This window comes from Rhizobium sp. N731 (genome assembly GCF_001664145.1).
Taxonomy (GTDB): domain Bacteria; phylum Pseudomonadota; class Alphaproteobacteria; order Rhizobiales; family Rhizobiaceae; genus Rhizobium; species Rhizobium esperanzae.
The window spans coordinates 1-57671 of the sequence record NZ_CP013606.1 but is presented as its reverse complement, the minus strand read 5'-3'; the positions used below and the strand labels follow the sequence as shown (position 1 = coordinate 57671).

At 62.9% G+C, this 57671-nt stretch carries 41 protein-coding genes and 2 pseudogenes (1 of these 43 running past the window's edge); 32 read left to right on the top strand and 11 right to left on the bottom strand.

Features of this window, described 5'->3' with window-relative positions:
* The 9 genes from AMK02_RS27690 to AMK02_RS27650 form a co-directional block, all read left to right on the top strand.
* Positions 1-1618 carry the 3' portion of an ABC transporter ATP-binding protein gene (locus AMK02_RS27690; protein WP_064808084.1) on the top strand. 272 nt of this gene lie to the left of the window's left edge, so the window shows 1618 of its 1890 coding nt (coding positions 273-1890); its start codon lies off the left edge, out of view; the stop codon is at positions 1616-1618.
* A complete protein-coding gene (locus tag AMK02_RS27685) occupies positions 1618-3525 on the top strand; it encodes an ABC transporter substrate-binding protein (RefSeq protein ID WP_064808082.1) in 1908 nt (635 codons plus the stop codon). The genes AMK02_RS27690 and AMK02_RS27685 overlap by 1 nt, the downstream gene beginning before the upstream one ends.
* 3 nt (positions 3526-3528) lie before the next feature.
* Complete coding sequence (locus AMK02_RS27680) at positions 3529-4527, top strand: ABC transporter permease (RefSeq protein ID WP_011427898.1); 999 nt, start codon at positions 3529-3531, stop codon at positions 4525-4527.
* The gene (locus AMK02_RS27675; protein ID WP_064808080.1) at positions 4527-5699 is read left to right on the top strand and encodes an ABC transporter permease; all 1173 of its coding nucleotides are present in this window, start codon (positions 4527-4529) and stop codon (positions 5697-5699) included. The genes AMK02_RS27680 and AMK02_RS27675 overlap by 1 nt, the downstream gene beginning before the upstream one ends.
* 97 nt (positions 5700-5796) lie before the next feature.
* A complete protein-coding gene (locus AMK02_RS27670) occupies positions 5797-7005 on the top strand; it encodes a glycosyltransferase family protein (RefSeq protein WP_064808078.1) in 1209 nt (402 codons plus the stop codon).
* Between the two features lie 9 nt (positions 7006-7014).
* Positions 7015-8262 carry a glycosyltransferase gene (locus AMK02_RS27665; RefSeq protein ID WP_064808077.1) on the top strand — a complete coding sequence of 416 codons (1248 nt, stop codon included), beginning with the start codon at positions 7015-7017 and terminating at the stop codon, positions 8260-8262.
* Positions 8259-9404 (top strand): glycosyltransferase family protein, encoded by a 1146-nt coding sequence (locus tag AMK02_RS27660; RefSeq protein WP_064808075.1) that lies wholly within the window; start codon positions 8259-8261, stop codon positions 9402-9404. Before AMK02_RS27665 ends, AMK02_RS27660 begins: the two co-directional genes overlap by 4 nt.
* A gap of 182 nt (positions 9405-9586) precedes the next feature.
* Positions 9587-12301 carry an ABC transporter ATP-binding protein gene (locus AMK02_RS27655; RefSeq protein WP_064808074.1) on the top strand — a complete coding sequence of 905 codons (2715 nt, stop codon included), beginning with the start codon at positions 9587-9589 and terminating at the stop codon, positions 12299-12301.
* A gap of 97 nt (positions 12302-12398) precedes the next feature.
* Positions 12399-12866 (top strand): cyclic nucleotide-binding domain-containing protein, encoded by a 468-nt coding sequence (locus AMK02_RS27650; RefSeq protein WP_004679746.1) that lies wholly within the window; start codon positions 12399-12401, stop codon positions 12864-12866.
* Positions 12867-13110: 244 nt separating this feature from the next.
* On the opposite strand, the gene AMK02_RS27645 is transcribed toward AMK02_RS27650, so the two are convergent.
* Together AMK02_RS27645 and AMK02_RS27640 are read right to left on the bottom strand one after the other, a co-directional pair.
* On the bottom strand, positions 13111-13644 hold the full coding sequence (locus AMK02_RS27645; RefSeq protein WP_082929728.1) for an alpha/beta hydrolase: 534 nt from the start codon (positions 13642-13644) through the stop codon (positions 13111-13113).
* 80 nt (positions 13645-13724) lie between these two features.
* Entirely contained in the window at positions 13725-15056 is a 1332-nt protein-coding gene (locus tag AMK02_RS27640; protein WP_064808070.1) for an MFS transporter, read from the bottom strand.
* Positions 15057-15432: 376 nt separating this feature from the next.
* Between AMK02_RS27640 and cyoA the strand changes: the two genes are divergently transcribed.
* The 6 genes from cyoA (at position 15433) to AMK02_RS27610 (ending at position 21812) form a co-directional block, all read left to right on the top strand.
* Positions 15433-16617 (top strand): ubiquinol oxidase subunit II, encoded by a 1185-nt coding sequence (gene cyoA, locus AMK02_RS27635; RefSeq protein ID WP_064808068.1) that lies wholly within the window; start codon positions 15433-15435, stop codon positions 16615-16617.
* Positions 16618-16659: 42 nt separating this feature from the next.
* Positions 16660-18663 (top strand): cytochrome o ubiquinol oxidase subunit I, encoded by a 2004-nt coding sequence (gene cyoB, locus AMK02_RS27630; RefSeq protein ID WP_064808066.1) that lies wholly within the window; start codon positions 16660-16662, stop codon positions 18661-18663.
* A gap of 5 nt (positions 18664-18668) precedes the next feature.
* Positions 18669-19289 (top strand): cytochrome o ubiquinol oxidase subunit III, encoded by a 621-nt coding sequence (cyoC, locus tag AMK02_RS27625; RefSeq protein ID WP_064808811.1) that lies wholly within the window; start codon positions 18669-18671, stop codon positions 19287-19289.
* Complete coding sequence (cyoD, locus tag AMK02_RS27620) at positions 19286-19687, top strand: cytochrome o ubiquinol oxidase subunit IV (RefSeq protein WP_064808064.1); 402 nt, start codon at positions 19286-19288, stop codon at positions 19685-19687. Before cyoC ends, cyoD begins: the two co-directional genes overlap by 4 nt.
* 40 nt (positions 19688-19727) lie before the next feature.
* Positions 19728-20486, top strand: a complete 759-nt coding sequence (locus tag AMK02_RS27615) for an SURF1 family protein (protein WP_064808062.1) — start codon at positions 19728-19730, stop codon at positions 20484-20486.
* Between the two features lie 132 nt (positions 20487-20618).
* Positions 20619-21812 carry an acyltransferase family protein gene (locus AMK02_RS27610; RefSeq protein ID WP_064808061.1) on the top strand — a complete coding sequence of 398 codons (1194 nt, stop codon included), beginning with the start codon at positions 20619-20621 and terminating at the stop codon, positions 21810-21812.
* A 276-nt stretch (positions 21813-22088) separates the two neighbouring features.
* On the opposite strand, the gene AMK02_RS27605 is transcribed toward AMK02_RS27610, so the two are convergent.
* The 3 genes from AMK02_RS27605 to AMK02_RS27595 all read right to left on the bottom strand — a co-directional run bounded on the left by AMK02_RS27605 (position 22089) and on the right by AMK02_RS27595 (position 26389).
* Positions 22089-24017 (bottom strand): hybrid sensor histidine kinase/response regulator, encoded by a 1929-nt coding sequence (locus AMK02_RS27605; RefSeq protein ID WP_064808059.1) that lies wholly within the window; start codon positions 24015-24017, stop codon positions 22089-22091.
* 68 nt (positions 24018-24085) lie between these two features.
* On the bottom strand, positions 24086-25492 hold the full coding sequence (locus AMK02_RS27600; protein WP_064808809.1) for an FAD/NAD(P)-binding protein: 1407 nt from the start codon (positions 25490-25492) through the stop codon (positions 24086-24088).
* 279 nt (positions 25493-25771) lie between these two features.
* Positions 25772-26389 (bottom strand): flavodoxin family protein, encoded by a 618-nt coding sequence (locus AMK02_RS27595; RefSeq protein WP_064808057.1) that lies wholly within the window; start codon positions 26387-26389, stop codon positions 25772-25774.
* Between the two features lie 275 nt (positions 26390-26664).
* On the opposite strand from AMK02_RS27595, the gene AMK02_RS27590 reads away from it, so the two are divergent.
* The 5 genes from AMK02_RS27590 to AMK02_RS27570 all read left to right on the top strand — a co-directional run bounded on the left by AMK02_RS27590 (position 26665) and on the right by AMK02_RS27570 (position 33621).
* Complete coding sequence (locus AMK02_RS27590) at positions 26665-28473, top strand: ABC transporter ATP-binding protein (RefSeq protein WP_064808807.1); 1809 nt, start codon at positions 26665-26667, stop codon at positions 28471-28473.
* Positions 28474-28673: 200 nt separating this feature from the next.
* A complete protein-coding gene (locus AMK02_RS27585; RefSeq protein ID WP_064808055.1) occupies positions 28674-30572 on the top strand; it encodes an ABC transporter ATP-binding protein in 1899 nt (632 codons plus the stop codon).
* 111 nt (positions 30573-30683) lie between these two features.
* Positions 30684-30998, top strand: a complete 315-nt coding sequence (locus AMK02_RS27580) for a hypothetical protein (protein WP_004678454.1) — start codon at positions 30684-30686, stop codon at positions 30996-30998.
* Positions 30999-31436: 438 nt separating this feature from the next.
* The gene (locus AMK02_RS27575) at positions 31437-32477 is read left to right on the top strand and encodes a LacI family DNA-binding transcriptional regulator (protein ID WP_064808053.1); all 1041 of its coding nucleotides are present in this window, start codon (positions 31437-31439) and stop codon (positions 32475-32477) included.
* A gap of 106 nt (positions 32478-32583) precedes the next feature.
* Positions 32584-33621 (top strand): LacI family DNA-binding transcriptional regulator, encoded by a 1038-nt coding sequence (locus AMK02_RS27570; protein WP_064808051.1) that lies wholly within the window; start codon positions 32584-32586, stop codon positions 33619-33621.
* Between the two features lie 83 nt (positions 33622-33704).
* On the opposite strand, the gene AMK02_RS27565 is transcribed toward AMK02_RS27570, so the two are convergent.
* Positions 33705-34448 (bottom strand): SDR family NAD(P)-dependent oxidoreductase, encoded by a 744-nt coding sequence (locus AMK02_RS27565; protein ID WP_064808049.1) that lies wholly within the window; start codon positions 34446-34448, stop codon positions 33705-33707.
* A gap of 144 nt (positions 34449-34592) precedes the next feature.
* Here AMK02_RS27565 and AMK02_RS27560 point away from each other — a divergent pair, with 144 nt between their 5' ends.
* On the top strand, positions 34593-35171 hold the full coding sequence (locus AMK02_RS27560; RefSeq protein WP_064808805.1) for a TetR/AcrR family transcriptional regulator: 579 nt from the start codon (positions 34593-34595) through the stop codon (positions 35169-35171).
* Between the two features lie 67 nt (positions 35172-35238).
* Here the strand turns inward: AMK02_RS27560 and AMK02_RS27555 are convergent, their stop codons facing one another.
* Positions 35239-36438 carry a multidrug effflux MFS transporter gene (locus AMK02_RS27555; RefSeq protein WP_064808047.1) on the bottom strand — a complete coding sequence of 400 codons (1200 nt, stop codon included), beginning with the start codon at positions 36436-36438 and terminating at the stop codon, positions 35239-35241.
* A gap of 256 nt (positions 36439-36694) precedes the next feature.
* Here AMK02_RS27555 and AMK02_RS27550 point away from each other — a divergent pair, with 256 nt between their 5' ends.
* The gene (locus AMK02_RS27550; protein WP_064808045.1) at positions 36695-37399 is read left to right on the top strand and encodes a TetR/AcrR family transcriptional regulator; all 705 of its coding nucleotides are present in this window, start codon (positions 36695-36697) and stop codon (positions 37397-37399) included.
* A 12-nt stretch (positions 37400-37411) separates the two neighbouring features.
* On the opposite strand, the gene AMK02_RS27545 is transcribed toward AMK02_RS27550, so the two are convergent.
* Positions 37412-37852: a response regulator gene (locus AMK02_RS27545; protein ID WP_064808038.1), complete on the bottom strand. Its 441-nt coding sequence runs from the start codon at positions 37850-37852 to the stop codon at positions 37412-37414.
* A 281-nt stretch (positions 37853-38133) separates the two neighbouring features.
* Here AMK02_RS27545 and AMK02_RS27540 point away from each other — a divergent pair, with 281 nt between their 5' ends.
* Positions 38134-38673 (top strand): L,D-transpeptidase family protein, encoded by a 540-nt coding sequence (locus tag AMK02_RS27540; protein ID WP_064808036.1) that lies wholly within the window; start codon positions 38134-38136, stop codon positions 38671-38673.
* Between the two features lie 50 nt (positions 38674-38723).
* On the opposite strand, the pseudogene msrA reads toward AMK02_RS27540, so the two are convergent.
* Positions 38724-39431: pseudogene (gene msrA / locus AMK02_RS27535) on the bottom strand (peptide-methionine (S)-S-oxide reductase MsrA).
* Between the two features lie 198 nt (positions 39432-39629).
* On the opposite strand from msrA, the gene AMK02_RS27530 reads away from it, so the two are divergent.
* From AMK02_RS27530 to cueR, 6 genes and pseudogenes are all read left to right on the top strand, one after another.
* Positions 39630-45098 carry an alpha-2-macroglobulin family protein gene (locus AMK02_RS27530; RefSeq protein WP_064808034.1) on the top strand — a complete coding sequence of 1823 codons (5469 nt, stop codon included), beginning with the start codon at positions 39630-39632 and terminating at the stop codon, positions 45096-45098.
* Positions 45098-47179 (top strand): penicillin-binding protein 1C, encoded by a 2082-nt coding sequence (gene pbpC, locus AMK02_RS27525; RefSeq protein WP_064808032.1) that lies wholly within the window; start codon positions 45098-45100, stop codon positions 47177-47179. The genes AMK02_RS27530 and pbpC overlap by 1 nt, the downstream gene beginning before the upstream one ends.
* 10 nt (positions 47180-47189) lie before the next feature.
* Positions 47190-47971 (top strand): annotated as a pseudogene (locus tag AMK02_RS27520) (MFS transporter); the annotation flags it as partial.
* A gap of 74 nt (positions 47972-48045) precedes the next feature.
* A complete protein-coding gene (treY, locus tag AMK02_RS27515; protein WP_064808028.1) occupies positions 48046-50655 on the top strand; it encodes a malto-oligosyltrehalose synthase in 2610 nt (869 codons plus the stop codon).
* 158 nt (positions 50656-50813) lie between these two features.
* The gene (locus tag AMK02_RS27510; protein ID WP_064808026.1) at positions 50814-53333 is read left to right on the top strand and encodes a heavy metal translocating P-type ATPase; all 2520 of its coding nucleotides are present in this window, start codon (positions 50814-50816) and stop codon (positions 53331-53333) included.
* Between the two features lie 9 nt (positions 53334-53342).
* A complete protein-coding gene (cueR, locus tag AMK02_RS27505) occupies positions 53343-53732 on the top strand; it encodes a Cu(I)-responsive transcriptional regulator (RefSeq protein ID WP_064808024.1) in 390 nt (129 codons plus the stop codon).
* 23 nt (positions 53733-53755) lie between these two features.
* Here the strand turns inward: cueR and AMK02_RS27500 are convergent, their stop codons facing one another.
* Positions 53756-54040: a hypothetical protein gene (locus tag AMK02_RS27500; protein ID WP_064808022.1), complete on the bottom strand. Its 285-nt coding sequence runs from the start codon at positions 54038-54040 to the stop codon at positions 53756-53758.
* Positions 54041-54227: 187 nt separating this feature from the next.
* Between AMK02_RS27500 and AMK02_RS27495 the strand changes: the two genes are divergently transcribed.
* From AMK02_RS27495 to AMK02_RS27485, 3 genes are read left to right on the top strand one after another with little or no spacing between them, the layout of a single operon-like run.
* Positions 54228-54767, top strand: coding sequence for a sigma-70 family RNA polymerase sigma factor (locus AMK02_RS27495; protein WP_064808020.1), 540 nt, complete (start codon positions 54228-54230; stop codon positions 54765-54767).
* A complete protein-coding gene (locus tag AMK02_RS27490; RefSeq protein WP_064808018.1) occupies positions 54754-55521 on the top strand; it encodes an anti-sigma factor family protein in 768 nt (255 codons plus the stop codon). Before AMK02_RS27495 ends, AMK02_RS27490 begins: the two co-directional genes overlap by 14 nt.
* 20 nt (positions 55522-55541) lie before the next feature.
* Positions 55542-56252 (top strand): Bax inhibitor-1/YccA family protein, encoded by a 711-nt coding sequence (locus tag AMK02_RS27485; RefSeq protein WP_064808016.1) that lies wholly within the window; start codon positions 55542-55544, stop codon positions 56250-56252.
* 124 nt (positions 56253-56376) lie between these two features.
* Here the strand turns inward: AMK02_RS27485 and AMK02_RS27480 are convergent, their stop codons facing one another.
* Positions 56377-57504, bottom strand: a complete 1128-nt coding sequence (locus AMK02_RS27480) for an RHE_PE00001 family protein (RefSeq protein WP_064808014.1) — start codon at positions 57502-57504, stop codon at positions 56377-56379.
* Between the last annotated feature and the right edge of the window lie 167 nt (positions 57505-57671).

Sequence of the window (57671 nt, the reverse complement as noted above, 5' to 3'; positions counted from 1 at the left end):
CGAGGAGATGCGCGATCTGCGCGGCAAGCGCATGGCGACGATCTTCCAGGAGCCGATGACCTCGCTCTCGCCGCTGCACACTGTCGGCAACCAGATCAGCGAGGTGCTGCTGATCCATACCGAGACCGACAAGCAGGAGGCGCGTCAAAAGACTGAGGAAATGCTCGGCCTCGTCGGCTTCTCCAATCCGCACCGCACCTACGACATGTATCCGTTCGAGTTGTCGGGCGGCATGCGCCAGCGCGCCATGATCGCCATGGCGTTGATATGCAAGCCGGCGCTGCTGATCGCCGACGAGCCGACGACGGCGCTCGACGTAACGATCCAGGCGCAGATCCTCGAGTTGCTGCGCGATCTTCAGGCCAAGCTCGGCATGGCGATGCTGCTCATCACCCACGATCTCGGCATCGTCGCCAACATGGCCGACGAGGTGGTCGTCATCTATCACGGCGAGATCATGGAAGCCGGGCCGGTCGAGGCGATCTTCCGAAACCCGCAGCATCCCTATCTCAAGGCCCTGATGGCCGCCGTTCCGCATTTCGACATGAAACCCGGCGAGCGGCTGAAGGCGCTGCGCGACGTGCCGGTCAATCTCGAGACTCTCGTCGGCAAGAAGAAGCTGCTGCAGGCGGAGGCGCCGGGCACGCTGCTGTCGGTCACCAATCTCTCGAAGACCTACAAGACGCGCAAGCGCAGTCTCCTGGGCAAGCATGAGGCCACCGTCCTGCGCGCCGTCGACGATGTCAGCTTCGACATCCGCCGCGGCGAATGTCTCGGCCTGGTCGGCGAATCCGGCTGCGGCAAGACGACGCTCAGCAAGATCCTGATGCGCGCCATCACACCCGACAGCGGCGCGGTCGTGTTCAACGACGGCAAGGAGGTCATCGACGTGCTTGCCGTCAAGGGCGACGAGCTGCAGGACATGCGCACCAAGATCCAGATGGTGTTCCAGGATCCGGTCTCCTCGCTGTCGCCACGCATGACGGTGCGCAACATCCTCAGCGAACCGCTGGAGATCCACGATCGCGGCGACAGTGATGAGCGCAAGCGTAAGGTCGAGGGGCTGATGGGAGCGATCGGCCTCGACAAGCGCTACCTCAGCCGTTACCCGCACAGCTTTTCCGGCGGCCAGCGCCAGCGCATCGGCATTGCCCGCGCGCTGGCGCTCGGCCCGAAACTCGTCATCCTCGACGAGCCGGTCTCGGCCCTCGACGTCTCGGTGCAGGCACAGATCCTCAACCTGCTCAAGGATCTGCAGAAGGAGCTGGGGCTGACCTACCTGTTCATCTCGCACAACCTCGCCGTCGTCGATTACATGGCCGACCGCATCGCCGTCATGTGCAAGGGCCGCATCGTCGAGATCGCGCCGCGCGAGATCATCCTGCGCGATCCGGTGCACCCCTATACGAAATCGCTGCTCGCCGCCGTTCCCTTCCCCGATCTCGACCGGCCGCTCGATTTCAAGGCGCTCCGGGAAAACGGCGCCGCCGACAAGCAGAATTGGGGCGTGACCTTCACCGCCGAACATGACGATGCTTCCGAGCTTGCCTATGCCGATCTCGGCGACGGCCATTTGGTGCGCGCCCGCAAGGGCGCTACGGCCAAGGAGTTGCGCTGATGGTGACGCGTCGCACCTTTCTGGGCGGCCTCGTCGGTGCGGCGATCGCGCCGGCGGTGCTGCGAGCCGAGTCGGCCGGCGAACCGGAATTCCTCAAGGAGCGGCTGGCATCCGGCAGCCTGCCGCCGATGGCCGAGCGCATTCCCGCCCGTCCGCGCATCGTCAACCTGAAGGAGATGGGGCTCGAACCCGGCGCCTATGGCGGCACGGTGCGCACCATCATCGGCAGCCAGCGCGACATCCGCTTCATGACGATCTACGGCTATGCCCGCCTGATCGGCTACGACAAGCACCTTCAGTTCCAGCCTGACATTCTCGCCGATTTCCGCTCCGAGGACGACACGGTCTTCACCTTCACGCTGCGCGAGGGCCATAAATGGTCGGACGGGGCGCCGTTCACGGCCGATGATTTCCGCTACTGGTGGGAAGACGTCATCCTCAACGACAAGCTGACACCCGGCGGCGGTGCGCTCGAGCTTCGTCCGCACGGCAGCCTGCCGCGCTTCGAGATGCTCGATCCGCTGACCGTACGTTACACCTGGGAAAAACCCAACCCGATGTTCCTGCCGGCCCTGGCAGGACCCATACCGCTCGTTATCGTCGGGCCGGCGCACTACCTCAAGCAGTTCCACAAGAAGTATCAGCCCGACCAGGCGAAAATGGAACAGATGATGCAGGCCAACCGCGCCAAGAAATGGCAGGACCTGCACATCAAGATGGCGCGCTCCTACCGTCCCGAGAATCCGAACCTGCCGACACTGGATCCCTGGCACAATACCACCGCATTGCCGGCCGAGCAGTTCGTCTTCGAGCGTAACCCGTTCTTCCATCGCGTCGACGAAAACGGCAGGCAGCTTCCCTATCTCGACCGTTTCGTCCTCAACGTCTCTTCCTCGTCGATCATCGCCGCCAAGGCGGGTGCGGGCGAGGCCGACCTGCAGGCGACCGGCATCGATTTCAACGACTACACCTTCCTGAAAGAGGCGGAGAAGCGCTTTCCGGTGAAGGTCAATCTCTGGAAGGTCGCACGCGGATCGCGCATCACACTGTTGCCGAATCTCAACTGCGCCGACGAGGTGTGGCGCGGCCTGTTCCGTGACGTGCGGCTGCGCCGGGCGCTGTCGCTGGCGATCAATCGGCACGAGATCAATATGGTCGCCTTCTATGGCTTGGGCACGCCGAGCGCCGATACCGTGCTGCCCGACAGCCCGCTCTTCAAGCAGGAATATGCCAACGCCTTCGTCAAATTCGATCCCGACGAGGCCAATCGCCTGCTCGACGAGCTCGGCCTGACCAGGCGCGGCGACGACGGCATAAGGCTGCTGCCGGACGGGCGGCGCGCCGAGATCACCGTCGAGACCGCCGGCGAAAGCAATCTCGATACCGACGTACTGGAACTGGTGCACGATCACTGGGCCGATATCGGCCTTGCGCTTTATACCCGCACCTCGCAGCGCGACGTCTTCCGCAACCGCGCCATGAGCGGCACGATCATGATGTCGATCTGGTACGGCCTCGACAATGGCGTGCCGACGGCCGACATGTCGCCGTCCGGTCTTGCGCCGACGCTCGACGATCAGCTGCAGTGGCCGCTCTGGGGCATGCATTATCTCTCCGCCGGCCAGGAAGGTGTCGCTCCCGACCTGCCGGAAGCGGCCGAACTGGTCGATCTGCTCGGCCAGTGGGGCTCGACGGCGAAGTTCGAGGAGCGTCAGGCGATCTGGCACCGAATGCTGTCGCTCTATACGCAGCAGGTCTTCTCGATCGGCCTCATCAACAGCACGCTGCAGCCGATCCTGCGCGCCGCCAAGCTGCAGAACCTGCCGGAGAAAGCGCTCTACGGCTTCGATCCCACCTCCTATCTCGGCGTCTATATGCCGGATGTTTTCTGGTACAAGGAGGCCTGAGGCGTGCTCAGATATATTCTCTGGCGCATCGCCGCCATGGTGCCGACGCTCTTCGTCATTTCGGCGCTTGTCTTCACCATCATCGAGCTGCCGCCCGGCGACTTCTTCGAGAGCCAGATCGCCGAGCTGCGCGCCTCCGGCGAGACAGCCAACCTCCAGGAAATCGAGGAGATGCGCCAGCAATACGGCTTCGACAAGCCGGAGATCGTGCGCTACTTCTACTGGGTCGGCGGCATGCTGCACGGCGATTTCGGCTATTCCTTCGAATACCAGCTGCCGGTCTCGGACGTGGTCGGCGAACGGCTGTGGCTGACGATCCTCGTCTCCTTCACGACGATCCTGCTCACCTGGTTGATCGCCTTTCCGATCGGCATCTATTCGGCGACGCATCAGTATAGCTGGGGCGATTACGGGCTGACCTTCCTCGGCCTGCTCGGCATCGCCATTCCGAACTTCATGCTGGCGCTGATCCTCATGTATTTCGCCAACGTCTGGTTCGGTCTGTCGATCGGCCACCTGATGGACCAGCAATATCTCAACGCGCCGATGAGTTGGGAAAAAGCGAAGTCGATCCTCGCCCATCTGTGGATCCCCGTCATCATCGTCGGCACGGCCGGCACGGCCGGGATGATCCGGCGGCTGCGGGCCAATCTTCTCGACGAGATGCAGAAGCAATATGTGACGACGGCCCGCGCCAAGGGCCTGCATCCGATGCGGGCGCTGGTCAAATATCCGCTGCGCATGGCGCTCAACTTCTTCATCGCCGACATCGGTTCGATCCTGCCGTCAATCATCTCGGGCGCCGAAATCGTCGCCATCGTCCTGTCGCTGGAGACGACCGGGCCGATGCTGATCAAGGCGCTGCAGAGCCAGGACATGTATCTCGCCGGCTCCTTCCTGATGTTCCTCGCCTTCCTCAATGTCATCGGCGTGCTGATCTCCGATATCGCCCTCGGCTTCCTCGATCCCCGCATCCGTCTGCAAGGCAGGAGCACCAAATAATGTCGCCCCTTCCCGCACCTGGCGCGCCGCTGCCGCATTACGTCTCGACCGCGCCTTTCGATCCGCACGCGACCGAGAGCATGACGGCGGCGCAATCGCGCATCCATCTCGCCTCGCAGAAACAGCTGATGTGGTGGAAGTTCAAGCAGCACAGGCTGGCCTTGATCTCCGGCATCTTTCTCGCCGCCATCTACCTGATGATCCTGATCGTCGAGTTCCTGGCGCCCTACGGCCTGCACACCCGCAACGTCGATTTCATCCATGCGCCGCCGCAGCGCGTCCACTTCTTCGATAAGGGCGAGTTCGTCGGCCCCTTCGTCTACGGCCGCTCCATGACGCTCGATCTCGACACGCTGCACCGGGTCTATACCGACCGGCCGAACGACGTGCAGCCGATCCGCTTCTTCTGCCGCGGCGATTCCTATAGATTCTGGGGCCTCGTCGCCTCGAATTACCATCTCATCTGCCCGGCGATCGGCGGCCAGATGTTCCTGCTCGGCACCGACCGGCTCGGCCGCGACGTGCTGTCGCGCATCCTCTACGGCGCACGCATATCGCTGACGATCGGCCTGATCGGTATTTCGATCAGCTTCGTGCTCGGCATCGTCATCGGCGGCCTTGCCGGCTACTGGGGCGGCGTCTTCGACCTCATCGTCCAGCGCCTGATCGAGGTGCTCCAGTCGCTGCCGAGCCTGCCGCTGTGGATGGCGCTCGCCGCCATCATGCCGGTGACCTGGAGCCCGATCGTCATCTATTTCGGCATCACCGTCATCCTCGGCATCATCGACTGGACCGGGCTGGCGCGTGCCGTGCGCTCGAAACTGCTGGCGTTGCGCGAGGAGGATTACGTCCAGGCCGCGCAGCTGATGGGCGCCAGCACGCCGCGCATCATCGGCCGCCATCTGGTGCCGGGCTTCATGTCGCATCTCATCGCTTCGGCGACGATTTCGATCCCCGGCATGATCCTCGGCGAGACCGCGCTCTCCTTCCTCGGCCTCGGTCTTCGGCCGCCGATCACCAGCTGGGGCATTCTGCTGACGGAGGCAAAAAGCGTCAGCGTCATCGCCTTCTATCCCTGGCTGCTCTTTCCGATCATTCCTGTTGTTCTTGTCATTTTGGCGTTCAACTTTCTGGGAGACGGCTTGCGCGATGCGGCAGATCCCTACAAATAGCGGGAAGCTCGGCGGCGCCTTCCGGCACCGCGCCCGCCTCTTGGCCTCCGGACGGTGGGGGTACTAATTCATGTTGTTCACCCCGGAGGGAACACCCATGGCCAGACGTCTCGAAGATGCTCGCATCCTCATGTACAGCCACGACACGTTCGGTCTCGGCCATCTCAGGCGCTGTCGCACCATCGCCCATGCGCTGGTCGAAGACTATCGCGGCCTCAACATCCTGATCATTTCGGGGGCGACGATCGCCGGCGCCTTCGATTACCGCGCCCGCGTCGATTTCGTGAAGATCCCGAGCGTCATCAAGCTGCGCAACGGCGAATATACGTCGCTCGCCAGCCATATCGATCTGCACGAGACGCTGAAGATGCGCGAATCGAGCATCCGCCATACGGCCGAGACCTTCCAGCCTGACATTTTCATCGTCGACAAGGAGCCGATGGGGTTGAAGGGCGAGGTCGAGGATACGCTCGCCTATCTCAAGGCCCGCGGCACCGTGCTGGTGCTGGGGCTGCGCGAAATCATGGACGCGCCGCATCTGCTCGAGGCCGAGTGGAAGAAGAACAGCGTCATGCAGAAGATCGACCAATATTACGACAGCGTCTGGGTCTACGGACCGCCGGATTTTTACGATCCGCTTGTTGGTCTCGACGTGCCGGCGAGCCTGCGCCGCAAGATGGATTTTGTCGGCTTCCTGCAGCGCAGCGTCTCCAAAGGCAAGAGCTCGATCAACGCCCGCAAGGATAATTACCTGCTGGTCACCACAGGCGGCGGCGGCGACGGCTCCGATCTCGTCCACGACGTCATGAACGCCTACGAGGCCGATCCGACGCTGACGCAGAAGGCGCTGGTCGTACTCGGGCCCTATATGCCGGCCGCCGAGCGCGCCAAGCTGGTGCAAAAGGGCGAAGCCATTCCCTATATCGAGGTGATCGAATTCGACAATCACATGGAAGAGCTGATCGCCGACGCCACCGGCGTCGTCGCCATGGGCGGCTACAACACCTATTGCGAGATCCTCTCCTTCGACAAGCCGGCCCTTATCGTGCCTCGCGTCAAGCCGCGCGAGGAGCAGCTGCTGCGCGCAAAGCGGGCGAGCGAGCTCGGCCTCGTCGACATGCTGCTGCCGGAGCAATCGGTTGATCCCGCCATCATGGCCGCGGCGCTGAAGCGCCTGCCCTCCCGCCTGCCGCCGTCGAAAAGCGGCAGCAATATGCATCTCGAAGGGCTGGACCACATCTCGCAGACCGTCGGCCGATGGCTCGACGGCCGGGCCACCCACCTTGCCGTTGTCGGCGCAGAATAGGGCACAGAATTGCCGCCACGCCGCAAGATCCTCGTCGTGCTGAAAGGCTATCCCCGCCTTTCGGAAACCTTCATCGCCCAGGAACTGCTCGGCCTCGAAAGGGCCGGCTTCGACCTGACGCTGATTTCCATGCGCCGGCCGACCGACAAGAAGCGCCATCCCGTGCATGACGAGATCAAGGCGCGCGTCGTCTATCTGCCGGAATATCTGCACGAGGAACCGATCCGCGTGCTGAAAGGCCTCATCGCCGGCTTCGGCAAAACCGGCTTCAAGGCGCTGATGAAACGCTTCTTCGCCGACCTCAAGCGCGACCTCTCCCGCAACCGCTTCCGCCGCCTCGGCCAGGCGCTGGTACTGGCGCGCGAATGGCCGGATGGGGGCGAGTGGCTGCATGCCCATTTCATCCATACGCCGGCCTCGGTGACGGAATATACCAGCATCCTGACGGACACGCCCTGGACCTGTTCGGCCCATGCCAAGGACATCTGGACCTCGCCCGACTGGGAACTGAAGGAGAAGCTGGAGAGCGCCAGCTGGACCGTCACCTGCACCCGGACCGGCTACGAGCACATGCGCATGCTGACATCGCGCAAGCAGGCCGTCCATTTGAGCTATCACGGCCTCGATCTCGCCCGCTTCGGCCATTTTTCCGGCGCGCGTTCCGAGAGAACCGGCAACGACCCGGCTGATCCGGTCTTCATCCTCAGCGTCGGCCGCGCCGTCGAGAAGAAGGGCTATGACGTGTTGTTGCGGGCGCTGGCGCTGCTGCCCGCCGATCTCCATTGGCGCCTGGAGCATATCGGCGGCGGCGGCGAGCTTGCGACGCTGAAGGCGCTCGCCGCCGAGCTCGGCCTCTCCGGCCGCATCGTCTGGAAGGGCGCCATGGCGCAGGAAGACGTGCTCGATCACTACCGCCGCGCCGATCTCTTTGCGCTCGCCTGCCGCATCGCCGCCAACGGCGACCGCGACGGCCTGCCGAACGTGTTGGTCGAGGCCTCGAGCCAGCGCCTCGTCTGCATCTCCACGACAGTATCCGGCGTGCCGGAACTGCTGACGGACGGCGAGAACGGCCTCGTCGTGCCGCCGGAGGATCCGGCGCTGCTTGCCCGGGCGCTGGAGGCGGCGATCCGCGATCCGGCGCTGCGCCAACGCCTCGGCGACGCCGCCGAACGGCGGGTGCGCGAGGAGTTCGACTATCACTCCAGCATCAGACAGCTCGCCGGCCTGTTCGAGGCCGAATGGCAGAAGGCCTCATGACGGCACCGCGCATCTTCTTCTACGTCCAGCATCTGCTCGGCATCGGCCACATCGCCCGCGCCAGCCGCATCGCCAATGCACTGGTCAGGGACGGCTTCGACGTCACCGTCGTGACCGGCGGCCTGCCGGTGCCGGGCTTTCCCGGCGAGGGTGTGAAGACTTTTGCCCTGCCGGCGGTCGTCGCCAGCAATGCCGGTTTCTCCGGTCTCGCCGATGCCGATGGCCGGCCGGCCGGCGAAGAATTCCTCGCCGCCCGCCGGCAATTGCTGCTCGACGCCTTCCATGCCGCAAAACCCGATGTCGTCATCATCGAGGCCTTCCCCTTCGGCCGGCGGCAGATGCGCTTCGAACTCCTGCCCCTGCTTCAAGCGATCGAAGCGGCCGAACCGCGGCCAAAACTCGTAAGCTCGGTGCGCGACATCCTGCAGGAAAACCGTAAGGCCGGCCGCGACGCCGAGACGGTGGCGCTGGTCAGGAATCACTTCGACGCCGTGCTCGTCCATGGCGATCCCGGCTTCGTCGGGCTCGAGGATACCTTCCCGCTGACGCCTGAGATCGCCGACAGGCTGCGTTATACCGGCCTCGTCGCGCCGCCGCCGGCGCCCGAACCGACGGAAACCTTCGACATCATCGCATCGGCCGGCGGTGGCGCGGTCGGCGCCGAGCTGATCGGCGCGGCGAAGGAGGCCGCGGCGCTGCTGCCCGGCAATCTTCGCTGGCTGCTGATCTCAGGCCCCAACCTGCCGGAAGGCGATTTCGCCCGGTTGTCGCGGGACGCAGCCCCGAATGTGACGCTGGTGCGCTTCCGCAAGGATTTTCCCTCGCTCTTGCGTGGCGCCAGAGTATCGATCTCGCAGGCCGGCTACAACACGGTCGGTGACCTCTTGCGCACCGAGTGCAGGCCGATCCTCATCCCCTTCGTCGCCGGCGGCGAGACCGAACAGACGGTGCGCGCCGAACGGCTGCAGGCGCTGGGTCTTGCCGATATCCTGCCGGAACAAGGGCTGACCTCGACCCATGTGAAAGAGGCTGTCGAAAAGGCGCTGGCAGCGCCTCGGCAGGAGCCGGTCTCGCTCGATCTCGAAGGGGCGGAGAAGACGGCCGCCATCATTCGCTCGATGATTGCCGAATCGCTCGCCTAATTTAAAAATCCTGTGATATAAGCAGAGTTCGGGCGAGAATCGGCCTTTCTGCAGCCGGTCCCTGCGCCTTGTTTTCATTGCGATATCGGCGGTCCGGCTGCATGGTCCTGTTCTCGACAATTCCTGCCCTCCCCGCGCCCGGATCGCGCCTTCGGAATTTCCCAGCACGCTGACGGTTAGCCATGGAAAAGAGCCTCGCCCGCTATATCTGGAAGAACACGCGGCTGCAGCAGCTGTGGATCCTGGCTGTCGTCGCGGCCTCGATGGTCCCCTATTTCCTGTCCTTCGATCTGCCGAAGCAGATCGTCAACGGACCGATCCAGGGCGACGGCTTTGAAGGCCCCGGCGCAACCCAGACCTTCATGCACATCGCCTATGACATTCCGCTGATCGGCCATGTCGAATTCTTCAAGGGCGTGCAGCTCGACCGCTTCCAGATGCTGATGGCGCTCAGTCTGGTATTCCTGGCGCTGGTGGTGCTGAACGGGCTCTTCAAGTTCTACATCAACACCTATAAGGGCCGGCTCGGCGAACGCATGCTTCGGCGCATCCGCTTCGAGCTGATCGACCGGGTCCTGCGGTTTCCGCCGGCCCATTTCAAGCGGGTGAAATCGGCCGAGATCGCCACCATGATCAAGGACGAGGTGGAGCCGATGGGCGGCTTCACCGGCGACGCCTTCGTCTCGCCCGCCCTGCTCGGCGGCCAGGCGATCACCGCGCTCGCCTTCATCATCGTGCAGAATTTCTGGCTCGGCATGATCGCCGCCGCCATCGTCGGCGTCCAGGCGGTCGTCATTCCCCGCATGCGCAAACGCCTGCTGGATCTCGGCCGCCAGCGGCAGCTGACGGCGCGCGAGCTTTCCGGCCGCGTCGGCGAAATCGTCGACGGCATCGGCACGATCCACGGCAACGACACATCCAACCTCGAACGCGCCGATATCGCCTGGCGGCTCGGCCGCATCTTCTCTATCCGCTACGACCTTTACCAGTGGAAGTTCCTGGTGAAGTTCATCAATAACTTTCTCGCCCAGGTCACACCCTTCCTGTTCTACGCGATCGGCGGTTATCTCGCGCTGCAGGGCCGGCTCGACATCGGCCAGCTCGTCGCCGTCATCTCAGCCTACAAGGACCTGCCCGGGCCACTGAAGGAGCTGATCGACTGGGACCAGATGCGCCAGGACGTGCAGGTGAAGTATCAGCAGGTCTACGAGCAGTTCAACGTCGAGCCCTTGATCGAGAGCCACATCCAGGAATTGGCGACCGCACCCGTGGGCGCACTGACCAGCGCACTCCTTGTCACCAATCTGACGCTCTCCGACGATAGCGGCGCCCGCCTCGTCGACCACGTCTCGGTCGAAATCAAGCCGAACGAGACGGTTGCGATCGTCGGTCCGAACGGCAGCGGCGCCGAAGCCTTCGCCGAAGCGCTCGGCCGCATGATCTGGCCCGACTCCGGCCGCATCACCATCGACGGACGCGACCTGCTCGAGCTGCCGGAATCGATCACCGGCCGCCGCATCTCCTATGCCTCGGCCGACACCTTCTTCTTCCATGGCACGCTCGCGAGCAACCTGCTCTACGGCCTCAAGCACGCGCCGATGATCGACGCCGTCTACGACGAGAAGGAAGCGCAGGAGTATAAATGGCACTCCATCGAGGCGGTGAAGGCCGGCAACCCGACGCTCGACCTCAACAGCGACTGGGTGGATTACCAGGCGGCCGGCGCCAACGGACCGGATGATCTCCTGAAAGCGATCCGGCCGGTGCTCGACGCCGTGCTGATCTCGCAGGATATCCTCGACCTGGCGCTGCGCTCGAACGTCAATACCGAGGTGCATGTGGCGGTCAGCGACCATGTCGTGGCGCTGCGCGCCTCGCTGCGCGACCGGCTGCGCGACGAAGGTCTCGACGGCATCGTCGTGCCTTTCGATTTCGACGCCTACAACGCCCAGGCGACGGTGGGTGAGAACCTGCTCTTCGGCACGATGAAGCGGCCGCTGATGACCAATCGCCGGCTTGCCGCCCATCCCTATTTCCAGCAGCTGTTCCGCGAGACGGGCCTCAGCACCGATCTCTACGCCATGGGCCTCGAGATCGCCGAGAACGCCGTCGAACTCTTCCACGACCTGCCGCCGGATCATCCTTTCTTCCAGCAGCTGACCTTCATGACGGCGGACGACATTCCGACCTATCAGGCGCTGTTGCAGAAGCTGCAAAGCCGACGTTTCGAGGACGCCACACCCGAGGAGCGCTCCGCCATCATCCGGCTGAGCTTCGCCTATATCGAGCCGCGCCACCGCTTCGGCCTTTTGACCAACGAGCTGATGGACAAGATCGTCAGCGCCCGCAAGCAGTTCCACGCGCATATTCCGGCCGATCTCGCCGAGCTGATCGAGCGCTACGACGCCGAGCGCTTCACCCCATCGGCCAGCCTGATGGACAATGTGCTCTTCGGCCGCATCGCCTATCAGCAAGCCGACGCCTCCGACCGCATCCGCGCCATCATGGGCGAGCTCTTCGACGCGCTCGACCTTTATGACGATGTCCTGTCGATCGGCCTCGAATTCGACGTCGGCTCCGGCGGCAAGCGGCTGACCATGGTGCAGCGCCAGAAGCTGAACCTTGCCCGCGCGCTTCTGAAGCGCTCGGATTATTTCGTCTTCAACCGGCCGCTGTCCGCACTCGATCAGCGCGTTCAGGATCAAATCACCCGCAACATCATCGAAGACTTGCACAAGGAAGGTGAGCGCCCGGCGATCATCTGGGTGCTTTCGAATGCCCGACTTGCCGAGATGTTCGACCGGATTCTGCTCTTCGACCGCGGCGGGCTGGCGGAAGCCGGGAACTATCCGGAACTTTCCGAGAAAAACGGTATGTTCAAGGAACTGTTATCGTAATATTCTATTGGGGCGGCGATGGTAGGCGTTCCCGGGGGAACGCCCGGAATTGAGGCGCCTGGTTCCAAGAACCCTGCGTCAGGGGATTGAAACGCTCATGCTGTTGAGAGACGAAGTCGAAATGCTGCGCCGGGTGCCGATCTTTTCGAGGATTGCACCAGCGAAACTCAAGCTTTTGGCCTTCACCTCCGACCGTATGACCTACAAGGCCGGTCAGGATCTCTTCCATCAAGGTGATGTCGGCGACGCCGCCTATGTCATCCTTTCCGGAAGCGCCGATATCATCGTCTCCTCGCCGGCCGGCGAGATCAAGGTCGCCGACGTCGAGCTCAATTCCATCGTCGGCGAAATCGCCATTCTCTGCGATGTCTCACGCACGGCAACGGTGCGCGCCACCTCGCCGCTTGAGGTGCTGCGCATCAGCAAGGAGCACTTCCTGAAGCTGCTCAGCGACTTCCCCGAAATGGCCGTCGAAATCATGCGCGTGCTCGCCGACCGCCTGAACCACACCACCGCGGAGCTGACCGCGGCGCGGGCGGCGAAGCAGCCACAGATGGCGCAGTAAGGTTCTCAGTTGAGGATTTGGGCAGCAGGGCATGAAGGGCGCACGGGCCTTCGTCCACAGGTGATGAAACCCCGCGCCCGTTCCCCGTCGACCGAAGATCAGCTATCGCCTATCGCGCAAATGGCCGTCGGTTCGTCGATTTCGCGGATTGCGGGCATCCACTCAGAACAAACCAGCACCATTCGCCCCCAACGATTACAGATCCGGCGGCCGGCCGGCGCCGGCCGAAGCGCCGCAATATGCGCTATGCAAAGAGGAAAGAGTCTTCGATGAACACGGCGATATCGGCCCGTAACGGCGATTCGGATGCAAGCGCCTCGATGCGGTAAAAATCGTGTTGCTTGCCGGCATAGGTTTTCCAACGCTGGGGAACAGCGTGGTTCCAGCTTTCAGGCGGCTGATATGGATCAAGCTCTCCCCAGACTACCATTGTGGGTATATTCAATGGAGACGATTCGAAGCGCAATCTGGTTGACGACACGCAGATCAGAGCCTGAAGCTCCAGGCCCTCTTTGACCGCATTCCACAAAGCGGTTCCACCGGCGCTGAAACCAATCCCCAAGCACCTGTGTCCGCCAACCTCGCGAAGTGCCCGAACCGCATGCCGCATGCCATCTTCGTTGAAAAGATGGTGGTGAAGCTCGTCTCCGCGCAGGCCAGGTCGACCGCTCAGCTCGGCCAGTTGTAATAGACGATGCTTAGAGCACCTGCCATCCAATCGTTCGTCGAAGGTTTCGGGAAAGCCGTGGATATCGCTAACAACCAACAAGTCTTGCATCAATTCGGCGGTGCCGTTCTTCGATACGATACAGAATGAGACAGCACGCCGGACTTGCCGGCGTGCTGCTGTGGTTCGACCTATTCGCGCTGTTCCAGCGCCTTGCTGAAGGCCAGCGCCGCCAGCGTGCAGATGGCGCCGGAGAGCAGGTAGTAGCCGACGAAGGTCAGGCCGAAGCGGCTGGAGAGGCTGAGCGCCACCAGCGGTGCGAAGCCGGCGCCGATCAGCCAGGCAAGGTCCGAGGTGAAGGCAGCACCGGTATAGCGATAGCCGCGGCCGAAGCGCGACGAGATCGAACCGGTCGCCTGGCCGAAGGAGAGGCCGAGCACGCCGAAGCCGATGATGACGAAGGCATCGTGGCCGTTATTGCCGGATGCGATCAGGATGGGCCCGACAAAACTGAAGACGGCGATGATGACGGCGCAGATCGCGAGCTGGGCGCGCCGGCCGATGCGGTCGGCGATCAGGCCCGAGGCGATGATGGCAACGACGCCGACCATGGCGCCGACCACCTGCACCACCATGAAGGTGCCGATCGGCTGGTTGCCGTAAAGGCTCATCCAGCCGAGCGGGAAGATGGTCACCAGGTGGAACATGGCGAAGCTCGCGAGCGGCACGAAGGCGCCGATCAGGATGTCGCGGCCGTGAACGCGCAGCACCTGGAGGATCGGTGCGGCCTCCAACTCATGTTGCTCGAGCAGCGTGCCGAATTCCTTGGTCATGACCAGGCGCAGACGCGCAAACAGCGCCACGACATTGATCGCGAAGGCGACGAAGAAGGGATAGCGCCAGCCCCAGGAGAGGAAATCCTCGCTGGAAAGGTTGGCGACGAAATAACCGAAGAGCGTGCTTGCCAGCGCAAAGCCGATCGGCGCGCCGAGCTGTGGGATCATCGCGTACCAGCCACGGTGATTGGGCGGCGCGTTAAGTGCGAGGAGCGATGCCAGGCCGTCCCAGGCGCCGCCGAGCGCGAAGCCCTGGCCGAGACGGAAGAGCGCCAAAAGGGCGATCGACCAGACGCCGATTTCCGCATAACCCGGCAGGAAGGCGATCGAGGCCGTGGAGCCGCCGAGCAGGAAGAGCGCGATCGTCAGCTTCGTGCCGCGCCCATACATTCGGTCGATGGTCATGAAGACGACGGAGCCGACGGGACGGGCGAGGAAAGCGAGCGAGAAGATGGCGAAGGAGTAGAGCGTGCCGGTCAGCCTGTCGGGCGCGAAAGGAAAGACGAGCTGCGGAAAGACCAGGACCGAGGCGAGGCCGTAGACGAAGAAATCGAAGAATTCCGACATGCGGCCGATCACCACGCCGATGGCGATGCTGCCCGGTGACACCGGCTTGTCGTCGTGAATGCGCCGTGCGTCGCGTTCAAGCGACGACGACGACGGTCCGTAATGCGATGTTGTTGCCATAAAACGCCTCCTCGTTAAGGCGCTTCCGGCAAGGCGCCTCAGGTCTGATCTTGATCAAACCGGCAGGCTTATCAAGTCCGTGAGACCGAAATAGTTCATCATCACGGCTCAAATGAAGCGCGGACGGAAAAAATGCGTGATCCGGAGGGTGATTTTCCCCTGCAAATGCTGGCCTGACCGGCAGTTGCGGATATATTGGACTGAAATATGCGCAGGCCTAAAATCCTTCTATATTTCATCAGGATTTCAAAGCACTAGCGCCCGATGATTTTGCCGCAGTGCGGCATGTTTGCTGCACTGCGACCTTCCGCCTCATGTCGCTATCCGGTTCAGTGCTTTAGTCGCGGACAAAACGAAACAACAAGAGCTTAGAGACGTGCCAAAACTCATGAAGTTTTCCCGCCTTCTATCCGTCTTGCCGCTGCTTTTCCTGGCAGGATGCAACATGGTGGTCATGGCGCCTTCCGGCGACATCGCCGCGCAACAGCGCGATCTGATCGTCATCTCGACGGTGCTGATGCTTCTGATCATCGTTCCGGTGATCTTCCTGACGCTGCTCTTCGCCTGGCGCTACCGCCGCTCTAACACGGCCGCGACTTACGCGCCGGAATGGCATCATTCGACCCGCCTCGAAATCGTTATCTGGGCGGCACCGCTGGCGATCATCATTGCGCTCGGCGCCGTCACCTGGATTTCCACGCATAAGCTCGATCCCTACCGCCCGCTCGACCGGCTCGATGCCGAGCGCGCCATCCCGGCCGATACCAAGCCACTGACCGTCGAGGTCGTGGCGCTCGACTGGAAATGGCTGTTCTTCTATCCCGAACTCGGCATTGCCACCGTCAACGAGCTCGCCGCGCCCGTCGACATGCCGGTCAATTTCAAAATCACCTCCTCCTCGGTGATGAACTCCTTCTACATCCCCGCCCTTGCCGGCCAGATCTACGCCATGCCCGGCATGGAGACAAAGCTGCACGCCGTTATCAATCAGGAAGGCGAATATGAAGGCTTCTCCGCCAATTACAGCGGCGCCGGCTTCTCGCATATGCGCTTCAAGTTCCATGGCCTCACCCGCGAAGGCTTCGACGCCTGGGTGGCCAAGGTCAAGCAGCAGGGCACGATGCTCAACCGCGACGCCTATCTGAAGCTCGAGAAGCCGAGCGAGAAGGAGCCGGTGCGCTACTATGCCGGCGCCGACGCCGATCTCTACGACGCCATCCTCAACATGTGCGCCACGCCGGGCAAGATGTGCATGAACGAGATGATGCATATCGACATGACGGGCGGCGGCGGCAAGGAAAGCGCCGAAAACCGCGAGAAGCTGCAATACGACAACCGCCATGCCGGCGAAGACGTCGTCGAGCCTGGGGCCACCGTGCCGGCAACGGGCGTTCCGGCACAGGTCGAGCCGCCCAAGAACACCGATGGCAACGGCATGCAGCATGACATGCCCGGAATGGACAGCACGCCCGGCACGGACATGCGGCATGACGGTCATTCCATGCCCGGCACGGGCAACGGCGCCGATCCGGCGCCGGCGCAGCTCAACAACAACAATTAACCTGGCGCTTTGCGTCGCAAGACATAATGAACGGGTTGTTCCATGTTTTCCAATCCTGACCTCCTGAAGTTGATCTTCGGCCGGTTGACCCTCGACGCCATCCCCTATCACGAGCCGATCCTGGTCGTGACCTTCATCGGCGTCGTCATCGGCGGTCTCGCCGTGTTTGGCGCCATCACCTATTTCAAGTTCTGGGGCTCGCTCTGGCACGACTGGATCTGCAGCGTCGATCACAAGAAGATCGGCATCATGTATGTGATCCTCGCCGTCATCATGCTGCTGCGCGGCTTTTCCGACGCGATCCTGATGCGCGTCCAGCAGGCGATCGCCTTCAACGGTTCGGAGGGCTACCTGCCGCCGCACCATTACGACCAGATCTTCACCGCCCACGGCGTCATCATGATCTTCTTCGTGGCGATGCCCTTCGTCACCGGCCTGATGAACTTCGTGGTGCCGCTGCAGATCGGGGCGCGCGACGTCTCCTTCCCCTTCCTCAACAACTTCTCCTTCTGGATGACCACCGCCGGCGCTATCATCATCATGCTGTCGCTGTTCATCGGTGAATTCGCCCAGACCGGCTGGCTCGCTTATCCGCCGCTGTCGGGGGCCGCCTACAGTCCGGGTGTCGGCGTCGACTATTATATCTGGGGCCTGCAGGTGGCCGGTGTCGGAACAACGCTGTCCGGCATCAACCTGATCGCCACCATCGTCAAGATGCGCGCGCCGGGCATGACCTTCATGAAGATGCCGGTCTTCACCTGGACGGCGCTCTGCACCAATGTGCTGATCGTCGCCTCCTTCCCGATCCTGACGGCAACGCTCGCGCTGCTGTCGCTCGACCGCTACGCCGGGACGAATTTCTTCACCAACGACCTCGGCGGCAATCCGATGATGTACATCAACCTCATCTGGATCTGGGGCCATCCGGAGGTCTACATCCTGGTGCTGCCGGCCTTCGGCATCTTCTCGGAAGTGGTCGCGACCTTTTCCGGCAAACGACTGTTCGGCTACGCCTCGATGGTCTACGCCACCTGCGTGATCATGATCCTGTCCTACATCGTCTGGCTGCATCACTTCTTCACGATGGGTTCGGGTGCTTCCGTCAACTCCTTCTTCGGCATCACCACGATGATCATCTCCATCCCCACGGGAGCGAAGATCTTCAACTGGCTCTTCACCATGTATCGCGGCCGCATCCGCTACGAGGTGCCGATGCTCTGGACGGTCGGCTTCATGGTGACTTTCGTTATCGGCGGCATGACCGGCGTCATGCTGGCCGTGCCGCCGGCCGACTTCGTGCTGCACAATTCGCTGTTCCTCATCGCCCATTTCCACAACGTCATCATCGGCGGCGTTCTGTTCGGCATGTTCGCCGGCGTGAACTACTGGTTCCCGAAGGCCTTCGGCTTCAAGCTCGATCCCTTCTGGGGCAAGACGAGCTTCTGGTTCTGGCAGATCGGCTTCTGGTTCGCCTTCATGCCGCTCTACGTGCTTGGCCTGATGGGCGTCACCCGCCGTATGAGCCAATTCGAGGACCCGTCGCTGCGGATCTGGTTCATCATTGCCGCCTTCGGCGTCGGCCTGATCGCGCTCGGCATCGCCGCCTTCCTGATCCAGATCGTCGTCAGCTTCATGAAACGCGAGGAATTGCGCGACGACAGCGGCGATCCCTGGGATGCCCGGACACTGGAATGGTCGACGTCCTCGCCGCCACCGGACTACAACTTCGCCTTCACGCCCGTGGTCCACGACCATGACAGCTGGTACGACATGAAAAGGCGCGGCTACGAACGCCCCCTCGGCGGGTTCAAGCCGATCCACATGCCGAAGAATACCGGCACCGGCGCCATCCTGTCGGCGATCAGCGTCGCGCTTGCCTTCGGCCTGATCTGGTACATGTGGTGGCTGGTGATCCTCTCCGCCGTCGCACTGCTGGTGGTGGCGATCGGCCATACCTTCAACTACAAACGCGACTTCTACATCCCCGCCGGCAAGGTGACCGAAACGGAAGGCAAGCGCACGGCGCTGCTTGCCGAGCAGGTGTAATGACCATGAGCGATCAAACCATCGACACGGCGGAAAAGCCTGAATTCTATCTGACGGAAGACCATCATCCGGAAGGGAGCACCAATCTCGGCTTCTGGCTCTATCTGATGAGCGACTGCCTGATCTTCGCGGTGCTGTTTGCCACGCACGGCGTGCTCGGCCGCAACTATGCCGCCGGCCCGTCGCCGGCCGATCTCTTCGATCTGCCGATCGTCGCCCTCAACACCTCGATGCTGCTGTTCTCCTCGATCACCTACGGCTTCGCCATGCTGCAGATGGAGCGGAACGCTAAGGCGGAAACGCTGTTCTGGCTCGCCGTCACCGGTCTGTTCGGCGCGGCCTTCATCGGGCTCGAACTCTACGAGTTCATCCACCTGATCCACGAGGGCGCCGGGCCGACGCGCAGCGCCTTCCTCTCCTCCTTCTTCACGCTCGTCGGCACCCACGGGCTGCACGTCACCTTCGGCATCATCTGGCTGATCACGCTGATGGTGCAGGTGTCGATGCACGGGCTGGTCGAGACCAACCGCCGCCGCCTGATGTGCCTTTCAATGTTCTGGCACTTCCTCGACGTCGTCTGGATCGGCGTCTTTTCCTTCGTCTATCTGCTCGGAGTTCTCGGATGAGTTCGCAAGCACCGACCCATGAGGATGCCCACGAGGCGCATCACGGCCACAGCCACGGCCACCAGGCCGGCCACGGCACGTTCCGCAGTTATATGGTGGGCTTCGCGCTCTCCGTCATCCTGACCGCCATTCCCTTCTGGCTTGTCATGTCAGGCGTCTTCGCCAGCCCGGCGCTGACGGCGGTGCTGGTGATGGGTATCGGCGCCATCCAGATCGTCGTCCACATGGTCTTCTTCCTGCACATGAACCCCAGGAGCGAAGGCGGCTGGACGATGATGGCGCTGATCTTCACCCTCATCATCGTCGCCATCGCGCTCTCCGGTTCGCTCTGGGTCATGCATCATCTCAACTCCAATATGATGCCGATGAGCCCGGAGATGATGAAGAACATGCCGTAACGGCAAACGAAGGGGCGGCCGCAGCGCCGCCCTGAGACCAATGAGCGAAGCCCCCACGGATAAATCGGAAAGACGGCATTTCCGGGCAAAACGCGCGCTCTTCGCCGTCTGTCTGACGCTGCTTGCCGCCATCCTCTTTGGTCTCGGCACCTGGCAGGTTCAACGCCTGGGCTGGAAGCGCGATCTCATCGCCCGCGTCGACCAGCGCGTGCACGCAGCCGCCGTGCCGGCCCCGGCGCGCGCCGACTGGGACAAGGTCAATGCCGCAGAAGGCGAATATCGACGGGTGAGCGTCGAGGGAATGCTGGCAAACGACAAGGAAACGCTGGTCTACGCCTCGACCGTGCTCGGTCCGGGTTATTGGGTGATGACGCCGCTAATGCTCGCTGACGGCACCGCCATCCTCGTCAATCGCGGCTTCGTGCCGACGGACAGGCGCGACCCCGCCTCGCGCCGCGACGGTCAGATATCAGGCCCGATCGAGATCACCGGGCTCATGCGGATGACAGAGCCGAAGGGATCGCTGCTCCAATCCAATGACGTCGCCGCCGACCGCTGGTATTCGCGCGATGTCGCAGCGATCGCGCAAAAGCGCGACCTCGGCGTGGTCGCGCCCTATTTCATCGATGCCGACGCCGCTGCAAATCCCGGCGGCCTGCCCGTCGGCGGCCTCACCGTCATCCGTTTTCCCAACAACCATCTCGTCTATGCGATCACCTGGTACGGACTGGCGGTGATGGTGCTGGCGTTGCTGATGTTTATTCTTCGCGGCGAGATCGGAACAAGGCGCCGAGACTAGAGCGGTCGCTTGCTTCATTCGAGCGCACCGGCAAGCAGCAGTTGCACACCGATGGCTCGCGCGCGCCGGATTAATCTCTTGTAAAGCGATGTCCGATACTGCTTGCCTGAACAGAACATTTCAAAGTTGTACATGAGCCGGCCGGATTACATCCCCAGTCTCGATGGTCTGCGCGGTATCGCCGCGCTTCTGGTCGTGCAGGCGCATATCGGGCTCATCTTTCCGAATACAGCCTTGCGTGACATGACGATGGGCAGCGAAGCCGTCGGCCTGTTCTTCGCCCTCAGCGGCTTTTTGATGGCCCATCTCTACGGCTCGCGACCGGTGACCAAGGAAACCGTCCTGGATTTTCTTGTAAGCCGCTTTGCCCGTATCTATCCGGTCTATCTGGCTGCTGTCCTGCTTGTGGCGATGCTGTCCGGAATGCGAAGCCTAAACTTCGTTCAGCCGATCATCGGCGGCACGGAATTTCTCCGCCACGTCTTTCTTCTGGGCTCGAGCGGGGTTTTCTGGTCAATTCCACCCGAAATTCAGTTCTATCTGTTCTTCCCGATCCTTTGGCTCTGCTTGACCCGCCCGCAGCGCTATAGCGGTGTGATCGTAGGCTTGGCGGTGCTGCTCGTGGTGGATGGTCTGCTTGAACTGCCGGGACCAGGCATACTGCTTCTTTCCAAGTTCCCCTATTTTCTGTTCGGCGCCCTTGCCGGAGCGATGCATTCCTGCTGGGACAGGTGGAGGCCATCCGCCTCCACAGGCGCTTTCACGCTGTTCCTTCTGGCGGCGTTCTTTGTTTACAGGCATGTCTTGCCTGGTTTCTCCCCTGAATTCTGGAGCCTGCAAAGCGCGGCCGCCGCAGCCGTGATTGTGGCGCTCGTCGCTCGGCAGCCTCCCATCGCAGCCGATGTTCTGGCAGCGGCACCCGTGCGGTTCTTCGGCGCGATCAGCTTTTCGCTCTATCTTTTCCACGTCCCGATCATGTTCCTTGTACGCCGGGCTTTCGAGGCGCTGATGCCGGAACCGGTGCTCATCATGGTGGCGCTTTTTGTTGCGACGGCAGGAGCATGGTTCATTCACGAGACGATAGAAGTTCCGAGCCGACGCCTGCTCGTCGGCTTGTGGCGGCATTATCGGTGGCGCGCAGCCGCGCGCGAAACTCCGGCTGAGACGATTGAGCAGGCGATCCTCGACCTGCAAGAGACCGAAAAGCGCCTGCTGGACGGCACAACTCCGGCCACGACGGGTAAACAGCCAATTCCGACGACCTCAGAACTCGGAGCCGACCACGCGGTCATCCAAGATAATGGCGACGAGAAGCTTCGCGCCTAGAGCTTTTCCGGGTTAGATTGAAGCATTCTGCCGGAGCAGGTTTTCGTCAGGGCAGAGGCGATTGGCGACGGACATACCCCTCGGTACGTCCGAGCCGATCGCCTCTGATCCTGGCGGAAAGATGCCCGGCCCTCCGGGTTGGCTGAAACGGGCCGGCTGATCGACCGGCCGGCTTGGCCGTAGAGTTGGGCTACGACGCGCGCCGGCCGGTCGACCATCCGACTCCGTTTGAGCCAACAGAATGCTTCAATCTAACCCGGAAAAGCTCTAGAGCGGTTAACAAGCGATCCGGCTGATCGCTTCGGCCAACTGCGCCTGCGAGAAGGGCTTGCCGAGGCGGGGCAGATTGGCCGCGCCGGCGCCATCGGGCAGATCGGCGTAACCCGTGGCGAGAATGATCGGCATCTCAGGCCACTCGCTGCGGATCGCCTCGGCGAGCTGCGCTCCCGTCATCCGCGGCATGGCGTGATCGCAGATGACCAGATCGACCGGCTCCTTGCGTAGAATGTCGAGCGCCTCCGGACCGGCCATCGCCTCGAAAACGGTGTGGCCGAGATCCTCCAGCATCAGCGTCGTATTCATCAGCACCAGGCCGTCGTCATCGACGGCGACAATGCGCAGCCCCTGCGGTGCGTTATCTGGCTTTTGCGGCATGTCGGCCGGTGCTTCGGCAGTCTGTTCGGCAATGACGACCGGAAACCATAGCTCGGCCGTCGTGCCTTCGCCCAGCGTGCTCTTCAGGATGAGCCGGCCGCCGGACTGGCTTGCGAGACCCTGGACCATGGAAAGGCCAAGACCGGTGCCCTTGCCGACCCCCTTGGTGGTGAAGAACGGCGTGACCGCCTGCTCCAGCGTCTTTGCATCCATGCCCTCGCCTTCATCGATCACCGCGATTCGGATGTAGCGGCCGGCCGACAGCGGCCCCTTGCCTGCGGTTATCGTTTCCTCGGATGCGCGAAGCATGATACGGCCGCCGGAAGGCATGGCGTCGCGCGCGTTGACGACGAGATTGAGGATCGCCATCTCGAGCTGGTTGGGGTCGGTGAGGATTGTCGGCAGCCTGACCGGGAAGGAGGTCTGGATCGTGGTGAGGGGGCCGAGCGACCGGCTCAGAATGTCCATCATGCCGCGCACCAGGCCCGAGACGTCGATCGGCTCCAGGTGCAGCTCCTGCCGGCGGGAGAAGGCCAGCATGCGCTGCGTCAAGGCAGCACCCCGCTGGGCGCCCTGCATGGCATTGTCGACCAGCGACGTCAGCGAGCGGTCCTGCGGCATGCGCTTCTTCAGGAGTTCGAGACTGCCGAGCACGGCCATCAGCAGATTGTTGAAATCATGGGCGATACCGCCGGTCAATTGGCCGATCGCCTCCATCTTCTGCGATTGGAAAAGCTCTTCGCGCGCCTGCTCCAACGCCCGCTGCGTCTCCATCTTTTCGGTGATGTCGCGGGTGATCTTGGCGAAACCTAGTACTTCGCCGTCTTCGTCGCGGATAGCGTCGACGACGACACTCGCCCAGAAGCGGCTGCCATCCTTGCGGACACGCCAGCCCTCCCTTTCGAACCGGCCTTCGGCGCGCGCGACCCGGAGCGCCTTCTCCGGCAGGCCGGCCGCGCGATCCTCGGGTGTATAAAAGGTCGAGAAATGCCGGCCGATGATTTCATCAGGCCGATAACCCTTGATACGCTCGGCGCCGAAATTCCAACTGCTGACATTGCCGTCAGGATCGAGCATGTAGATCGCATAGTCCGAAACGCCCTGAACCAGACGGCGAAATTGTTCCTCACTCTGGCGGATCGCCTGTTCGGCGGCCCTGCGTTCGGTCAGATCGCGGGTGATCTTGGCAAAGCCGACCAGTTCGCCGGAGGGATGGCGGATCGGATCGATGACCACATGCGCCCAGAAGCGGCTGCCGTCCTTGCGCCGGCGCCAGCCCTCCCCCTCGTACCGGCCCTCTTCCACCGCCGTGGCGAGGGCGCGCTCGGGGATGCCCGCGGCGCGATCCTCGTCCACATAGAAACGGGAAAAGTGCTCGCCGAGAATTTCCGAGGGCTTGTAACCTTTGAAACGTTGAGCGCCGGTATTCCAGCTGGTGACGATGCCTTCCGGGCTCAGCATGTAGATGGCATAGTCGGTGATGGCATCGACCAGAAGACGAAAGCGTCCCTCTTCATCAAGAGACGTATCATATCGATCCAGCACTTCCATCTGCCCCTCTCGGTTACCAGCGCTTTTAACGCGGCACCGAACAGATGGTTCCGAAAATATCACACTTTTCAGACTGCCCTGACCTGTGGATGGAACCGCTCACCGATACGCTCGGCAGCGGCATAGGCCTGCGAGACGATCTCCGGCACGAGATCGATATCGGGGAGACTGCCGAGGCCGAGCGGACCGACGGCAAAAAGTCCGGCAACCGTCGAACCGTCCTCCAGAAAGGGCTCGCCGCGCGCATTGACCGCCAGCCCGAGCGAAAGTTCGTCCGGCATGGCGAGATCGGCGGAAAACAGGCTCTGCATCAGCGGCGCTGAAAGATCCGGCGCCTGGCAGCGGCAATCGATGATGCGCTCGGCATGGATGACCTCTTCGACAGAGGAGCCGGCCGGCGTGAAGAACAGGCCGCTCAGCCCCTGGCGGCCGGCCCGGCCGCGGCGCAGCACCGTGCGACCTTCGACGAGCTCGCGTTTCAGGCGCAGGTGCATGGCCTCCGGCAGGCGATTGCGGTGGCTGTCGTAGATCGCCCGCAAATGGCGGTTGAACTGATGTTTGTCGCGGGCCGGCAGCGATCTCCACAGAGAGCGCGCATGTTTCCTCAGCCCGTTCATCACCGATTGCCAGCTTTGCCCCTCTTCTTCCGCCTCGCGGCAAGCCTGGCGGATGAAGCGCACGATGTCGGGCAGGCTTTCCGGCAGCGCTTCGGCCGGAAACACCGGATCGGCGGAATTCGGCGTATGGCTCTGGGGCAGGAAACCGCGCCGGGAAATGATCGTCACCTGGCCGGCATAACCGGAATCGCGCAGCTGCAGCAACTGGTCGACGACGCGAATGCCGCTGCCGAGCAACACGGCATGCGGCCGCGCGACGAGGCGCTGGGCCCTGACCGGCGACGCGCCCGGCTCCTCGGCATCCGGATCGCCCAGGCCATAGCCGGTGGCAAGAATCACCGTATCGAACAGTGGATTGGCCGGATTGGCGCTTTCGAGCAGGAAACGGTTGCCATGGCTCCGGCGGATCGCCACCACGGGATCGTTGCAGACCTGAACGGTGATGTCCCGGCGCGCGGCGAGCGCTTCCGAAAAGCGCTGGTAGACGTAATCGCTGAAGATCTCCTTCGGCACGAAGATCTGCCGGAAACCGGGAATGGCGGCCGGCACGGCGGCGCGGAAAGCGGCGTTGCTACAGAGCCAGTCGTTGAAATCGTCGCTGTCGCCGACCGAAACCGAGAGATCACGCACGCGGGTGTTGAGGATCGTCGAGGCGCGGGCCGAGGCCAGCGCCTGGCCGCCGCTGACCGACGAATTCGGATCGAACAGCTGAAGATGGAAGGGTGCGCGCACCGTCTTCATCAGCGCAATGGCCGTCATCATTCCGGAGAAGCCGCGCCCGACAATCGCTATGCGCGGCACGGCCGAGATCTGTGCCGCCGCCTTGGCCCTTGCGGAAAAAAGTCCCTGAACCGTCATCGCAACTCCTTTGCGCTTCATCCGCAGCCTGGGGTCGATCGAGGTTTCAACGCATAAACAGCGGATCACGCGTTGATGAGGGTCACGCGGCCATTCACGCCGCAGCTCGGGTCCAACCGGGGAACCCGCCAAAAAAGAGGGGCCGATCTCTCGGCGATAGTCTATCAAACTGGTCGTGTATGAAAGCGCTAAACGGCACCCCTGGCAAGAGCTTTATTATCTCTTGTCCTAAACCATTGATCAGATTTTAGATTTTGTGCGACGCGCCAGCGGTCGCCTTCAGCCGCCCTCGCCCGGATATTGCTTCGCCTTCAGCAGGCCTGCCAGATGCGCCGTGTTGCGCGCCAGCATATCGACGGCTTTCGTCACGACCTTCGGCACCTTGTCGAGATCGACGAAATTGGTAGAGCCCATCGCCTCTCCGACCCAGTAGGCGACGGCATTCGCCGGAATGGTGAAGCCGACATCGTTCAGTGCCTGGTAGAGTTCGGCCGACACGTGATGGGCGCCGTCCTCGTTGCCGACGACGGCGACGGCCGCGACCCTGCCGTAAGACACCATACGGCCCTGATCGTCCGTCTCGTCGAGAAAGGCGTCCATGCGCTCGAGCACCCGCTTGCAGACGCTGGAGGGCTGGCCGAGCCAGATCGGCGTCGCCATCAACAGAATATCGGCGGCGAGCACCTTGGCGCGAATGTCGGGCCAGTCATCGCCGGCGCCTTCTTCCGACGTGACGCCCGGCTTGATGTTGAAATCGGCAAGCCGCAGCACTTCGGTGGTAACACCGAATTCAGCCATCGCCTTGTCGATGAGAGCGATCATCCGCTCGGTCGACGACGGATCCTTGGCGTCGCTCGCCTTCAGCGTCGCGTTGAGAGCAAGGGCTTTCAGCGGCATCGTATCTCTCCGGCAACGGTCGCCCGACGGGTCTGCTGCTGCAACCCACCCGCGCGCCGATTGTTCCCGCAGGGACGCGCGGGGAGCCTCACGTAAAAATAACCAGTTGGTGAATTCTTTACTTGAACGCCCAGTTGGAATCGGCAAAAATGACGGTGCTATCAATCCCTTCATGGATTTGCCGTCTTTTCGGGCCAGCGTCCGAGCACCACATCTATTGGAAAAATACCGTGAGCAGCGATGCGTCAACACGCGCGACGAAGCCTTCGGCTTCGATGGCGCTTGCAACTGCGGCAGGCTGGGGCAGAGGCCTCTATACACTGGTGCGCATCACCGTGATGGCCTTCCGCCACCCCTGGCAGGCCGGCTTTGCGATCGGCGCCACCCTCATCGCCTCCACCTTCCAGTTGATGATTCCCCGGCTTCTCGGCCGGGCCGTCGACCACACGCAGATGGCAATGGGCGGCGGCGCGGCCGGCCAGGCGGCGCAGGACGCGCTTCTGACCACGGCGCTGCTCTTGCTCGGCGCCAGCGTGCTGCGCGGCCTCTTCACCATGGTGCAGAACTATTTCAGTGAATCCGTCGGCCACCACATGGGCTACGAGCTGCGGTTGGCCTGCTACGAGAAGATCCAGCGCCTCTCCTTCAGCTTTCACGACACGGTCCATTCCGGCGATCTGATTACCGTCGGCCTGCTCGATCTCGAAGGCGTGCGCATGTATTTTTCGACAGCGCTGGTCCGCATGATCCTGCTGTCGGTCCTGATCGGCATCGGCGCCTATATGCTGCTGTCGACCGATGTCGTGCTCGGCCTGCTGGCGCTCTCCTTCGTGCCCTTCGTCGGCTGGCGTTCCTCGGCGACGCAGCTCAGGCTGCGCGCCACCTGGCTCGACCTGCAGGAGCGGCTTTCGGTGCTGACCCGGATCATGGAGGAGAATCTCGGCGGCATTCGCGTCGTGCGCGCCTTTGCCGCCCAGGAGCACGAACTGACGAAATTCGAGGCGGCATCGAAAAACGCGCTCGCGCTCGCCCATCAGCGCGTCGGCATCCGTGTCGTCAACACCAGCGCCATGACCTTCTCCTTCTTCGCCGCGATGGGTCTGGTGCTCTGGGTCGGCGGCGGCAAGGTGATGGCGGGCGAGATCACCGTCGGCACGCTCGCCTCGTTCCTGACCTTCATGACCATCCTGCAGATGCCGGTGCGCCAGCTCGGCCTGATGGTCAATGCCTTTGCCCGCGCCTCCACCTGCGGCTCGCGGCTCTTCAACCTGCTCGACCTCGACATCGCGATCAAGGATGCGCCGGATGCCAAAGAATTGGCGGTATCGGAGGGCGTGCTGCGCTTCGAGAATGTCAGCTTCGCCTATCCCGGCTCGGAAAAGCGCACCGTGCTCCACGACGTCTCCTTCGAAGCCCGGCGCGGCCAGACGATCGGCATCGTCGGCCCTCCCGGCAGCGGCAAGTCGACGATCGCCCATCTGATCCCGCGCTTCTACGATGTGACCGGCGGCAGGATCACCATCGACGGACAGGACATCCGCAAGGCGACGCTGCAGTCGCTGCGCCGTTCCGTTGCCGTCGTGCAGCAGGACTCCTTTCTGTTCACGACGACGATCGAGAACAACATCGCCTATGGCGATCCCTGGGCAAAGGAAAGCCGCATCGAACGCGCCAGCGAAAGCGCTCAGCTGCACAATTACGTGCTCGGCCTTCCCACCGGCTACGGCACCGTCGTCGGCGAGCGCGGCGTGTCGCTCTCCGGCGGTCAGCGGCAGCGGCTGTCGATCGCCCGGGCGCTGATGCTGAGGCCGGCGGTGATGGTGTTCGACGATTCGACGGCGGCAATCGACGCGGCCACCGAGCAGCGCATCCGCAGCGCCATGCGCCGCTATGCCGCCGACCGCGTGACGATCATCGTTGCCCACCGCCTGAGCTCGCTGATGCATGCCGACCTGATCCTGTTCGTCGAAGACGGAAGGATCGTCGAGCGCGGTACCCATCAGGCGCTGCTTTCGCTCGGCGGGCGCTACAAGGCGCTCTACGAGCTGCAGGTGCGGCCGGGCGACGAGGTGTTGAGCGCGTAGTTCCCCTCTTCTCCCCGCTGGAGAGAAGTGCCGAGCAAAGCGAGGCGATGAGGGGGCGAGGCGCGGTAGCGAAGGGCAAACGGAGGGCGTGCCGTGCGGCCCCCTCATCCGCCCTTCGGGCACCTTCTCCCCGCTGGGGAGAAGCGGACAAAGAATTCACGCGCGGACCACCTCAAGTGATGGCTGCAGGAGGAACGACGATGGCCGAGGAACTGGAAACCGAGCGTCCCGACATTCGCGAGGATGGACGCCGCCCGCCGCGGGCGGTGGTCGGCTCGCATCGCGTCGAGGAGGAGATGTTCGGCAGGGCCTTCGACGGCAACATCATCAAGCGGATCTGGGCTTTCGTTCGCCCCTACCGCACCCAGGTCCTCTGGGCTGTTGTCGCCGTGCTGACCTTCACAACGATGCAGTTGCTGATCCCGCTGATCATTCGTTACGCCATCGATCACGGCATGTCGCCGGGCGGCAATCATGCGGCGCTGATCTGGGCAATCGCGGCCTTTGCCGTCGCCATATCAATCAATTATGCGGCAAGCTACGCCCAGGAGACGCTGGTCGGCAATGTCGCGGAAGAGGTGCTGTTCGACATCCGCAAGGCGATGTTTTCGCATCTCCAGCGGGTTTCGCTCTCCTTCATGGACAAGACCGAAGTGGGGCGGCTGATGTCGCGCCTGCAAGGCGACGTCAACTCGATGCAGGAATTCCTCGAAACCTCGGTGCTGTCGGTCGGCGACATCGTCCTGCTCTTCGGCATCGTCTTCGTCATGCTCTATCTCGATTTCAAGCTGGGGCTGCTGACGCTTTCGGTGCTGCCGGTGCTGTTCGTCGTCCGCCTCTTCTGGCTGCCGCTCGCCCGCAAGTCCTTCATGGCCGCGCACGAGACCAATTCGGTTGCGGCAGGCGCGCTCGCCGAAGCGATCCACGGCGTGCGCGCCGTCCAGAGCATGGACCGGCAGGGCGTCAACTTCACGCTCTATGACGACAAGGCGCGGGCCAACCTCAAGACGCATCTGACGGCGGCGCGTTACGCGCAGGTGATGGTGCCGATCGTCGACAGCCTCACCGGCGTCGCAATGGCGCTCGTCATCGTCGTCGGCGGCGCCCGCGTTCTCAACCAGGCGCTCGATGTCGGCGTGCTCGTCGCCTTCCTGTTCTACATCCAGCGCTTCTTCGATCCGATCCGTTCGCTGACCCTGCAATATTCGGTGATGCAGCGCGCCATGGCGTCGGGCCAGCGGTTAACCGAAGTGCTCGACGTGCCCGTCGACATCAAGGATGCGCCTGACGCCAAGACATTGTCGCGCGACATGGACGGTTCGGTCGAATTCAAGGATGTCGTCTTCGGCTACAATCCCAAGCATCCGGTGCTGAAACATGTGAACTTCAAGGTCAACCCGGGCGAGACGGTGGCCCTGGTCGGGCCGACGGGATCGGGCAAATCGAGCTGCATGTCGCTGATCCATCGCTTTTACGACGTGCAACAGGGCCAGGTGCTGGTCGGCGGCCACGACGTGCGTGATCTGACGCAGGATTCGCTCGGAGCGCAGATCGCCATGGTGCTGCAGGAGCCCTTCTTGTTCACCGGCACCGTCTTCGAAAACATCCGCTACCACAAGCTGGAGGCGACGCGCGAACAGGTGATCGAGGCCGCCAAGGCCGTCGGCGCCCATGATTTCATCATGCGCCTGCCTGACGGCTACGACAGCATTCTCGGCGAGCGCGGCGGCAATCTTTCGCTCGGCCAGCGCCAGCTCCTAAGCTTCGCCCGAGCGCTGGTGGCGGATGCCAAGATCCTGGTGCTCGACGAGGCGACCGCCAATATCGACAGCTATACCGAAATGCTGATCCAGAAGGCGCTGGTCAAGCTGCTAGAGAATCGCACCGGCTTGGTCATCGCCCATCGCCTGGCGACGATCCGCGAGGCCGACCGCATCATCGTGCTGCAGAACGGCGAGATCATCGAAAGCGGCGACCATCGGCAATTAATGAAGAACGACAAGCTCTATTCCAGGCTCTATAACCTCAACTATGCCTCTTTCGATGACATTCCCGAAGATGTGCTGGAGGAGACGACGGCGACGCAATCGGCGACCTAAGACTAAAGGCGGATGACATGCATTAATTCATGTTGCAAAGATTGAATGAACCAACGCCTTGATGCCGCATTTCCCTTTTAATCGGGGGCCGGTACCACTGAGGAGAATATTATGAAGAGAATTATCAGCAGCCTGTTGATCGCGACGGCCCTTGTTGGATCGGCTATTCAGCCCGCTGCCGCGCGTGACCATCACCACCACAACAATACCGGCCGCATCATCGCCGGCGGTGTAGCCGCAGGCGTCGTCGGCGGCCTGATCGGCGGCGCACTCGTCAACGGCGGCGGCCCGCGCTACGTCGATGAAGGCCCTCGTTATGTCGAGAGCCCCCGCTATGTCGAACCGAGATGCTGGTATGAGGACCGCGACGTCCGCAATCGCTATGACGGCGGCTACCACGCCGAAACCGTGCGGGTCTGCGAGTAGATCTGAAGCTTTGAAGTGGTGCTGAATTCGTCAGCGCCGCTCGACCCTCAGCCGAGGCTGCGTTCCGCAGCCTCGGTTTTTTTAGTTCATATCAACGGCATGCCGACCAGGAGAGCCGCCGCTCATCCGGCTGCCGCCACCAACCGGGGTCGAGCCAGGGGTCTCGTCCCGTCCTTCGGACCCCCGCTCGCGGGGCGAAGGGACCAAGCCGCAACCTCTCCGTCCCTCGCCAACGTCTCGCGAGCCACGTCCCCTCGCCCCGTTTTACGGAGGTCCGAAGGACGGGTGGAGACCAGCGGCTCGACACCGGTTGGGTTAGGGTGAGGGGCAGCCTTTGGCGCGAATCGGCGGTCATCCTGACAACAATACCTTCGCAAAAAATCCGCCAGCCCCGCATCTGTCATACAACTGTCAGAGACGCGCAATAGCTGAGAGCCGATGAATGATGGTCCCGTGAACGACGGCAACGCGCCGAAAAAAGAACGCATGCGCTTCGTCAGCGCCGAGCAGGTGGCGCAGCTGGCGGGCGTTTCGCGTTCCGCCGTGTCTCGCACATTCACGCCAGGTGCAAGCGTTGCGCCTGCAACGCGCGAAAAGGTGCTGCGGGCGGCTGAAGAGCTCGGTTATCACGTCAACGATCTGGCGCGCGGCGTACTTGCCAATCAGAGCCGCCTCGTCGGCATCGTCGCCACACGGCCGGAGGTGGGTTTTCGCGCGCATCTGGCCGCCGCCCTTGCCAAAGCCCTGATCCGACGCGGCAGCATTCCGATCCTCATCAACACCGGCCAGACGGAAGAGGAGCTGCTCGCCGCCCAGAAGATGCTGATCGGCCACCGCGCCGAGGCGATCATCATCCTGTCCGGCTCGCCGCCGGCGAGTTTCCTCGAACTCGCCCAGCGCAACGGCCAGCCGCTCGTCGTCATCGGCCGTTCGGAGCCCGACGCCGATCATGTGCGCGCCGGCAATTCCGAAGCCTCGCGCATGGCGGCGACGGCCTTTTGCAAAAGCGGCAGGCGTCGGCTGGCGGTGATCGGCTCCAACTCGGGAACGCCTGCGATCGTCGAGCGCGAAAGCGCCTTCGTTTCGGCAGCCGAGTCGCTCGGTGCATCCGCTGTCGTCGCACGCGGCGGCGATTCGGATTATCAGGGCGGCGTCACCGCTGGCCGCGCCCTCTTCTCCGCAAGAATAAAGCCGGACGCCATCTTCTGCGCCAACGACCTGATCGCCTTCGGATTGATGGATGTCGCGCGCTTGGAAGCGCGGCTGCGAATTCCGGAGGACGTCGCCGTCATCGGTTTCGACGACGTGCCGGAATCCGCCTGGCTGAGCTACCAGCTGACCACCTTCCGCCAGGACCCGCTTGTTATGGCGCAGCGCGCCGTCGATCTGATGGAGCGGCGGCTCGAAAATCCGGACTCGCCCCCGGCTTACGAACGCGTCATCCCGGAACTCATCATCCGCCAGAGCTTCAAGCCTTAGCTTTTCGCAGGCGCCATCCTGTGGCAAGAAGGATCTGGCAATCGAGGCGTTACGTCCTTTGCGCGTTTCCATCGCGCGGCGTCGTCAGGGAGGAAGATCGCTGCAGATGAAAGGAATTCGCCAGCTCGCCGAGCATCTCGACATTTCGATCGGAACGGTGTCGCGGGCGCTGAACGGCAAGCCGGATGTCAATGAAGACACGCGCCGGCGCGTGCTCGCCGCCGCCGAAGAGCTCGGTTATGTCGCCAACCAGTCGGGCCGCAGCCTGCGCCAGGGCATGACCAACGTCATCGGGCTGATGCTCGAGGTCAGTCGCGAAACGGTCGAAAACAGCGACGACTTCTTCCTCGGCGTCACCGACGGGCTGCAGAGCGTCTTTTCCCGTCACAAGCTCGATCTGGTCATGCTGCCCTGCCCCGACGACGAGGATCCGCACGAATATCTGAAGCGCATGGTGGCGCGCCGCCTTGTCGACGCACTGATCATCTCGGCGACGCGGCGCACCGACCGGCGCATCGAGCTTCTGGAAAAGGCCCGCATCCCCTTCGTGGCGCTCGGCCGCAGTGCGTCCGGCGGCAGCTATACCTGGATGGACCTCGATTTCGAAGGTGTAGCGGCACGCGGCGTCGACCGGCTCGTCGCCAAGGGCCACCGGCGGATTGCCGTGGCGGCCCCGTCCTCCGACATCAATCTCGGCTATATCTTCCTCGACAGTTACCGTCAGGCGCTGAAACGCCACAATATTCCCTTCGATCCCGCCCTCGTCATCCGTGTGAAATCGAGCGAACAGGGCGGCTATCAGGCCGGCCACGAGCTGCTGATGATCGAAGACCGGCCGACGGCGATCATTCTGATCCACGAGCTCATGGCGATCGGGCTTTATCGCAGGCTGGCCGAGGCCGGCATCGTGCCCGGCCGCGACCTCGCCGTCGTCGGCTTCCGCGAAGAGTCGCGCACCCATTTCCTGCAGCCGACGCTGACCTCCTTCCGCATGTCGCTGCGCGATCTCGGCGCCCAGCTCGGCGAAACCCTGCTCGCCACCATGCCGGCCTATGCCGACCATTATCCGCAGGGTGCCCGCAACAGGATCTGGCCGATGGAGCTCGTTCCGGGCGAAAGCGACGCCTTCACGCTCACGGCTTGAAGCACACTGCTCAGACCCCGCTTGGTGCCGCCGAAGCTTCGCGGCTCGACAATTGACGCGTCATCGCGCCAACACCGGCTGCCTCACCAAGGCAGCGTCCCCTCGGCATTCGAGAAGGTACCCGTAGGGCTGTCCGATCCGAGCAGTGCGACTCGCACCGGTTCACGCGCAGCGTCCTCGACCGGGCCGCCATATTCGCTCATGTCCGTGGCGGTAAGGCCCGGGCAGACAGCGTGAACCTTGATGTGAGTGCCTTCGAGTTCAATCGCCAGCGCTTGCGTGATCGCATTCAGGGCGCTTTTCGAGGTCGTATAAGCGCTCGCATATTGGCGCAGGGGGTTCGAAAAATTGCTGTTCAGCGTCAACGAGCCGGTGGAGCTGGATATGTTGATGATTTTTGCCGCCGGCGCCGCGCGAAGGAGCGGCAGCATCGCCTGGGTGACGGCAAGGACGCCAAAGACGTTGGTCGCGAACACCGTCCGGAGTTCGTCGAGCTTGACGACAGACATTCGCGTCTCGGTGACGATCTGGGCATTGCTTCGTCCCGCCGCACCGCCATGTCCGACGCCCGCATTGTTGACGAGAACATCGAGCCGGCCATAGGTCTCGCGGATGCGCGCTGCCGCCTGGGCGATCGAGGCTCCATCGGTAACGTCAAGCTGAATTGTGCGGGCGTCGGGTCCCACGCCGCGAACGACGTTTTCGCCCGCTTCAAATCGTCGCGAACCCAAAAGCACTGTGAAGCCCTGCTGTGCGAGATCTTTCGCGATCTGAAGGCCGATTCCTTTGTTTGCTCCCGTGACGAGCGCAACTGGTTTGTGATGCATGTTTCATTCTCCTTGGGACTTGGCAGAGACGACCCTTCATGCGATATACGGAACGATCGTCCGCTTAGCCATATACGGAACCATGTTCCGTTTATCAAGGGGTAGAATTTGTCCGGGGATACAAAATTGCCGAGCTATGCTGAGATGGCGGCGACCGGCCGGCGTCGGAGGGCTGATGCGCAACGCAACATCGGCTCGCTTGTTCAAACAGCATCGGAGGTATTCGCCGAGTCAGGGCTGGACGTGCCGATACGCGAAATCGCGGACAGGGCGGGCGTTGGCGTCGGCACGCTTTACCGCCATTTTCCGACACGGTCCGACCTAGTCGTCGCGGTCTTTCGCAAAGAGGTCGACGAGGCCGTCGAGGCGGCGTCGGCGCTGGCCGCCGAGCGCCCGCCGGGCGAGGCGCTCGAGCGCTGGATCGAGGGCTATGTCGATTTTATCGCAGCGCATCGTGGGCTGGCAGCAGCCTTCAATTCGGGCGATCCGGCTCTTGAAGGGCTGCCCGCCTATTTTTTGGAGCGGCTGGGCCCGCTGGTGCAGACGCTGCTGGATGCGGCAGCCGCCGGTGGTCAAATACGGGCTGGCGTGAAGGCGCACGAACTTCTCCACGGTGTCGGCATGTTATGCGTGCCGCCCAACTGCGGTGAACCGACCGAGCCGCGGCGGATGGTGGGCTTGTTCATGGACGGATTGCGCTATGCCGCCGCAAAGCCGGCATAGCTGAAGCGACGCCATGATGCAGAGCAGTGAGGAGCCGCAGCCGGGTGACCGGTGCGGCCCGTCACGATCATTCGGCGGCGACGGCGGCGGCGCGGCGGCCGATCGTGGCCTGCGTCAGCACGAAGGCCCAGAAGGCGCAGACGGCGATGCCGGCGGCCATCGGAACGGCGGTGCCGTCGAAGAACAGGCTCGAGATCACCATGGCGACGGCGGCGATGACGAAATGCAGCGTACCCATCAGCGACGAGGCGGTGCCGGCGATTGCGCCGTGATCCTCCAGCGCCAGCACGGCGCTCGTCGGGATGACGAGACCGAGGAAGCCGTATCCGATGAACAGGAAGCTCGCCATAACAGGCAGCTGATTGAAGCCTGAGGCCATCACCACCGCCATGACGATCATGGCCAGCGCAAAGGCGCTGACGGCAAGCCGCATGACGCGCACCAGGCCGAAACGCTCGCCGAGCCAGCCCGTCGCCTGCGATACCGCGAAAAAGGAGACGGCATTGATCGAGAAGGCGAAGCTGTATTCGGTCGGCGTCAGCCCGTAATGCTGGATCAGCACGAAGGGCGAGTTGGCGAGATAGACGAGGAAGCTCGAAATGCCGAGACCGCCGATGAAAGTCAGCGTCAGGAAATTGCGGTCGGCGAGCAGCAGGCGATAGGCCTTCATGGCGCTGCCGAGGCCGCTGCCATTGCGCTCCTCGGCCGGGCGGGTTTCCTCAAGCTGGGTGGAAAGCAGGAGGAGGCCGATCACCGCGGCACCGGTCACGGCCCAGAATACGCCGCGCCAGCCGGAGAGCTCGATAACGGCGCTGCCCGTCAGCGGCGCCAGGATCGGCGAGATCGAGAAGACCAGCATCAGCAGCGACATCAGCCGCGCGGCCTGGACGCCGGTATGCATGTCGCGGACGATGGCGCGGGGGATGACCATGCCGGCGGCACCGCCGATGCCCTGGACGAAACGGAAGGCGATCAGCGTTTCGATATCGGTCGCAAATGCGCAGCCGATCGACGCGACGGCGAAGAGACCGATACCGAGATAGAGCGGCAGCTTGCGGCCCCACATGTCCGACAGCGGCCCGTAGACGAGCTGCGCAAGCGCAAAGGAGATGAAGAAAGCGAGCAGGGTCAGTTGGGTGACGCTGTTATCGGCATGCAGGTCCTGGCCGATGGAGGGCAGCGCAGGCAGATACATGTCGATGGCAAAAGGACCGATGGCCGACAACAGGCCGAGAATGAGGGCAATGCGAAAGAAGGAAGCCGTCATAATGGTGATCTTTCGTAGAAGCGCAGCGGAGGCGCCGGATCGTCGCTCCGCACTCTCTGGAATCGACGCATCGTGCTCTCCGAAAATCGGTCCGATTTTCGCGCCGATGCGCTGGGTTCAATGATGATCGTTCGCGCGAAGACGAAGTTGGGAGCTCATATCTCCAGCGGCGGAACCAATGGTGTCAATAAATTTGGACACGCCTGTAAAATTAGACGCCATTGTCTAAACCGTCAAGACGTCTTATCTTCGCTCCATGAAAGACAGCGTGACACCGGCAGGCCGGATGGCGGGGCATACGCAGCGTGGACAATGCGCCAAGCGTATGTCGATCCTCGATGCCGCCGCCGACGTCTTCTGCCGCAAGGGTTTTGCAGCCGCCAGCATCGACGAGATCGCCGCCGTTGCCTGTGTCTCCCGCCAGACGATCTACAATCATTATCGGGAAAAGGAGACGCTGTTCGTCGCCGTCGTCGAGGACGTGATGAACCGCACCAACGCCACGCTCTTTTCCGTGCTGTCGACCTTTCCTGACAGCGCCGACGATCTGGAGGACGGTCTGACGGCGTTTGCGGTGCGCCTCAACAAAAACTGCATCTGCAATCATGACGGAAAATTCCTGCGCAAACTGGTGCAGACGGAGGGTGAGCGATATCCGCACCTCTTCGAAAGCTGGCGCCAGCAGGGGCCGGGCAAGCTGACCACTGCGCTTTCCGCGCTTCTCGCGCGCCTTGCCCACAGTCAAGCGCTTGCTATCGATGATTTCGACGTCGCCGCCCGGCAGTTCGTGGCGCTCGCCAATGCCGACCTGCAGATGATGACGCTGTTCGGCGGCACACCCACCAATGAAGAACTGGAAAAGGCGGCGCGCAATGCCGTGCGGACCTTTCTCAAGGCCTATGGCAACCCGAAGGCCGAAAAGGGCGCCGGAGAGCCGCAGCTCGCGGCCATGTCCGGCTGATCTCCCCTGCGATCACGTAAAGACCGTCATCTGCGCCGGCACGACCGCGAAGCGGCCGACACGGCGCGCGGCCAGATATTTCAGCAGCTGTTCGACAAGCGAAGGCATGACCGGCTTCTGGACGACGCCGACCGCTCCCTTGACGCCGCCGGCGACGGTCTCGGGATTGCCGGTCATGAACACGACGGCGAGACCATGCTCTTCCGCCAGCCGCCTGCCGAGATCAGGCCCGGTTCGGCCATCGGCGAGATTGACGTCGACGAAGGCGATATCGGCGGACGGCGCCAGCCGCAGCGCCTGTTCGCGATTATTCGCAAGGCCTGCGACCTGCATGCCGATACCTTCCACCGTCGCGCCGAGATCAAGCGCGATCAGGAATTCATCTTCGACGATCAATACTCTCTGCTTCATGAGATCATCTCGTTGGCAGCGCCGCACGACATTGGTGGCCATGATCTGTCCTCTTGTTACGCACATACTTCGAAAGAAGGAGCCGCTCGACAGTCGTCCCTGCCGAAACTCATTGTCGTAACGGGAAACCTGACGATATGTTCCGCGGTGGAACGCGATTTTCGCCATTTAACCTATTGTTAACGTTGATAAATCCTTAACACGAAGCCGACAAGGCAAAAATCCGCCGCTCAATCACGTTGAATTTCAACCGCCTACTTCTGGATGAGAGCGGGCAATGATACGATCGGATCATCCATGGGGCTCGGCGATTGAGGATCACATTGCGAACCAAACTTATCGTCCTGATCATCGTGGCCGTCAGCCTTTTCGCCTATACCAAAGTGATGGCCAGGATCGGCTCGGGCTCGCCGCCCGCGAATGCACCGCCGGTGCAGCGCGCGGACCTCATTCGCGTTTATAAGTGCGAACGCCGCATGGTCCTTTTCAGGGGAGACGCTCCGATCTCGACGTATCAGATTTCGCTTGGAAGTGCCGCCGATGCAGGCCCCAAACAACGCGAAGGCGACGAGAAAACACCGGAAGGGCGTTATGAAATAGACTGGCGCAATCCAAAATCCGTGGCCCATCTCAGCCTGCACATTTCCTATCCGAATCCGAAAGAGCAGCATGAGGCTGACGTAGGCGGCTATCCGCCCGGCGGCGGCATCATGATCCACGGGCTGCCCAATGGCTGGGGCCTGCTCGGAGGAATCCATCGCCTGTGGGATTGGACGGATGGCTGTATCGCGGTCACCGATGCGGAGATGCGCGATGTCTGGGCCCGCGTTCCCGACCATACGCCCATCGACATCATGCCTTAAGCGAGTGCGACCAGTCCACCGGCATCAACCCCGAGACCGACAGGCTCAAATCAGCCCTTGGTCTTCCCGACGAGCATCGGCTGGCTGCGGTAGTCGGCGGGAAACAGCGACTTCAAATTCTCGATCTTCGGCAGGTCGTTGTAGACGATATAGGGATAGGTCGGATTGCGCGTCAGGAAATCCTGATGATAGGCCTCGGCGGGATAGAAGCCGCGCGCATCCGATACCTTGGTGACGATCGGCTTCGGGAAGACGTGCGCCTTGTCGAGCTGATCGATGTAGCGCTCGGCCACCTCTCGCTGCTCGGCAGCGGTGACGAACAGCGCCGAGCGGTACTGGGTGCCGCGATCCGGTCCCTGGAAATTCAGCTGCGTCGGGTTGTGCGCCACTGAGAAGAAGATCTGCAGCAACCTGCCGTAGGTCACCTTTTTCGGATCGAACCTGACCTCGACGGCTTCGGCGTGACCGGTCGAGCCGGTGCTGACCGTTTCGTATTGCGCCGTTTCAGCCTCGCCGCCGGCATAACCGGAGACGGCGTTCTCGACGCCGTTCACATGCTGGAAAACACCCTGGACGCCTCAGAAACAGCCGCCGGCGAAAATGGCGGTCTCGGTGCCGGACCCGGCGGTCTCGTCAATGGCCGGCGGCGGTATCACAACCGCTTCCTCGGCCGCACCGGCAGCACCGGCGCCGAGTGTGAGAATGGTGGCGGCAAAAACCCCGGCAAGGCTATTGCGGCGGCGCGACGACATCGACATTGCACGACCTCCTGACGATCGCTCAAATCCTTGCTCATCCTTGCAAAAGCGGCAAATCACAAGGCGTTCACTCACGCCGATGTGACAACCAGATGAAAGCGTGTGTTTGGAGATGAAACACCGCTCAAGTTGAGTTGACAATCGCATGAGGAGTGAGGAGAGTGCCGCCGATCAGAGCCAGCATTCCGGGGGGAACCTATGTCCGTGCGCTCTTTCTTTGCTTTCGCCATCATCGCGTTTTTTTCCGCCATTGCCATCGGCCTTCCAGCCGCCGCTGCGGAGACCAAGCGTGACATCCAGACGATAAAAGACGCCGATTTCTTCGGCTTCGATCTTCGCACCGAGCAGAACGTCTCGCTCGACCAGTGCAAGACCTCCTGCATCGGCGACAAGAGCTGCAAGGCCTTCACCTACAATCCCAAGGTGAAATGGTGCTTCCTGAAATCAGATTTCAAGACGATGAACGCCTTCCCCGGCGCCATCGCCGGCAAGATCGTCGAGACATCAGGCAAGCAGGAGCCGGATCTCGGCGCCGCACCGCGCCTGACCTTCCTGAGCAACGACCTCGTCCAGCAGGCGCATGACTTCAAAGACAATCTCGCGCTTGCCGACGACCAGCAGGGCCAGGGCGTCGACAGCCTGACGGCCAACGCCCGCATCGACCTCACCGGCAACAATCTGGCCGAGGCGCTGAAGTCCTTCCATGGCGCGCTGTCGATCACCCCTGACGACGCCGATCTCTGGCTCGAAACCGCCCGCGCCGCCGCTTCGCTCGGCAGCGCCGAGACCAACACATCAGGCCAGGCCGTACTCGACGCGCTGAACGGCTACGAGCTGACGCGCACCAAGCCGAAGCGCGCCGAGGCGCTCGCCGTTCTCGCCGACGCCCTGGACCGAAACGCCAATTACCGTCCGGCTCTCGACGCCTACAAGGCGAGCCTGGCGCTGGTTGCCTCCGAGGATGTGCAGGCGGCCTACCTGCAGCTGAAATCGACGCAGGGCTTCCGCATCACCGAACATACGGTCGACGCCGACAGCGCCACGCCGCGCGCCTGCGCCACCTTCTCCGAGGCGCTGATCAAAACCACCGACTACACGCCTTTCGTGACGCTGAACGGCGAAGCGCCAAAGGCGGTCGAAACCAAGGACAAGCAGATTTGCGTCGAGGGCCTGACGCATGGCCAGACCTACAAGATCGCCTTCCGCACCGGCCTGCCGTCATCGGTCGACGAGACGCTCGACGCGCCTGTTACCATCGACGTCTATATCAAGGACCGCAGCCAGATGGTGCGTTTCACCGGCGATAGCTTCGTGCTGCCCTCGACGGCGCGCCGCGGCATTCCGATCGTCTCGGTCAATCTGACCTCGGCCAACCTCAAGCTCTACCGCATCGGCGACCGCGCCATCGCGCCGCTCTTGACCAACTCGCAGTTCCTGACCCAGCTCGACGGCTACAGCGCCCAGAACATCGAGGATCAAAGCGGCGAACTCGTGTGGCAGGGTTCGATCGACATCGCCAACGAGCTCAACAAGGACATCATCACCAGCTTCCCCGTCGATGAGGCGCTGCCCGAGCGCAAGCCCGGCATCTATGTGATGACGGCGACGGCGCCGAACGGCCCGGCGCAGGAGTGGGATTCGCAGGCGACGCAATGGTTCCTGGTCTCCGATATCGGCATCAGCACCTATGCCGGCACCGACGGTCTCAACGTCTTCACCCGCTCGCTCGCCTCGGCCAAGCCGATAGCAGGCGTCGAATTGCAGCTGCTTGCCAAGAACAATGAGGTGCTCGGCACGGCAACGACCGACGAAAACGGCCGCGCGACCTTCACCGCCGGCCTGATCCGCGGCACGGCGGCGCTGACGCCCGCCGTCATTACCGCCAAGAACGGCGCGTCGGATTATGTCTTCCTCGATATGACACGCGCCGGCTTCGATCTCTCCGACCGCGGCGTCACCGGCCGGGCCTCACCCGGCGCGATCGACGTGCTGACCTTTACCGAACGCGGCATCTATCGCGCCGGCGAAACGGTGCATGCGCAGGCGCTTGCCCGCGATACCGACGGCAATGCCATCGAGAACCTGCCGCTGACCTTCATCTTCAGCCGGCCGGATGGCGTCGAAGACCGCCGGATCGTCAGCCAGACCAGCAATCTCGGCGGTTATTCCGTCGATTTCGCCACCCAGGAAAACGCCATGCGCGGCACCTGGACGATGAACATCTATACCGATCCGAAGGGCAGCGCGATCGCCAGCAAGAGTTTCCTGGTCGACGATTTCGTGCCCGATCGTACCGACATGGAGATCAAGACCGAGGCCAAGGAGATCGGCCCGGACACGCCGGCGAACATCACCATCTCAGGCAAATATCTCTATGGCGCTCCGGCCGTCGGCCTGACGCTCGAGGGCGACGTCGTCGTCAAGCCGACGCGTGAGAGCACCGCCTATAAGGGATTCTTCTTCGGCCTTGCCGACGAGGAGGCGAACGAGGATTCGCGTCTGCCGATCGAGGGGCTGCCCGCACTCGACGAAAATGGCGAAGCTTCGACCGACCTCACCGTCGGCGAGCTGCCGGCAACGACGCAGCTGCTCAACGCCACCGTTTATATACGCATGCAGGAAGCGGGTGGGCGCGCCATCGAGCGTTCGCTTGTCCTTCCGGTGAAGAGCGAGCGCGCTTCGATCGGCATCAAGCCGGAATTTTCCGACGAGCTGCCCGAGAATTCCGTCGCCAACTTCACGGTGATCGGCGTCAATGCCGAGGGACACAAGCAGGAGACGAAGGGCCTGCGCTGGAAATTCTACAGCCTCAACCGCGAATACCAATGGTATCGCGAGGGAACGGCTTGGAAATACGAGCCGGTTTATACCGCCGAGCAGGTTTCCAACGGCAGCGTCGACGCGACGATGGATGGCGGCAAGATTTCCGTGCCGGTGACCTGGGGCCGCTACCGCCTCGAAGTGGAAAGCCCTGACGCCGACGGCCCGACCTCCAGTGTCGAATTCGACGCCGGCTGGTTCGTCGCCTCGACGTCGACCGAAACGCCGGACGGCCTGGAAATCGCCCTCGATAAGGATAGCTACAAGATCGGCGAAACCGCCAAGCTGAAAATCACGTCGCGCTACGGCGGCGAACTGATGGTGACGGCCGGAACAGAAAAGCTCGTTGCCGTAGAGAACGCCACGATCGGCGAGACAGGCGGCGAGATCGACATCCCGGTCACGGCGGACTGGGGCGCCGGCGCCTATGTCACGGCAACACTCTTCCGCCCGGGCGACGCGCAGGACAGCCATATGCCGATGCGCTCGATCGGCATCAAGTGGCTGAAGGTCGACCCCGAACAGCGCGCGCTTGATGTGAAGCTCGATACGCCGGAAAAGATGCTGCCGCGCCGACCGCTTGATATCAGCCTGCAGGTGACGGGCGCCGGCGCCAACGAGGATGCCTATATGACGGTTGCCGCCGTCGATGTCGGCATTCTCAACCTGACGCGTTACGAACCGCCGAACCCGGAAGACTGGTATTTCGGCCAGCGTCAGCTCGGTCTCGAGATCCGCGATCTCTATGGCCGGCTGATCGACGGCTCGCTGGGTGCGACCGGCAAGCTCAGGACCGGCGGCGACGGCGGCGCCATTGCGCTGCAGGCAAGCCCGCCGACGCAGAAGCTCGTCGCCTTCTTCTCCGGTCCGGTGAAGCTCGACGCCGAAGGCAAGGCCAAGGTCTCCTTCGACATTCCGCAGTTCAACGGCACGGCGCGCGTCATGGCGGTCGCCTGGTCGAAATCAGGTGTCGGCCACGGCATCAAGGACGTCATCATCCGCGATCCCGTGGTCGTGACAGCGAGCCTGCCGAAATTCCTCGCCCCTGGCGACAAGGCCAATCTGCGCCTCGACATCGCCAATACCGATGCGCCGGCCGGCGACTACAAGCTGCAGCTGACCGGCAATGACGCGGTCGGCATCGAAGCAGCATCCGCCGCGCAGACGATCCGCCTCGAAGCCGGGGCGAAATCCGAACTGACGCTTTCGCTCATCGGCAAACAGCCGGGCGCCGGCAGTGTCTCGATCAACCTGTCCGACGCCTCCGGCCTTTCACTTGACCAGACCGTCGATGTGCCGGTTCGTCCGGCATCCCTGCCGATCACCCAACGCCGGGTGCTGGCGCTGAAGCCGGCGGCCAAGCTGACGGTCGACAAGAACCTGTTGGCCGACAGCGTGCTGCCCGGCGCCTCGATCAGCGTCAACGTCACTCGTTCGGCGGCATTCGACATTCCGGCGCTGCTGATGACGCTCGACCGTTATCCCTTCGGCTGCGCCGAGCAGACCACCAGCCGGGCGCTGCCGCTGCTCTACTTCGCCGAAGTGGCGAAGCAGGCCGGCATCGAAAACGACGACGACGTGCACAAGCGCGTGCAGGACGCGATCTACCGGGTACTCTCCTACCAGGCCTCGGCCGGCAGCTTCGGCCTCTGGGGGCCGGATTCGGGCGACGTCTGGCTCGATTCCTACGTCACCGATTTCCTGACGCGTGCCCGCGAAATGAAATATGACGTGCCGGAACGGGCCTTCGTGCAGGCACTCGAAAACCTGCAGAATACGCTCTCCTACACCACCGACATCAAGGGCCAGGGCGACCAGATCGCCTATGCCATCTATGTGCTCGCCCGCAACAAGAAGGCGGCGATCAGCGATCTGCGTTATTACGCCGATACGATGATCAACGACTTCCCGACGCCGCTTGCCAAGGCGCATATCGCCGCTGCACTGGCGCTTTATGGCGACGCCCAGCGTTCGAAGAACATTTTCATCGACGCGCTGCAGATGTCGCAGCAATCGATGGTGTCGCGCGTCAACCTCTCACGCACCGACTACGGCACGATCCTGCGCGACGGTGCGGCGATCCTGGCGCTCGCCGCCGAAAGCCGACCGGTACCGCCTGTCGTCCCGGATCTCGCCAAGGCCGTCGCCAAGGAATGGGGCCGCAGCAAATATAAGAGCACCCAGGAAGAGGCCTGGATGCTACTTGCCGCGCGCGCCCTCCAGGGCGGTGATGACGGTCTGAAGATCGATGTCAACGGCGCGGCGCATAGCGGCGCCTATATGGCGCGCATGACCGGCGATGCGCTCGCCGATCATCCGCTGACGCTGACCAACCAGACGAATGACGCGGTCTCGGCTGTCGTCACCACCGTTGCCGCCCCTACCGTGCCGCTGCCGGCCGGCGGCGACGGCTTCCTCATCGAGCGCAGCTATTACACGCTCGACGGCGAGGAGGCCAATGTCAGTGAGGCAAAGCAGAACGAGCGTTATGTGGTCGTCATCCACGTGCGCGAAACCAATGACTGGCAGTCGCGCATCGTCATCACCGACCTTCTGCCGGCCGGCTTCGAGATCGACAATCCGAACCTCGTCGACAGCGCCCAGATGACGAATTTCGACTGGATCGGCGAAATATCAGCCGCCCATACGGAATTCCGCTTCGACCGCTTCGTCGCCGCCTTCAACCGCGCACCGGGCGACGAGCGTGAATTCAACGTCGCCTATGTCGTACGCGCCGTCACCCCTGGCACCTACGACCATCCGGCCGCAAGCGTCGAGGACATGTACCGGCCGGAGCTTTCGGCCCGCACGGCGACCGGCAAGATGGAGGTCGTAGCAGCACAATAATGAGGCTGTGGCACAAGTTCGCGATCGGCTCCGCCGCCGGCATCCTGCTTGCCGGCGCGGCTCTCTTCGCGCTCGACGCCGCCGACCGGGCCTTTCCGCCGCCGCTCGACAAGGCTGATGTGGTTTCACCCGAGGTGCTGGATGCCGATGGGCAGCTGCTGCGCGCCTTCGCCACGCCAGAAGGCCGTTGGCGGCTGAAGACTGTGGTCGCCGATGTCGATCCGCAATTCCTGCGCATGCTTGTTGCCTATGAGGATCAGCGTTTCTACGATCACGGCGGCATCGATCTTTGGGCGCTCGGGCGGGCCAGCCTGCAATTCGTCCGCAATGGCCGCATCGTCTCCGGCGCCTCGACGCTGTCGATGCAGGTGGCCCGGCTGATCGAGCCGCGCGCCGAACGTTCGTTTTCGGCAAAACTTCTGCAGCTCGCACGCGCCGTGCAGATCGAACGGCGGCTGTCGAAGGAAGAGATCCTCGACCTCTATCTCACACACGCGCCCTATGGCGGCAACCTCGAGGGCGTGCGCGCCGCAAGCCTTGCCTATTTCGGCAAGGAGCCGCGCCGCCTGACGGTGGCCGAGGCGGCGCTGCTGGTCGCCCTGCCGCAATTGCCGGAACGGCGTCGGCCGGACCGCAATCTGAAGGCGGCGCAGGAGGCGCGCAAACGCGTGCTCGATCGCGTCGCAGTGGCCGAGGCCGTCGGCGATGGCGAGGCGGAACGAGCCGAAGCTGTCGCCATTCCGCCGCGACGCCTGCAATTGCCTGCCTTTGCCGCCCATCTCGGCGAAGCCGCATTGCGCAAGGAGCCTCTGGTCCTCAAGCATCGGACGACGTTGAAGAAGCAGGTGCAACAGGGGCTGGAATCCGTGGCGCGCGCAGCGGCGACGAAACTCGGGCCGAAACTTTCGCTCGCCATGGTGATGGCGGATGCGCAGACTGGGGCGATCGTCGGCGAAGTCGGCTCGGCCGATTATTTCGATGCCAGCCGCTCCGGCTGGATCGACATGACGCGCGTCAACCGTTCGCCGGGCTCGACGCTGAAGCCTTTCATCTACGGTCTCGCTTTCGAGCAGGGCCTGGTCTCCCAGGAGACGATCATTGAAGACCGGCCCGCCGATTTCTTCGGCTACCGGCCGCGCAATTTCGACATGAGCTATCAGGGCGATGTCACCGTCCGCGAGGCCTTGCAGCTCTCCTTGAACGTGCCGGCCGTCAAGCTGCTCGACGCCGTCGGGCCGTCGCGCCTGCTGGTGCGCTTCCGCCGCGCCGAGGTGCGCCCGGCCCTGCCGCCGAATGAAACGCCCGGACTGGCGATCGGTCTCGGCGGCGTCGGCCTCACGCTGAAGGATCTGGTGCAGCTTTATACGGCGCTCGCCAATCGCGGCCAGCCGGCAAGGCTCGGCGACGGTGTCACCGGCACGCCGGGCAAAATCGAGGGCGAACCGCTGCTGGAGCCGATCGCCGTCTGGAACGTCGCCGATATTCTCTCCGGCGTCATTCCCCCCGCCGGCGCGCCGCAGCGCGGCATCGCCTATAAGACCGGCACGAGCTACGGCTATCGCGACGCCTGGTCGGTCGGCTATGACGGCCGTTACGTGCTCGGCGTCTGGGTCGGCCGGCCTGATAACAGCGCCGTGCCCGGTCTGACCGGCTATGGCACCGCCGCGCCGATCCTGTTCGAGGCTTTCGCTAAATCCGGCATCGCCACGACGCCCCTACCCCGCCCGCCGGCGGGAGCCGTGCGCATCGCCCAGTCCGAATTGCCGATCAGCCAGCGGCGTTTTGCGCTCAACGCCAGCGGCCTGCTCGTCGCCTCCGGCCGCGAGCCCGCGCCGCAGATCGTCTATCCGCCCGAGGGCGCCCATATCGATCTCGGCGCAAAGGGGGGCGATCTGTCGCCGCTGCTGTTGAAGCTGCAGGGCGGCCGCGCCCCCTTCCGCTGGCTTGCCAACGGCAAGCCATTGCCCGATCTCTCGCGCCGGCGCACCCAGCAATGGCTGCCCGACGGCGGCGGCTATTCGAAACTGACCGTCATCGATTCAGCCGGACGCGCCGCAAGTGTCGGCGTTTTCATCGATTGAGGCACCAGCCCAGATCATGGGTGTATCGGTGGGCTGGCAGGTCTATGACATTACGCGCGACCCCTTCGATCTCGGCATGGTGGGTCTCATGCTGTTCCTGCCCGCCTTCCTGCTCGTGCTGGTGACCGGCACCGTTGCCGACCGTTTCAACGTGTCCTGATCATGACGGGCTGCATTGTCGGCGAAGGCCTATGCGCGCTGGCCCTGCTTATATTCACCACGACGGGGAAGCAGACGGTGGTGCCGATCTTCGATCTTTTTGCCATGCTGCTCGGCGGAGCCTCGGCCTTGCTGCCCGTTTATGCACGCGACATTCTCGCCGTCGGCCCGTGGGGGCTCGGCCTTCTGCGCGCAGCGCCCGGCATCGGATCGATCCTGGTGGCGGCCTTCCTGCTGCGTCATCCCGTGAAAGACCACGCCGGCGTGATCATGTTCGTCTGCGTCACCCTGGTGGGTTTCTTCATCGCCGTGTTTGGCGCCTCGACGGCAGTCTGGCTGTCGGTGCTGGCGCTTGGCCTGAGGGGCGGTTTCGACATGGTAAGCGTCTATGTGCGCGAGACGCTGATCCAGATCTGGACGCCGGATGCCGTGGGTGGCCGCGTCAATGCGGTGAACATGGTTTTCGTCGGCGCCTCCAACGAGCTTGGCGAATTCCGGGCCGGCATCTCGGCCTGGGCCTTTGGCGTCGTTCCGGCGGTGATAATCGGCGGCGCGGCGACGATCGGAGTGTCGGTTCTGTGGTGGTGTTGGTTTCCGCAATTGCGCAAGACGAGACATTTGCAGGCTCCAGACGCGCGGCGCTGTGATGGAACCAAAGACCGGACACAACCGTTGGAAAGGGTCTCCCTCCAACGTCAGACGGCCTCATGATTCTTCCGACAGCGACCTACCGGATACAGTTCCGCAACGGCATGACTTTCGATCGTGCCTGCGACCTCGTTCCCTATCTCAAGACGCTCGGCATCAGCCACCTCTACGCCTCACCAATCTTCACCGCCGTTAGCGGCTCGACTCACGGCTATGACGTCACCGACGCCAATGAGATCGATCCGGCGCTTGGCGGCCGTGCGGGGTTCGACCGGCTGGCGGAAAGCCTCGCCTCGGCGGGCATGGGATTGGTTCTCGACATCGTTCCGAACCATATGGCCGCTTCGCCTGAGAATGACTGGTGGCGGGACGTGCTGGCCCTCGGCCCGCAGAGCGCTTATGCCCGCCATTTCGACATCGACTGGAGCGAACCGCTGACCCTGCCGCAGCTCGGCCAGGATTTCGAAGAGGCGCTGGCTTCAGGCGAACTGCGCCTCGTAGTCGACGAGACGCACGGCAGCTTCGCCTTGGCCTATTTTCAGACGCTGTTGCCAGTCAAACCCAGCAGTTACGGCGTGGTCGCAAACCGGCTCGACGATCCGGTCGCAACGCGAATGGCAGAGGCCGCGGCCGCCACGTCAGGCGAGGACTTCGCCCGCGCGTTGCGCGACATTCTCTTCGAGGCCGGCGATCGGGCGCTCCTTCGGGAGAAGCTCAAAGACGTCTCGTCCGATCGCGAATTCCTCAAGAGCCTGCATGACGAGCAGCATTGGCGGCTGATCCATTGGAAGGAAGCGGCGCGGCATCTGAGTTACCGCCGCTTTTTCGAGGTGACCGGACTGGTCGGCACCCGCGTCGAGGATCCCTTGGTGTTCGAAGACATGCACCGGCTGGTGCTCGAACTCGTGCGCCATGGCAAGGTGCAGGGCCTGCGCATCGACCATGTCGACGGGCTCGCCGAACCCAAGGCCTATCTCGACAGGCTGAGGGCAGCAGTCGGGGCCGACACCTATATCGTTGTCGAAAAGATCCTCGGGGCGGGCGAGGTCCTGCCGGAGAGCTGGCCGGTCGCCGGCACCACCGGATATGAATTCATCGCGGCGCTGAGCGAGCTCTTCATCGACGCCGGCGGCCTGCCGATATTGGACGACGCCTATCGCGGCCTCGCCGGCGAGGCGGGCAATCTCGAAGAGGGCCGGCGGCTTGCCAAGCGACAGATGGTCGAGCGCAATTTCGCTGGCGAGACCGGCAGGCTGGTTGCGATGGCGGCGGGCATCTTTCCCGAAATAAACCGGGAAGAGATCGCCACCGCCGTGCGCGAGCTGCTGATCGCATTCCCCGTCTACCGCACCTATGGCGACGGCGGTCCGCTGAGCTGGCAGGATTCGGCCGTCCTTGCCGCGACCGCATCACAGGTCATGGCTGGGCTCGACGATCGGCGCGCGCTCGACCACGTGCTGAAGCTTCTTGAAGGCAAGATCGAAGGCGATACGGCGCATGAATTCCGGATCCGCTTTCAGCAACTGAGCGGGCCGGTCATGGCGAAGGCGACAGAGGATACGCTGTTCTACCGCTATAACAGGCTGCTTGCCGCAAACGAGGTCGGCGGCGAACCAGGCAAGACGCCCGAGGGGCCGGACGGGTTCCATCGTCGCATGGCCGAGCGGGCGCGGCTGCAGCCGCATGGGCTTTCGGCCAGCGCCACCCACGACACCAAACGCGGCGAGGATGCGCGCGCGCGGCTCTATGTGCTGAGCGAGGGTGCGGATGTTTTTGCCCAGGCGGTGGCGCGTTGGCGTGACATGAATAGGCCGTGGCTGAAGGATCTGCCGGACGGTGCAGCACCCGAGCCGAATACTGAATGGATGCTGTATCAAGCGCTCGCCGGCGTCTGGCCGGAGGATTTCGACAGAGGACAGGTAGAAGACCTTCGCGCACGCTTTACCGATTACGCGGTCAAGGCGGTGCGCGAGGCGAAATTGCGCAGCGCCTGGACCGAACAGGAGGGTGCCTACGAGGAGGCAATCACAGTCTATGCGGCGGCGCTGGTGTCGCCGGACAATGACGCCTTTCTGGAAGATTTCGAAAGGGTGCTGCAGCCCTTCATAGCGGCCGGCTACGTCAACAGTCTGTCACAGACATTGCTCAAGCTGATGGCGCCTGGAATTCCCGACATTTACCAGGGCGCGGAAGTTTTCGACTTCAGTCTTGTCGATCCCGACAATCGCCGGCCGGTCGATCATGCCAAGCTGAAGGCCTGGCTTGATGAAGCCGGACCGATCGCCAAGCTTCAGGCGGCGGCCTTGAAGCAGCGCATCGTAACAATTGGGCTGCAGCTGCGTCAGCGGCAGCCGGTTCTCTTTGCCAAAGGCGATTATCTGCCGTTGAAGACGACTGGCTGCCGCCGGAATCACGTGCTGGCTTTCGCCCGCGTGCGCAACAGCGAATTCGCGATTACCGTCGCACCGCGGCTGATGTTCCGCTGGCTCGATCCCGGCGTGCTTTTTGCCGGTCCGGAGTTCTGGGAAGACACGGCGATCGCGGTGCCCTCCCCCCTTCATGGGTTGAAGGCGGATCTCGTGACGGGAAAAACAATCGAGCCGGGAGGCAGCATTTCGGTCGCTACACTGCTCGGGAGCCAGCCGCTCGGGCTGATCAGCCCGATCTGAGGATCGGGCGCGATTTGAGGATCGGGCGATGCCGCCGTCGCGCTGCGCAACGCGGCGTTTTCGAAAAATTCGATGTCGTCGAAATTAGCGCTTGACCTTCCAGTTGCTGGAAGGTGGATAAGCCTCTCCAACTGCCCTTGAGGGCAAAGGAGATAGTCATGGATACCAAACACGACCATCATCACCACAGCCACGGCGACGGTCACTGCCATTGCGGCCGTGATCATCAGGAGAAGGCCGCCGCAGCGGTGATCCGTGATCCCGTCTGCGGCATGACGGTCGATCCGCAAGCCGGCAAACCCTCGTTCGAACACATGGGTCGTGTCTATCATTTCTGCTCCGAGAGCTGCCGGATGAAGTTTGCGGCTCAGCCGCAGGATTACCTGACGGCGAAGGATCCCGTCTGCGGCATGGCCGTTGATCGTTCGACGGCAAAATACTTCGTGAAACTCGAGGGCGAGAAATTCTACTTCTGCTCGGCCGCTTGCCAAACAAAGTTCGAGGCCGACCCCTCGGCCTATCGCAACGGCGCCCGTCCGGCGGCAAAGCCGGCGCCGAAGGGTACGCTTTATACCTGCCCGATGCATCCGGAAGTCGTCAGCGACCGGCCCGGCGATTGCCCGAAATGCGGCATGGCGCTGGAGCCGATGGGCATTCCTCCGGCCGACGAAGGAGCGAATCCGGAACTTGTCGATTTCGTCAGACGGCTTTGGGTCAGCGCCATCCTTGCCCTGCCGCTGCTGGCGCTCGGGATGGGACCGATGCTCGGCCTGCCGCTCCGGGAAGCGATCGGCGAACCGCTGGCGACCTATATTGAGCTAGCGCTGGCAACGCCGGTCGTGCTGTGGGCCGCGCTGCCGTTCTTCCGCCGCGCCTGGGCGTCTGTCGTCAACCGAAGCCCGAACATGTGGACGCTGATCGGCCTCGGCGTCGGCACCGCCTATGTCTACAGCGTCGTCGCCACGCTTGCGCCCGGTCTTTTCCCGATGAGCTTTCGCGGCCATGGCGCCACCGTGCCTGTCTATTTCGAGGCGGCCGCCGTCATCGTCGCCCTGGTCTTCGTCGGCCAGGTGCTGGAATTGAAGGCACGCGAGCGGACCGGCTCGGCAATCCGCGCTCTGCTCGACCTCGCGCCGAAGACGGCGCGGCGCATTGACGCCGATGGCAATGAGAGGGACGTGCCGGTAGAGGAGATTCAGACCGGCGACCGGCTGCGGGTGCGCCCGGGCGAGCGCGTACCGGTGGATGGTTCCGTCCTCGAGGGCCAGTCGACCGTCGACGAATCGATGATATCGGGCGAGCCTCTGCCCGTCGAGAAGGCGACGGGCGACGGGTTGACCGGCGGCACGATCAACAAGAACGGCTCCCTCGTCATGTCGGCCGAGAAAGTCGGCGCAGACACGGTGCTGTCGCGCATCGTCGACATGGTCGCCAAGGCGCAGCGTTCGCGGGCGCCGATTCAGGGCGCCGTCGACCGGGTGTCGGCCGTCTTCGTGCCCGCCGTCGTCGCCATAGCCATCCTTGCCTTCGTCGTCTGGGCTGCGATCGGGCCGGAGCCAAGCCTGGCAAATGCGCTGCTTGCCGCCGTCGCCGTTCTGATCATCGCCTGCCCCTGTGCGCTCGGCCTTGCGACGCCGATGTCGATTATGATCGCGACCGGGCGCGGCGCTGGTGAAGGCGTGCTGATCAAGGACGCCGAAGCGCTGGAGCGCTTTTCCAAGGTCGACACGCTGATCGTCGATAAGACCGGCACGCTGACCGAAGGCAATCCTGTGCTCACCGACATCGTCGCCGTCGGCGGCGTCGAGGAGAACCGGCTGCTGTCGCTGGCCGCGAGCCTTGAGCGCGGCTCCGAGCATCCGCTGGCCGAAGCGATCGTTGCCGGCGCCGAAGAGCGCAGTGCCGCCTTCGTGGAGGTGAGCGGCTTCGAGGCGAAGACCGGCAAAGGGGTCCAGGGCATAGCGCACGGTACAAGCGTGGCGCTCGGCAATGCGGCGCTGCTCGCCGATCTCGGCGTCGATCCGTCGGCGCTGTCGGAGAAGACCGAAGCCCTGCGCGGCGATGGCAAGACGGTGATGTTCGTGACGCTCGACGGCAAGCTTGCCGGTCTCGTCGCCGTCGCCGACCGGATCAAGCCGACGACGTCAGCCGCCATCAAAGCGCTGCACGACAGCGGGCTGAAGATCATCATGGCGACCGGCGACAACGAGCGCACGGCGCGTGCGGTGGCGAAAAGCCTCGGCATCGACGAGGTCCGCGCCGACGTACTGCCGGAAGGCAAGAAGGCGCTGATCGACGAACTGCGCGCCAAAGGCGCGGTGATCGCCATGGCCGGCGACGGGGTCAACGACGCCCCGGCACTTGCGACCGCCGATGTCGGCATCGCCATGGGCACCGGCGCCGATGTTGCAATGGAAAGCGCCGGCATTACCTTGGTCAAAGGCGATCTCAACGGGATCGTCAGGGCGCGGCGGCTGGCGGAGGCGACGATGCGCAATATCCGCCAGAATCTCGGCTTCGCCTTCGGCTATAATGCGCTCGGCGTGCCGGTCGCCGCCGGGATCCTCTATCCCGTTTTCGGCTTGCTGCTCTCGCCGATGATCGCTGCGGCGGCGATGAGCCTCTCGTCTGTATCGGTGATATCAAATGCGCTGAGACTGCGCTTTGCAAAATTATAGGAGACGGCCATGAATATCGGCGAAGCATCTGAGCGCTCCGGCCTGCCTTCGAAGACCATCCGCTACTACGAGGATATCGGCCTGATCCGCCCCGAAAGGGGCGGAAACGGCTATCGCGACTATGCTGCGGCCGATGTTCACAAGCTGCGCTTCCTGCAGCGTTCGCGCGGTCTCGGCTTTTCGGTCGAGGAATGCCGGCAATTGCTGGCGCTTTATGAGGACAAAGCCCGGGCGAGCGCCGACGTCAGGGACATTGCCGAGACGAAACTCGGGGAGATCGACCGCAAGATTCGCGAACTGACGGAACTTCGCCGCACTCTCGAGCATCTCGTGCATGCCTGCCATGGCAACGACCGGCCGGACTGTCCGATTCTCGAAGAGCTCTCGGACGGTCGCTGACCGCTTTAGAAAAGCCGGAGAGACTAGCTGAACGTCCTGAAGGGAGCCTGCGCGGCGGGTTCGTCCTCGTCGCCGTCATCAAGCACGCCTTCATCGAGACGATGCTTGATCGCAAGCGCGTAGATCACGTCGAGAATATTGCGGTCCCTGAGATGAGGATCGGTCAGAGCGAGAAGCGAAGCCCTGACGATCTTCTTGCTGGTGGCTTTCGAGCATCGCGCCTTGACGAAATCATAGAGTGCCTCACCCGTCAGCCCTTCCATGGCGCCGTCCACGAGAGCTTCGTAGACCCGCTTCTTTTCCTTCATTCTTTATCTTCCCCTGCAAATCAGCGGCGTGATGATCTGTCATGTAATTGTCATAAACAATCGCCGATTTAAGGCGTACATGCGCTGGCGGATGGTATTTCCCCGGTTCGTCGACGGCGATGTCCGGCGGGCATGATTTTTTTATGCCGCCGGGAATAAAATCCGCCGCGCTTGCGTATACTCAAGCATGGAACGCAAAGACCGCCCCTTCGATGTCATCGGACAGCTTGCAGCGCTGAGGCGCTACGCTCGCGCGCTGGTGCGCAACTCGGATGAGGCGGAGGATCTGGTGCATGATGCCCTGGTGCGCGCCTTCGAGAAGAGAAAGAGCTTCCGAAGCGGCGGCAATCTGCGCACCTGGCTGCTTTCCATCCTGCACAATGCCCATATCGATCGTCTTCGCCGGAATCGGTCGCTGACGCGTCGCCACGACGAAGCGGCTGTCGAAGCCGAGCAGTCGCTGCCGGCCGGCCAGGAACATGCCGTGCGCCTGCATCAGGTGCGCGACGCCTTCTTCGACCTGCCGGAGGAGCAGCGCGAGGCGCTGCATCTCGTTGCCATCGAAGACCTTTCCTATCAGGAAGCCGCCAATGCGCTCGGTATTCCGATTGGCACGCTGATGTCTCGCATCTCGCGCGCCCGGGCGCAGCTGCGCGAATTCGAGGAAAAGACGCCGCGCATTTCGCATCTCAAGTTAATCGGAGGGAGCGGCAATGAAAGCAGTTGATCCGATCATCGATGCCGATCTCGATGCCTATGTGGATGGCGAGCTCGGTGTCGCCCGCCGTATTCAGGTCGAGTCCTATCTCTCGGAGAACCCGGCGATTGCCGCCAAGGTGATGGCCGACCTCAGCATGAAGGGCGAGCTGCGTCTGGCGCTTGCCGGCGAAAACGCCTTCGGCCGTCCCGAGACCCGCGATGCCGCCCGCCGGCTGGAGCGCGGCCTTTCCTATGGTCGCATCCTCCAGTCCATGCAGCGCATCGCCGCCGTCGGCATTCTGCTGACCGCCGGCTGGGTGGCGCATAATTCCTTCGGCGCCTTTTCGGCCACCGAAGTGGCGGCTTCCGTTCCGGCGCCTGCTTATGTCGAGGATGCCGTCCGCGCCTATCAGACCGCGGCCCTGCGCGCCTCGATGCCTTCGCAGACCCCGACCAGCTATAGCGCCGAGGACATACGCGCCGCGACCGCGATCGTCATGCCCGAACTGCCGAAAGACTGGAAGATCGCCGACGTCCAGATATTCCCGTCCGAATTCGGCCCGAGCATCGAGATGGCGATCACGGTGGCCGATGGAAAGCGGCTTTCGCTTTTCGCCGTCCGGCCGGGAGCCTTCGAGGTCCGGCCGGTCAGCCATCTCGCACTCGAAAAAGCAGAAGCCGCCTATTGGCAGATCGGCGAGGTCGCCTATGCGCTGATCGCCGACGATAGCGGACTCAATCTCGATCAGGCGGCCGAACGGCTCGCCCGTTCGCTCTACTAGTTCAAACCGAGGAGATCAGCATGAACCCGATCAATCCCCGATACGGAGCCGTCGCCGGCTCACAGGCCCTCTTCGACGAGGGTCTGCGTCAGCATATGCTGCGCGTCTACAATTATATGGGCCTCGGCCTGGTCATAACGGGCATCGTTGCCTTCATCGTCGGCTCGACGCCGGCGCTCTATGTCCCGATCTTCGGCTCGCCGCTGAAATGGGTGGTGATGCTGGCGCCGCTCGCCTTCGTCTTCTTCTTCTCCTTCCGCATCCAGACGATGTCGGCGAGCACCGCCCAGATCACCTTCTGGGCCTTCTGCGCCGTGATGGGCCTGTCGCTTGCCTCCGTCTTCCTGGTCTTCACCAAGACGAGCATCGCCCAGACCTTTTTCATCACCGCGGCGATGTTCGGCTCCACCAGCCTTTACGGCTACACGACCAGGCGTGACCTCTCGAAGATGGGCTCGTTCCTGATGATGGGCCTCTTCGGCATCATCATCGCCGCCATCGTCAACATCTTCCTAGGCTCGAGTGCGCTGCAGTTCGCCATCTCGGTGATTGGTATCGTCGTCTTCGTCGGCCTGACCGCCTACGACACACAGAACATCAAGGAACAATATTCGGAAAACTACGATCAGGAATCGAACCAGAAGCTTGCCGTTTTCGGTGCGCTCTCGCTCTACCTGAACTTCGTCAACATCTTCCAGCTTCTGCTCAACTTCACCGGCGAGCGGGAATAGGACCGCGCTTCTGGGGGCAATGGAAGCGCAAGGGCGCCCGGCCTGCAATCTGTGACAGGATGGCAGACCGGGCGCTCACTCTCAAAGGACACGGCCGGACGTCGAACCGGCCGTGTTTTTTATTTCAGATGATGCCCCAGGCGCGATAGCGGCCGCGGCCGGTGATTTCACGAATGCCGATCTCATTGACGAGGTTCAGCGCGCCGCGCGGCGTGATGCGCAGATGACGGGCGATCATCGCCGCCGACACCATCGGCCGCGACAGGACGAAATCGGCAAGCTCCGGCAGGCTGCTGTTCGAGCGACGGCCGCGAAAGCGCAGCTCCATTTGCGTGCGGGCCAGCGACAACCGGTCGATTTCCTTGAGGCCGGCCGCCGCAGCCAATTGCATCGCTTCGAGAAAAGCTTGCAGCCGCGTCGCCCGGTCACGGGCCCGACGCCGCTCGTGGCGCACCAATTTCAGCCCGCCGTAAAAGGAAAAGAGATGCGAAGCGACCTTACCGCGGGCGCGCAGGTAGCTTTCGACCAGAAGCCCGCCGAGCCAATGCTGACGCCGCAACGGCTCGATCCTGTCCCAGGCTTCGAACAGGATGACGGCGCCGAGAATCGGCGGCAGGCGGTCGGCCAAGGGCAGCAGGCCGCGCCACTCCGCGAGCCGCTGTTCCTCGTCCCACTCCTCGTCGCCGAGCAGGCCGAGCGGATCCTCGTTGCGCTTGGCCGGGGATATCGCGGCTGTCTCGGCCGGCGCTTTCCCAGTATGGATGTCGATGAGCTTCTGCGAGCGGGCAAGAAGCGCGTCGATCTCTGCCATCTCGGCAGCAAGCGGCGCATCTTCATCGTCGCCCTCGTCGTCGGCCCCGACAACCGTCAGGCCTTTGGCTTCCTGAGCGGTACCTTCCCCCTCCCCCATGGTCGCGGTCAACGTTGCAAGGCCGGAGGCGCCGAGCGCCCAGGATGGTTCGCCGTTCCAGATGCGCCGACGAGTCCGCAGCACCGAATGGGCAATCGTCAGTTCGTGGCTGGGGGCGCGGCTATCCATATGCGCGTCGTGCAAAACGAGGTCCTCGACGTGGACCAGCTCGCCGGCGACCCATAGCGCCCCCGCGGCATCGAAGAAATGGCTGCGTTCGGCAAAGCCCTCCCCCACCGGCGAGCGCAACACCCGCTCGTCCAGTCGCGCCACCGCATCCTCCGCCGCAGCAAGGAATGGGAGCAGTGTCTGAAGCATCGCACCATCGATATCGTAGCGCATTGTTAAGCTTTACGGTTTTTCACAAATGGAAGCAAAACACCCGTTTCCTTCCGCCATCTATGACATGGTTAACGGTTTGTTTCAAGAAAGCGCGTGAAGGAAGCGAAGAAGATAGCCGATCCGCACTACCTTTAACCGCTGCGACTGGCGCGAAGCTTTTGGGCTGT

What these genes read in the sequence shown, in the direction of transcription:
- AMK02_RS27685 (WP_064808082.1), top strand. Translation starts at nt 1,618, where the DNA reads ATGGTGACGCGTCGCACCTTTCTGGGCGGCCTCGTCGGTGCGGCGATC.
- AMK02_RS27675 (WP_064808080.1), top strand. Translation starts at nt 4,527, where the DNA reads ATGTCGCCCCTTCCCGCACCTGGCGCGCCGCTGCCGCATTACGTCTCG.
- AMK02_RS27670 (WP_064808078.1), top strand. Translation starts at nt 5,797, where the DNA reads ATGGCCAGACGTCTCGAAGATGCTCGCATCCTCATGTACAGCCACGAC.
- AMK02_RS27660 (WP_064808075.1), top strand. Translation starts at nt 8,259, where the DNA reads ATGACGGCACCGCGCATCTTCTTCTACGTCCAGCATCTGCTCGGCATC.
- AMK02_RS27655 (WP_064808074.1), top strand. Translation starts at nt 9,587, where the DNA reads ATGGAAAAGAGCCTCGCCCGCTATATCTGGAAGAACACGCGGCTGCAG.
- AMK02_RS27650 (WP_004679746.1), top strand. Translation starts at nt 12,399, where the DNA reads ATGCTGTTGAGAGACGAAGTCGAAATGCTGCGCCGGGTGCCGATCTTT.
- AMK02_RS27645 (WP_082929728.1), bottom strand. Translation starts at nt 13,644, where the DNA reads ATGCAAGACTTGTTGGTTGTTAGCGATATCCACGGCTTTCCCGAAACC.
- AMK02_RS27640 (WP_064808070.1), bottom strand. Translation starts at nt 15,056, where the DNA reads ATGGCAACAACATCGCATTACGGACCGTCGTCGTCGTCGCTTGAACGC.
- cyoB (WP_064808066.1), top strand. Translation starts at nt 16,660, where the DNA reads ATGTTTTCCAATCCTGACCTCCTGAAGTTGATCTTCGGCCGGTTGACC.
- cyoC (WP_064808811.1), top strand. Translation starts at nt 18,669, where the DNA reads ATGAGCGATCAAACCATCGACACGGCGGAAAAGCCTGAATTCTATCTG.
- cyoD (WP_064808064.1), top strand. Translation starts at nt 19,286, where the DNA reads ATGAGTTCGCAAGCACCGACCCATGAGGATGCCCACGAGGCGCATCAC.
- AMK02_RS27615 (WP_064808062.1), top strand. Translation starts at nt 19,728, where the DNA reads ATGAGCGAAGCCCCCACGGATAAATCGGAAAGACGGCATTTCCGGGCA.
- AMK02_RS27610 (WP_064808061.1), top strand. Translation starts at nt 20,619, where the DNA reads ATGAGCCGGCCGGATTACATCCCCAGTCTCGATGGTCTGCGCGGTATC.
- AMK02_RS27605 (WP_064808059.1), bottom strand. Translation starts at nt 24,017, where the DNA reads ATGGAAGTGCTGGATCGATATGATACGTCTCTTGATGAAGAGGGACGC.
- AMK02_RS27600 (WP_064808809.1), bottom strand. Translation starts at nt 25,492, where the DNA reads ATGACGGTTCAGGGACTTTTTTCCGCAAGGGCCAAGGCGGCGGCACAG.
- AMK02_RS27595 (WP_064808057.1), bottom strand. Translation starts at nt 26,389, where the DNA reads ATGCCGCTGAAAGCCCTTGCTCTCAACGCGACGCTGAAGGCGAGCGAC.
- AMK02_RS27590 (WP_064808807.1), top strand. Translation starts at nt 26,665, where the DNA reads ATGGCGCTTGCAACTGCGGCAGGCTGGGGCAGAGGCCTCTATACACTG.
- AMK02_RS27585 (WP_064808055.1), top strand. Translation starts at nt 28,674, where the DNA reads ATGGCCGAGGAACTGGAAACCGAGCGTCCCGACATTCGCGAGGATGGA.
- AMK02_RS27580 (WP_004678454.1), top strand. Translation starts at nt 30,684, where the DNA reads ATGAAGAGAATTATCAGCAGCCTGTTGATCGCGACGGCCCTTGTTGGA.
- AMK02_RS27575 (WP_064808053.1), top strand. Translation starts at nt 31,437, where the DNA reads ATGAATGATGGTCCCGTGAACGACGGCAACGCGCCGAAAAAAGAACGC.
- AMK02_RS27570 (WP_064808051.1), top strand. Translation starts at nt 32,584, where the DNA reads ATGAAAGGAATTCGCCAGCTCGCCGAGCATCTCGACATTTCGATCGGA.
- AMK02_RS27565 (WP_064808049.1), bottom strand. Translation starts at nt 34,448, where the DNA reads ATGCATCACAAACCAGTTGCGCTCGTCACGGGAGCAAACAAAGGAATC.
- AMK02_RS27560 (WP_064808805.1), top strand. Translation starts at nt 34,593, where the DNA reads ATGGCGGCGACCGGCCGGCGTCGGAGGGCTGATGCGCAACGCAACATC.
- AMK02_RS27555 (WP_064808047.1), bottom strand. Translation starts at nt 36,438, where the DNA reads ATGACGGCTTCCTTCTTTCGCATTGCCCTCATTCTCGGCCTGTTGTCG.
- AMK02_RS27550 (WP_064808045.1), top strand. Translation starts at nt 36,695, where the DNA reads ATGAAAGACAGCGTGACACCGGCAGGCCGGATGGCGGGGCATACGCAG.
- AMK02_RS27545 (WP_064808038.1), bottom strand. Translation starts at nt 37,852, where the DNA reads ATGGCCACCAATGTCGTGCGGCGCTGCCAACGAGATGATCTCATGAAG.
- AMK02_RS27530 (WP_064808034.1), top strand. Translation starts at nt 39,630, where the DNA reads ATGTCCGTGCGCTCTTTCTTTGCTTTCGCCATCATCGCGTTTTTTTCC.
- pbpC (WP_064808032.1), top strand. Translation starts at nt 45,098, where the DNA reads ATGAGGCTGTGGCACAAGTTCGCGATCGGCTCCGCCGCCGGCATCCTG.
- treY (WP_064808028.1), top strand. Translation starts at nt 48,046, where the DNA reads ATGATTCTTCCGACAGCGACCTACCGGATACAGTTCCGCAACGGCATG.
- AMK02_RS27510 (WP_064808026.1), top strand. Translation starts at nt 50,814, where the DNA reads ATGGATACCAAACACGACCATCATCACCACAGCCACGGCGACGGTCAC.
- cueR (WP_064808024.1), top strand. Translation starts at nt 53,343, where the DNA reads ATGAATATCGGCGAAGCATCTGAGCGCTCCGGCCTGCCTTCGAAGACC.
- AMK02_RS27500 (WP_064808022.1), bottom strand. Translation starts at nt 54,040, where the DNA reads ATGAAGGAAAAGAAGCGGGTCTACGAAGCTCTCGTGGACGGCGCCATG.
- AMK02_RS27495 (WP_064808020.1), top strand. Translation starts at nt 54,228, where the DNA reads ATGGAACGCAAAGACCGCCCCTTCGATGTCATCGGACAGCTTGCAGCG.
- AMK02_RS27490 (WP_064808018.1), top strand. Translation starts at nt 54,754, where the DNA reads ATGAAAGCAGTTGATCCGATCATCGATGCCGATCTCGATGCCTATGTG.
- AMK02_RS27485 (WP_064808016.1), top strand. Translation starts at nt 55,542, where the DNA reads ATGAACCCGATCAATCCCCGATACGGAGCCGTCGCCGGCTCACAGGCC.
- AMK02_RS27480 (WP_064808014.1), bottom strand. Translation starts at nt 57,504, where the DNA reads ATGCGCTACGATATCGATGGTGCGATGCTTCAGACACTGCTCCCATTC.